This is a genomic window from Oleiharenicola lentus (assembly GCF_004118375.1).
Taxonomy (GTDB): domain Bacteria; phylum Verrucomicrobiota; class Verrucomicrobiia; order Opitutales; family Opitutaceae; genus Lacunisphaera; species Lacunisphaera lenta.
This window is the reverse complement of sequence record NZ_SDHX01000001.1, coordinates 916,492-974,162: the sequence shown is the minus strand read 5'-3', so window position 1 is coordinate 974,162 and position 57,671 is coordinate 916,492. Positions and strand designations below refer to the sequence as shown.

Here is a 57,671-nt window from a genome sequence, read left to right as displayed (position 1 = left end):
GGCGAGTTCTTGCTTGGCCTGTTCCTGGTAGGATTTCTCGGCGCTGCTGTGGCGCATGAGGCGCGGGGAAATTTTCAGCAGCTCCTCGCGGATGAGTTTCGCCGCGGCCTGCGCCTCGGGCATCGGCAGCGAGTCGAGGTGCTTCACGGTCGCGGCCCACATACGCGAACTCTGCACGAGGCCGAGGTTGGTGCGCGTGGCGAAGGGGATGAAGTAGCGCGCGCGGTCGAGGGCGTAGTTCTTGCGCAGGCGCGTGACGACGGCGGGCTTGGCGTCCTTGGGCAGCCGCACGAGGCCGGGATCGGCAATCGCCGCCGCATCGAGGCGGGCATACTCGGCGTTGTAGGCGGCGAAGGCCTTGGCCATGAGTGCGGTCCAGCGCGGCGCGAGGTCGTCAGGGATGCCGATCTCCGCGGGAGCAGGCAGGTTGGTCGGCGCCATCGTGATGTAGCGCGTGCTTGATTCCTGGCCGTCGGCCATTTGGGCGATCTCGAAGACCTTATACGCGAGCCACATCGAGACATCGTCGAGGGCGATGGCCAGGCCGCCCGTCAGGCCGCCGATGGAAGCGTGACCGTAGTCCACAAACTTCAGGATGCGGTCGATGGACTCGTCGGGGTTGGCGAGGTCCACCTTTTCGAGGATCTTGTGGATGCCCTCGTTGCTGCGCGAATAGCGCGCCAGGACGGAGGCGAGAAGCTCGGGAGTGACCTTGGGCAGGCCGGCGGCGGCGGGAGGCGGGACAAGGGCGAGACCGGTGACCTTCATGGGTTGTCCCCACGAAACACATTCACCGCCCCACGCGAAGAAAATAATATGCCCAAAGGTTACCTCCCGGCTCGATTCTAGGGACCATCCCTGCGGGTGAGATATTCATGATCAACGAACACATCGTGGCTCGGCTTCCGTTTCTTCGAGATCATGCTCAACTCCAAAACAGTCCCCTTATGCGGGCCCGATTCAACAACGGTAACGACCTCAAGAAACTCGCCCACATTGATAAATTTATGCTCCACGAACTTCACAACGCGAAGTGTCTCACCCGGCATAAGCAAACCGGCAACTTGGCTGCTGCTGGGCGCGTAATTTTGGAAATCCGCTAAATTCTCCGGTGTGCCAGAAAATCCAAGTGGAGCCAAAACCGGGGTTTCCTTTGGATCTGCCTTATCGTGTTTGAACAGGAACGCTGGCTTGTTGAGTAGATACACGCCTCCGCTGACGTAGTCGGATCGCGCCGAATACACTGCCGGACCGACAACCCGCGATGAGTTGCAGGCTGACAGACAGATAAAGCATAATAAAAACGGCCAAGATATACGGATGCGTTGCATAAATGGTCCCGGCTAATTTTGAGGAAGATTCAGCACGAAGTTCTGATAATAGGGATTATAGGAGTGCTCTATCCCGCTGGAAAAGAAAGAGCCGGTATTGCGCCGCCGAGCGCATCAGCTCGATTGACCAGATCGGCTGCCGCAGCACTGCCACCGGTTGGGCTGGCAAAGTCATCGTTGTTGAAGGGACGAAAGAAGGGCTCGTTACGCAACTGGCCCTCTGTAAGCGCTTCCCATTTCGTTTTGGACCCTACCCACTGTCCGTCAAATCAGGGCAACCCTAGGATGACCCGTTTATTGCCTCTAAGGCCCGATCGCATCCGTTCCAGTAAGTCTCTCGGAAAACAAATTTCTTTTCGGATTAAACTCTAAATTTCGATCAAGCGGAGTTGGGTTAATGTAGTAGGTGAAGCGTAAATGACGGACCGCATCAAAAACTATGTCTCCGTAAATCTTACCGTAATGAGCACTCACCACCTTGCCACTGGAATCGAGAACCGTGCGGACGCGAAAGAAATAGTTCAGATTCTCGCGTTCGTGCGGCAAAAGATCACTAACATCTGTAAGTCGACCAAATCGCTTTGTCCATTTCGGCTCGTAACCTTCCTCTGGGGCTTGCCGAGGTAATTGAATCAAACGCCTCGCGGGGGAAGCTTGCCGTGAAACGATACCATCACCGGGATTCATAAAAGTTAGGTTTAAGACACACTCGAACGCCTTCTGTTCGTCCACAAGCGGAACGATGGTGCGATAATCAAAAATGAAGTCAGCGGTTTTCCCCTTTCCATAAGGCGGGACCCAATCGGAGACAACCAAATCAAATCCCACGGCTCCTTCGATAGGCAGGCTAGCCCGCTCGTGCAACCCGTACCGGCGTGCGTATAGTGGAATCGGATTCACAATACGTGGCACGACAATCTCGACCTGTGGGTTCCATGGTTCCCACCGACCGTTTTCCACCTGTTTAAACCTATACTCGCCACCAAAACCGGGATAGTAATTTCCTTCTGGATAAACCCCATAAGCGAGACTGCCCCGAAGACTAGATCCCTCGAGAACAGCAATGCCGTCTTTGTTTATGGAAGCCTTGTAGTGCTCATTAACGTCCCGACCGAATCCCTCGCCGGATTTCCAATATGAAAATGTCGAGGCGCGCACGATGCCAGCCGTGACAGGCGATCCAAGGTCATCGACAACCTTAAAGGTGATTTGCGTAGGATGCCTTATCTGAGCACAGGCAGTCAGGGCCATAAGGCTGAGCAGCGCTAAGTAGCGTTGAGCATGGGTTTTCATTTTAGAAAAGATTCGGTAACAAGTTTATCCCAGGCACGATGATTGAATACATAGGCAATATTTTTGATGTCGCTGTGAAACCAACGACCTATGTATGGAAAGACGTTTTTCACACGTTCACCTTCGTCGTCCAATCGCTCCTGCGGCCAGCCATCTTGCATGGCCATTAGATCGATGTTCCGACTAGTGACCGTGAAAAGTGGCACAGGATTTCGTCCCGCTGGAAAAGAAAGAGCCGGTATTGCGCCGCCGAGAGCATCGGCTCGATTGACCAGATCGGCTGCCGCAGCACTGCCACCGGTTGGGCTGGCAAAGTCATCGTTGTTGAAGGGACGAAAGAAGGGCTCGTTACGCAACTGGCCCTCTGTAAGCGCTGACGCCTCATCCGGAGTGCGCCGACGATAGGTAGTGGTCGTGCCACCATGTGGCCCGCCAGATACAGTCGTTTCGGGGATCAACCATTCTGTATTGTAGCCCCAACCTCCCTGGATATCGAAGGTGAGCAGGGCAGCCAGATGTGTCGTGCCCTTCGCCATTTCTTGAATGATCCAGATCCGCTCGGTGCCAACGGATGGAATCTCACCCGGAGTCTCGTCGTTGTTATTCAGGACGTTTTCTCCAGATGAATAAATATTGATGGCGTTGGGCAGGTTGCCGAACCGATCCATCCAGGTCAGCCCACGTCGCCCATCACCTTCAGAGAACAGTTTGTGCCAATCCGTTGACCAGAGCCTTCGCTCATAGTCCTGCCATTCATTCGGTCTCATGGCATTGACTGACATAGCTGAGTCTGACGTGTCGTAGGCTTCCAAGGCCACGGCAGCGTTGAGCATAAGATATCTGCTGGCATTGAGAGCGTGATCCTTGATCGCGCTGGAAACCACCACATTTCCCATACTGTGTCCGGCAATAACCTTGGAGGAACCAGGCAGATCGTTGACAAGCGGCGCCAAAAACTGAGCGGTCTGGAAAGCCTGTGTAATATTATCCCAGTAATCAGGCGAAAACCCGACATAGGGAACCTGACTATGGTCGCCATTCCATGAGACCGCAGTAAACATGGCGCGTGAGCCCGACTGCCACATGCGCTTAAATGCTTCGGCGTTCCAAGCTCTGGACTGACGTTCGTTGACATTATAGCCATGCACGAAGATGAACATCTTCCCGTTGGTGGCGCTGTCGGGATAACCGGACGGCTCACTCAAATCGGTTTGCCGGTTGACTGCTTGGCCTGTCACAGCACGCAGATTAGCCCAGCGATACATGCGCTCAACCTCGCTTATCTTAAGATACACACTGAATCCGGCAATCTCCGCACCGTCTTCCTCGACGACCAGGCGAAGCGGCTCGCTTGTAGCGCCTTTGCCTTCAACTAGAATGACGCCCTTTTCTGGACTGTTTTTGATTCGATCCAGAAAAGTGCTGTCTAGCACCACACCAGCCGATGGGATATTCGTAATTGAAGCCTCATGTGCTAGCTTTTCGACAGCTGGGAACCCGTATGCAGCACGCTCCTTGCTGTGTTTCAAATAGTCGAACGCCTCAGTGCGTGCGAGGTCCGTATAGACGAAATTTAGCGCTGAGTCCGCATGCTTGAGCTTGTATTCTCTATGACCTGCAATCGGGGGCAGTTCATGGAGTAAGTCTCGTATATCGATATAGATTGGGAAGAAATCGATCAGATCGGATCGCCCGTCTACACCAGCCTTATCGTGGTCTGGCGTGCGTCCGTCCAATTCCCAAAAACCAGCAAGGCGTCCTGGCTCGTCAGGATTACCAACCAAGGTGGGACCGGTTTCTGCTATATCACCATCATCATCATCATCATTTATCCAAAATCGAAAACCCAATGATGCATCCGGCTGGTCGCTGCCGTCGGTTTTGATTTCGCCGTCGCGGTTGGCGTCCACGTAGAGACCGAGGCCGATGGCTTGCAAGGGCAGGCTGACGAGAGCCGTGCCGCTGTCGGTTTCGAGGGTGAGGACCAATGGCGCTGAACTGCTGAAGCGGGCTTCGATCAGGATGACGCCTTGGTTTTCGTAACGAATGCGGTTCAGGAAATCATCCGAAAGAGCCACGCCTTCTTGGGTGATCGGCAGCACGGTGGCCTCGGCTGCGGGTTGGATGAATTCCGGCCCATAGGCATAGCCCCAAGGATTGTTCCTGAAGCTGAAGGCGTTGCTTTGCTTCAGGTCGGTATAAATGAAGTTAAGCGCGCCGTCGGCGTGGCTGAGTTTGCAGACCACATCGGACGGCAGGGCGGTGAGCAGGGACTTGATATTAAGGAAGACCGGGAAGAAATCAGCCAGGTCGTCGGGGCCATCAACCTGACCGTCGAAGGCGTCTGGTATACCGTCGTTGTCGTCGTCGTCGAGGTTGGCAGTCAGAAGGTAAGGTTGCGTCGCGGAGACCGTGTCGGCGTTGGCAATGACATGGTCGGTCATCGGACCACTGGCGGGCAGCAGGGCACCATCGCCGTTGGCGTCGGCGGTCAGCGTGGCGTCGTAATTGTCGCTTTCGAAGGCCACCACTCGGTAACGGCCGGACTGCCCGTTCTTCCGTGCAAAGGGATCTATGAGATGTGCCTGTGTGGCTGTCGCGTCGTTCGCGACGGCTTCCGAGCGAAACTGGAGGTCTGTCGGTTCGGTGGCCCCCTCGGGCGTGAATGTCTCCATCCAGGTGATCGTGCGTGCCAGCCCGGGTTGGATCTTCAGCTTGTAGCGCAGCTTGCTGGCGGAGGCCGCGTCCGGGCCAAAGGCGTAATGAGCCTCAGCTTCCGACACGGGCTGGTATGCATCGGTGAATACCCAATCGGCCTGCTGCAATTTCTCATAGGCCTCGGCGGCCAGGAAAGGCTGCCTGACCAGCGTGGCCTGCCGGCCATGTCCGGGAGTGCCAGTCGTGTTCACCACACCAAGCGGCTTGAACTGTCCCTGTCCCGGCGCAACGAGGTCATAGGCGTTGGTGTGGTAAACGACGGACGTGCCGTCGGGCTGAGTCTCTGTCCAGTAGAATTGGATGCCGGGCAGATGCCGATACTGTGCTGTGGGCGACCAGGCGAACCAGCTTACCTTTCCTTTGGTCTCGGTGACGTCAGCAATGTAGAACATCGGGCGCGGCACATAGGATGGGCCGTGACTGTTTACGATGATGCGCCCCGCACCTGATCCCTTGATGGCAAAAGATTTCTGCCCATCCTCCGAAAGCGCTTCCAGATCAAAGGTGGGGTGGCCGGCGCTGTCCCACACGGTCTGCAGTGTGATGACGCGGTAACGCGATTCCGAACCCAAATAGGATAACCCCACTCCGCGGATCGGACGAATGATTTCCGGATGGTTGGCGGCATAGTTCGGATCCAAGGAAAACACGGTCGTCTGCGTGCCCGGAGCAGCGGGCTCAATTTCCTGAACCGAGAGAGGCCAGACCGTCCGCTCTATCCGCTCGGCCAAAATCACATAAGGTTTGGCCGGCTGGTAGTCGTGCTGTTGCGAGTGAACCTCGTTGCCCGCCGTCGCTTCGATGTCCACCACGCCGCCGACGGAGGGCGGCGGTAGTTCCTGCGCCCGCAACCCGTAAAAACAGTTAAGCATCAAAAAACCGACGTAAACGTAAGCAAATCGCGTGTGCATTGGAAGATCAGGGCACCGGAACTTCACCGCCTCCGCCTTCACCACCGTCTCCATCCCCCGTGCTGATCGGTGGCACGTCTGGAGCCGCGATCCGCACCTCGGCGATCCCGTGCTCGTTGGCTTGCACTGTCACATTGGTCACCCGTGCCCCATCACTTACCAGGACATTGCCGGTTTCCGGCACGCGCAGTGTGACCGTGACACCGGGAAGCGAAGTGCCGTCGCTGCGCCCGACCCACACCCTCAGCCGACCATCAGCTAGCAGCTGCCTCCGGGGACCGAGCAGCGGCACCACAAGAAGCTCCGGACTGCCGCTGACCGTGTTTGGTTTTGGGAAAAATGCCATCAACTGGCCGGCCGGACCGGCGGTCTTTGAATGCCACACGGCGCCCTGAATTTGCGCGAAGGCCGCGGAGGCCAGCAGCAGTGCGGCGCCGCCGATTGCCTGTCGAAAGACCCTGAGCATCGAGGAAAAAGATGTGTTCATGGCGTGCGAAGATAGACGCGGGCGATGCCGTCGGAGCCGGTGCGAACGTCCGCGGTCTGCCCGACCAACGGTCCGTTCAAGGTGAGGGCGATTTGGGAATCACCACTTTCGATGGTCAGTGTCACGGGCGCGTTGATCAGCGGATTGCCAACGGCATCCACAACCCGCACGGCCATCACGCCGCCGGAGCCCAGATCGAAATCGCCGCCGATCAGCGGCAGGATTTCATGCATGATGCCGTTGTAGTAATCGCGGGGATTGGTGCCGCGCCGGTATTCCTCCCGGTTGTTGAGGCTATCTCCGTCGGGGTCGGCGGTACCGTCGTCGGCGAGCGGATCAAGGCCCCGATGGACTTCGTGGTCGTCGCGCATGCCGTCGCCATCGGTGTCGGCGGATTGGGGATTGGTGCCCACCCTCGCCTCGTGGATCAAAGTCAGGCCGTCGCCGTCAGCATCCTCATTAACCATACCGCCTATGTTGGCCACGAGCGGATTCAAACCCTGTGCGAGTTCCCATTTGTCCGGCAGGCCGTCGCCGTCACGGTCTTGACTACCAAGGCTGTCAGGCACTGCGGGATCGGTCCCGAGCACAAGTTCTTGCTCCAGCGTAAGACCGTCGCCATCAGCATCAGTAGCAAGAGAGATGCCGGCTTGAACTCGGGTCGGGTCGTAGCCGAGCAGGACTTCCACCGCATCTCCGATTCCGTCGCTATCTGAATCAATCAGTCTCGGGTTGGTGCCTGACTGGGATTCATGCCCGTCCATCAAGCCATCGAGATCGGTATCAGCAAAGTTATCGTCGGCGCTGATCGGGTTAAAACCATGCTGCCGCTCCCAACCATCGGCCAAACCGTCGCCATCTGTATCGGCTTGAGTGGGATGTGTCCCTAACAGGTATTCCTGAATGTTGGAGATTCTGTCATCATCCGAGTCGCCGGTGCGGTCATTGACTGCGGGGTTGAGGCCCCGGGCTGTTTCCCACGTGTCATCCATGCCGTCGAGATCGGCATCGGCAAACAACGGATTATCGACTCCCGCGTAGAAGTCATCCATGCTTGCCCCTTGACTGGCGTGGCCGATCACAGAGAAGCCGGTATAGGAGGCTGTGGCCGGATCGTTGAACGGCAGATCCACCGCGATCATCCGACCATCGGCGTAAAGGTCCCACTTCCCGGTGGTGTAGTCTTCGCGAAGGGTAAGACGCAGCCAGACGTTGGCACGCAAGCTGGTATCCACCGGCACGGCGTATCCAGTGTCGAGCCAAACGGTTCCGCCAGCCGAGCCTTGGGCGGCCTGCAAGACAGCCGAAGAACTCGTGCCGACCAAGGCTACTCGGGTGCCGTGGGTGAACAAGATCACGGCATCTTCGGGCGACGCAGCGGCAACCGGCCGCAAAAGCACATCGGTGAACACGGGAGAGATGGTCCCGCCGACAAGCCTCACCTGTAGACTCTCGGATGGCTCGCCCCCAGGCAACGTCACTTCCTGCGCGCTCGATGCGTTGGGCTCATCCAGCACCGCAACCTTGTCTGTCGCCGTCCAGCCTTGCTGGCCATGCAGAGCGCCAGGCCGGTAGTTCTCCCCCGGCTCGAAGTCCGCGACAAAAGGCAGACCGGTCGGCTCCGCCTGAACCACGACGCTGAGCTCCGTCGAGGTGGCGACCGCTCCCTTGTCGTCAATGGCTTTGGCAGTGAAGGTGTAACTACCGGGAGCCGCGAGAGACCAGGGCACGACGTAGGGAACAGCGGTTGCCTCACCCACTTTCACGTCACCCTGGTAAAAATCGACTCGCGTCACCGTGCCATCCGAGTCTGCCGCCTCGGCCTCGAGAGCGAAACTCGCGGGTGCCACGAAGCGCGCCAAGCCGACCGGGCGGGTGATTGTCACGCTCGGCAACTGGTTGACGGCAGGCGGGACCAGTTGCAGCACCGCGCTGCTGTTGACGATGAGCCGGTCGCAGCTGACCGCGCCGACAAACCGGCTGCCGCCGTTGAGCGTGAGTGTGCCGTCTGGCGCCTTGAGGAAGGCATGCACCGTACGACTGCCGTTGACCGAGAGTCCGCCGCCAGCGATGCGAAGCTGCAGCCATTCTGAATGACCGGATGCACCCATGTCCGCGTTGGTTGAAAAGCCGCCGTCCACCGTCACAACCACAGGGCCGATCACGGTGAAGGAGCTGTTGCTGTTCAGCGTGAGGTTTTGGAAATGATAAAGGGCCGGCGCAGTGTCGCCGACGACGCCGAGAGTGAAACCACTGCCGGCGTTGGCGTTGAAATTACCGTATGTGCCGGGAGGCACGACGATGTGTCCGACGTTGCTGTTTAAAGTGAGATTCTTGAGCGTGGAAAAGTCGCCTGGCGACTGGCCCGGACTGTTGAGCGACACGCTCCGCGTGCCGGTGGGTTGAGGCGGTTTGCCGACGGACGGCAAGGCAACGGGATCAGTGCGTCGGATCACATGCCCGAGCCGGGAGCCAGTATTGAGCATTACCTTGTGGCTGGTCGGCGTGGCGACGCCGAGCCCCTCAACCGTGCCGCCGTAAACCACGTTGCCGTTCAGCTGCACCGTCGGCGTTCCGGGCAAGAGAAGATCACCGGTGACGTTTGCGCTGCTGTTAAACGTCACACTCTCCGCGGTCAGAACTTGAACCGAGCCCTCCACCCGTCCGTTGAGCGTCGGCGCGTGGCGCACCAGGGCTGTGCCAGTCTGGGCCTGCGATTCCAAGAACGCAGCCAAAAGACAGGCCAAGCCTGTGAAGCATGCTCTCCTCCCGAGGAACATGCCGCTACCCTAACGGCTATTCGCTCCCAAGCGCAGAATTCAAACCGCCTCTTTTAAGGCGTCCGGCACCCACTAAATCACGGCAGCAGCCAGCGCGTGAGCGGCTCCTGGTAGAAACCGAGGAGAACCGTGACGAGGGCGAGCGAGGCGAGGATGGCGCTGCCCACCAGCGTGGGCGCGGTCGCGGCCGGGCGGGCGGGGGCGGCCTCCGGATTGGGCGTCCACGTCTCGAAGAAGGCGGCCTTGATCCAGCCGAAGTAGTAATAGATCGATACCACCACACCGACGATGGCCACGGCGAGCAGGCCGTAGAGGTGGGCTTGGAACGCGGCGACGAAGATCAGCAGCTTGCCCATGAAGCCGGCCAGCGGAGGGATGCCGGCCAGCGAGCCGACGCCAACCGCGAGCACGGCGCCGAGGAATGGGCGCTCCTTGGCCAGCTTGTCGTAGTGGTCGAGCTCCTGCGCGGTGTCGTCGGCGCCGGCGAGATACGCCATGACGCCGAACACCGCCATCGAGGCGAAGAGGTAGGTGAACAGGTAGAACCACACGGCACCGGCCGCCCACGGCACGGTGAGCGCGGCGATCACGCCCATCAGTAGGTAACCTGCATGAGAGACACCGGAAAGGCCCATCAGGCGCTTGGCGTTGCGTTGCTTCAAGGCGGACAGGTTGCCGATCAGGATCGTGGCAGCGGCGAGCACGGAAAGCACGGGCACGAGCTTGTCGCTCAGCGGGGCGAAGACGTCGAGCACCAGCGTGAGCAGCACGGCGAAACCGGCCGCCTTGGACGAGACGGCGAGGAAGGCCGTAACCGGCGTCGGCGCGCCCTGATAGACATCGGGCACCCAGACGTGGAATGGGAAGGCGCCGATCTTGAACGCCACACCGCCGATCACCAGCAACGAGCCGGCAAGCGCGAGGAAGCTGTCGGGGTTTTGCTCCAGGAAACCGCGCACCACGGCGAAGTCGAAACCGGTGCGGACAAAGCCGTCCAACTCCACGCGGCCGACCGCGCCGTAAAGCAGCACGATGCCGAAGAGCATGATCGCCGAGCTGAGCGCGCCGAGCACGAGGTACTTGAGGCCGGCCTCGAGCGTGAGCGCGTTGTCGCGGAAATAACTGACAAGAATGTAGAACCCGATGGTGACCGTCTCCAGGGCGACGAAGAACATCGCGAAGTGGTTGCTGTGGGCGAGCAGCATGAGCGCCGAGGTCACGACCAGCACGATGTGGTAGAACTCCACGCGGGGCATCTTCGCGCGCGGCAGGCAGATGGTGGCGAGGAAACAGACCAGCAGCGACGAGGTGAGGAAAAACACGCGAGCAATCTGCCCGGCGGCGGTGAGCCGGATCAGCCCGCCAAACAGCATTTCCTCACTCCAGGTCGTGCTCGTGAAGGTGACGATGACCGCAGCCAGCACCATGCCCAGCGAGGCGATCGCCATGGCCGGGATGTAGCGGTGGTGCTCCTTGGGCGTTACGATTTCCAGCACCAGCAGGCCCAGCGCGGCGCAGGCCAGGATGATCTCCGGCCCGATGGCCCACCAGTGGTTCGAATCAGCAACTGCCTTGAGTAGTTCCGGGGACATGGCGGCGGGAAATCAGCGTTGGAAGGAGACGGGCGCGACGTCGGCCACCTTGGCCGGCGGATTTAGCGCCTGATCCACGGGCAGGGAGATGGACTTCGGGTAGAAGCCGAAGAACAGGAGCGCAGCCAACAGGAGCAGGGCGGGCAGACGCTCGCCCCAGCCGAGGTCCAGCGGCGGATGGGCCTTGAGCACGCGCTGGAGCGGTTCGCTCTGCGGGCCGAAAAACACCCGGGCCGCGGCGCGCAGACCGTAGATGGCCGAGATGATGACCCCGGCGATGGCCACGGCGGTCAGGCCGGGCGAGAATTTCCAGAGGGCGACGAAGACGGTGAGTTCGCCCCAGAAGTTGGCGAAGCCGGGCAGGCCGACGCTGGCCATGGTAGCCGCCACAAAGAAGCCCGCGAGCACGGGGGTCTTCTGCGCAAGGCCACCCATCTCCGACAGGTCGAAGGTGTGGGTGCGATGATGGATGCAGGTCGCGAGCAGGAAGAGCAGCGCCACCGAGAGACCGTGCGCCACCATGAGCAGCACCACGCCGCCAGTGCCGACAGTCGAGAGGGCGGCGATGCCGAGGAAGCAGTAGCCCATGTGCATGACCGAGCTGTAACCGAGCATCTGCTTCAGGTCGCGCTGGGCCATGGTGACGAAACCGATGATGAGGACGTTGCCCACGGCGGCCAGCACGGCCAGCGGCCAGGCCCAGTGCGCAGCCCCCGTCGGCAACAGCGGCAGGGCAATCTGGATCAGGCCGTAGAGACCGAACTTCTTAAGCACGCCGGCATGCAGCATGGCGGCCGAGCTGGGCGCAGCGCCGTAGCCCAGTGGAGCCCAAGTGTGCAGCGGCCAGAGAGAGACGAGGATGCCGAAGCCGAACATCAGGACGCCGAAGATGTGTTTCTGCGTCGTGACCGCGAGGCCGTCGGCGGCGATGGCCTCCTTGAGCGAGATCAGGTCGAAGGTGTTGGCCCCGCTCTTCACGTAGATCGCGATGAGGCCGATCAGCGACAGCATGGCGCCGACGGTGAGGTAGATCGTCATCTTCATCGCCGCGTAGTTGCGGTCGCGTCCGCCCCAGATGCCGACCATGATGAAGGTCGGGATCAGGGCCAGTTCGTGGAAGAAATAGAAGAAGAAGATGTCCACCGAGGCGAAGACGCCCAAGAGGCCGCCGTGCATGATGAGCAGGAGCACGAGGTAGGTCTTCAGCCGCTCGGCCGAGGAGCGCAGAGCGTAGAGCCCGGCCGCACCGCCAACGATGGCCGCGAGGAGGAACATGGGCAGCGCGATACCGTTGAGGCCGAGCTTCAGGCTGATGCCGTAGTTCGCGAGACCGGTGTCAATCGAGCTCAGGTAGTGGTATCCCGTGCCGCCCTCGGCCGGATACTGCGACCAGAGCCAGAGCGCGACCACCGCCGGGACGGCAAAGGCGACGAGGGCCAGCTTCGTGGCAAACCGCTTGGGCAGCCCGAGCGCGATGATGAGCGCGGCCACGAGCGGCGTGGCGATGGCGAGCTGCAGAAGTTGGGCGTTGGAAGAATTCACGACTTAGAGAATGCCAGAGGCGAAGGCCCAGAGGACGACGGCGCCGAGCAGGAACCAGTAAACGTAAACGTGGAGGCTGCCGGTGTAGAGCGCGCGGGCGCCGAGGCCGATGAAGCCGACGATGCCGGCGACGCCGCGGATGATCAGGCCGGCGAGGAAGATCTGCTCCAGGAAGTTGATCAGCATCGCGAAGCGCTGCTGCACCTTGGCGACGTAGTAGTCGTAGGCCTTGTCGAAGGACTCCTTCACACCGGTCAGCAGACGGAACAGGCCCTGCGACTTCTCCTCCAGCGTGTCGTGGTCGGAGGGCTTGTAGAAGAAAAGTGCGGCACCGCCGCCGAGCGTCATGACCGCCAGCGAGACGAGCAGGATGACGGTGTGGTCGGAGCCGTGGGCGTGCGGGACAAGGGCGGCGATCTCGCCGCCCAGCTTGCCGAAGGCGAAACCGTAACCGCCAACAACAGATAGCACGGCGAGGATGATCAGCGGCAGCGTCATGACGAAGCCGCTCTCGTGCGCGTGCTCGGCGTCCTTGGAGCGGGGCGTGCCCAGGAAAGTGATCTTCCAAAGGCGGATCATGTAGAACGAGGTGATCACGGCGGTGAGCGCCAGCAGGGCGAAGACCGCGGTGTTGTTCTTCATCGCGAGGTAGAGGATCGCATCCTTGGAGAAGAAGCCCGACAGGAGCGGCATGCCGATGATGGCGAGCACGCCGATCGTGAAGGTCGCGAAGGTGACCGGCATCTTCTTCGCGAGGCCGCCCATCTTGAAGATGTCCTGCTCGTGGTGGCAGCCGTGGATGACGGAGCCGGAGCCGAGGAACATGAGGGCCTTGAAGAAGGCGTGCGTCGTGAGGTGGAACATCGCGGCGCCGACGCCGGCGGCGGTGGCCATGATGAACGTCGCGTGCTCATGCTGCATACCGCTAGCACCAACGGTCAGCGCACTGGCCTGATGCGATTGATCCAAACTCCCCAACCCAAACGCCGCGACCATGTAGCCGAGCTGCGAGAGCGTCGAGTAGGCCAGCACCTTCTTGATGTCGCTCTGGACGATGGCGCACAGGGCGGCGTAGAGCGCGGTGACGGTGCCCACCCACATGATGACCTCAAGCGCCTGCGGCACCATGAGGACGTTGACGCGGCAGAGCATGAAGATACCGGCGGCCACCATCGTGGCGGCGTGGATGAGCGCGGAAACCGGCGTCGGGCCCTCCATCGCGTCGGGCAGCCACACCTGCAGGGGCATCTGCGCCGACTTGCCCATCGCGCCGCAGAACAGGAGGAGCGGAATGGCGGTGCTAAAGACCAGCTTTTGCGCGGCGCCGAGCTCGGCCAGTGCGGTGAAGTTCACCGTGCCATTGGCCCAGAAGCACCAGATGATGCCGAGCAGGAAGCCGAAGTCGCCCACGCGGTTGACAATGAAGGCCTTCTTCGAGGCGTCGGCCGCGGACTGCTTTTGGTGATAGTGGTTGATCAGCAGCCAGGAGCTGAAGCCGACCAGCTCCCAGAAGATGAAAATCATGAACAGATTGTCGGCGAGCACGATGCCGATCATCGAGAACATGAAGATGGAAAGGCCGCCGAAGAACCGCGCGCGGGCTGCGTCGTCGTGCATGTAGCCGAGCGAGAAGACGTGGATCAGGAAGCCCACAAACCCGACGATGAAGAGCATCAGCGCCGCAAGGTCGTCGTATTTGATGCCGAGCGAGATCGCGAAGTCGCCGAAGCGGAGCCATTCCCACGACTGCTCAAAGCGCTCACCGTGCAGAAGCAGGATGATGGAGATCGCCGCGATGGCGCCGGCCGTGGCCGTGGAGAGATAGGAGGCGAGGGCGCCGCGCTTGCGGAGGAAAAACGCGATCAGCGCCGCCGACGCGAGCGGCAGGAGCAGGACCAGGATGGCGTGCGAGAGCATCGTCATGTCAGTGCTTCAAAAGGTTCAGGTCGTCCACGTGGACGCTGTGGCGCTTGCGGAAGAGCGCGACGATGATGGCGAGACCGACGGCGACCTCGGCCGCGGCGATGGTGAGAATGAAGAAGACGAAGACGGCGCCGTCGAGCGTGCGCTGAAACTTCGAGAACGCGACCAGCGCGAGCGTCGAGGCGAGCAGCATGAGCTCGAGGCACATGTAGATCACGAGCGTATTCTTGCGGAGCAGCACCCCGAAGAAGCCGATGGCGAAGAGCAGCGCGCTCAGGGCGATGTAGGTTTCGAGTCCGGCGGGGTTCATTTGGCGGCCTCCGTCGTGGCGAATTTCTTGCTCAGCACGATCACGCCCAGCATGGCGATCAGGAGCATGAAACCCACGATCTGCACGGGCAGGAGGTAAGTGGTGAAGAGCATCTCGGCGTAATTCTTGAGCGTGGGAACAGCGTGCGCAGCACCGGTAGTGGCCGGGGTGTTGATGCCGACCGTGTGCGCCCCGACCACCAGCAACGCGCCACCCAGCACCGCGGCGGCGGCGGAAAGCTTGCCGAAGGGCTTCTGCGCGCCCGGCGTGGTGTCGAGCAGCATGATGATGAAGAGGAACAGCGCGACGACCGCGCCCGCGTAAACGAGCAGGAGCACGAAGGCCAGGAGCGCGGCGTCGAGCAGCACGAACAGGCCGGCCAGGCCCACGAGCGACAGCAGCAGGCAGAGGGCGGCGTTTACGGCGTCCTTGTTCAGGACCACGGCCAGGGCGCTGCCGAGGGTCAGGAGGGCGAAGGTGTAGAAGACGAAGTCAGCCATGGCTCAATGGTGGGCGTTGCCGTGCTCTTCGGCGGCTTTCTTCTTGTCCCACTTGAAATGCTGGTCGGGCAGCGTGCCGCCGAGCTCGTAGAGCTTGGCCTTGTCGTTGACCATCTCGGCGCGGGTGTAGCCGGCCATCGAGAAGGTGTTCTGGAGGAAAATGGCCTCCTCGGGGCAGACCTCCTGGCACAGGCCGCAGTAGATGCAGCGCAGCATGTCGATGTCGAAGGCCTGCGGGCCCTTCTCGACGTGGGCGCGCTGCGGCTGGTCGGCGGGGACTTCACCCGGCGTGATGCGGATGGCCTTGGGCGGGCAGACGAATTCGCAGAGCTGGCAGGAGACGCACTTCTCGCGGCCGTTCGGGTCCTTCACCAGCGTCGGCACACCGCGGTAACCGGGCGGGATGGCGGGACGAACGTCGGGATACTCCAGCGTGACGTTCGGCTTGAAGAGGTGCTTCAGCGTGACCTTCATGCCGGCCACAATTTGCGGCAGGTAGAGGCGCTCCGAGAGCGAGAGGGATTTGCGTTCGACGACGTAGGCCATGGCGCTCAGAGGGCGGGTTTCTGGAGGGGGTTGGCGAAGATCGCCCAAGTGGCGGCGACCGTCACGACGGCGAGAGCGGCCCAGTAGGCCACGCCCAGCTGCAGGTCGCGGATGGCGATGGCGGCGGCGTAGAAGAGCAGGTTGCCGATGGCGAGCGGCAGGAGCTTCTGCCAGCCCATCTTCATCACCTGGTCATAACGGAAGCGCGGCACGGTCCAGCGCACCCACATGAAGACGAAGATCATGCCAAGCACCTTGCCCACGAAGATGCCGAGCGAGAGCAGGCCGACGATGATCGGATGCGTGAGCACCGGCGACACGGCGCCGAGCCACTCGACCACCAGCGAGAGCGGAATCCACGGCAGCGGGTTCCAGCCGCCCAGGAAGAGCAGGATGAACACGGCCGAGCCGATCATCATGTGCGCATACTCGGCCACGAAGAAGAGGCCCCACTTGAGCGAGCCGTATTCGGTGTGGAACCCGCCGACGAGGTCGGCTTCGCCCTCGGCCATGTCGAAGGGCAGGCGGTTGGTCTCGGCGAAGAGTGAGACGAGGAACACGATCGCCGCGACCGGCATGATAAAGATGAACCACATGCCGCCGAGGAAGCCCGGCTGGCTCTGAAACTCCACGGCCTTCGCCAGGCTTAGCGTGCCCTCGCCGCCCGGGACGTTGATCCACAGAAAGACCGGGATCACGGAGAGCGTCATCGAAAGCTCGTAGGAGATAAGCTGGGCGGAGGCGCGGACGCCGCCGAGGAAGGGATACTTCGAGTTGGAGGCCCAGCCCGCGAGGATCAGCGAGTAAACACCGAGCGAGGAAACGGCGAAGACGGCGAGCAGGCCGATGTCCACGTTGGCGAGGATGAGCGGCACGACACGGCCGGCTTCGTCCACGTAGGCGCCGAGCGGCACGGCGGTGACCGTGGTGAGCGCGGGGATCATGGCCACGACCGGGGCGAGCAGGAAGTAGAACTTGTTCACGTGACCCGGCAGCGGGTCTTCCTTGAAGAACATCTTGCCGCCGTCGGCCATGAGGTGGAACACGCCGAGGCGCTGAAGCAGGCTGATGCCCGGCACCCACGCGACCCAGAACGGCAGCGCGCGGTTCGGGCCGGGACGACCTTGCATCCAGGCGGAGACCTTGCGTTCGGCCAGCGAGCTGGCACCGCCGAGCGGGAAGATCACGCCGATGACCGCGAGGCCCTTGATGACGGCCTGCAGCACCGGATGGAGGCTGTTCCAGAGTTCGACGATCGCGCTCATGCGTTGGCGGCCGCGGGCACGGCGGCGGGTTTGAAGTGGAGCGTCTCGCCCTCGCAGAAGGGCAGGCCGGCCCACGCGGAGGCGTCGAGCAGGTGACCCGTGGCGGGCAGCGCGGCGTGACTGAGGCCGGCAAGGGCCTTGGTCTCGGCGGCAATCAGAGTCCAGAGCTGGCCGAGCGCAAAGGGCAGGATGCCACCGCCGGCGGCAGCGACCAGCTCGGCGAGCGTGACGAGGTCGTCGTTTACGCCGGTGGGACCGGGGACGGCCTTGGCGAACTTCTGCAGGCGGAACTGCTGGTTCACGAAGCTGCCGGACTTTTCGAAGACGGTGAGCGTCGGGATCACAACCTTGGCCGCATCGCTCGTGGCGTTCTTGTGCGTGCCGAGATAGATGACGGAAACCTTGGCGAGCTGCGCGGCGGTGAGGCCGGCAGCCGTGAGGTCCTCGCCGACGGAGATCACGGTCTTCACCTTGCCGGCGTCGATGTCGGCTGCGAGGCCCGCGAGCTTTTGCGACGGAAGCGCCGATATGAGGCCGGTGACGAGCGCGCCGCGGACATTCGGGTTGCGGTCGGAAGAGATGAGGAGGCGGTCGCCCTGCCCCACCCGGCTGACCAGCGAAGCGGAAACCTTGAGCGCATCGGCGAGCTTCTTCGTGAGGAACTGTTCCTCAACGCTGCTGCGGCCGGAACCGACGACGGCGACGGAGCCGGCCTTGAGCAGGTCGGCGGCGGCCTTGAGGGCCATGTCGCCGCCGGTGCTATCGCCGTTGATGCTCGGGGCGGTCAGGCGGTCGTCAGCCTTCACCTGCTTGTAGAGCATGCGCCCGGAATCGGCGAGCCAGGTGTCGTTGACGGCGTCGTTGCGACGCGGGGTGATGCGGTAGAGCACGCCCTCTCGGCTCCAGACCTCGGTGTTCACGCCGACGGAGGACTCGGTGTCGATGCTCGGCGTCTGCTTGAGGAACCACACGCGCATCTTGAAGCGGAAGTCGGTCGAGGTGAGCGCGCCCACGGGGCAGATGTCCACCGTGTTGAGCGAGTAATTGTTCTCGAGCTGCTTGCCCGGGTAGCAGGTCAGCGTGCTGTAGCTGCCGCGGTCGATGAAGCCGAGCACGTCGTCCTTCGCGATTTCCTTGGAGAATCGGATGCAGCGCGAGCAGAGGATGCAGCGCTCGTCGTCCAGTGTGACGCGCGGTCCGAGCTGGGTGCGCTTCGGCTTCACGTTCTTCTGCTCGATGAAGCGCGAGTAGCCCCGGCCGTAGGCGGTGGAGTGCTCCTGCAGCTTGCACTCGCCGGCCTGGTCGCAGATCGGGCAGTCGAGCGGGTGGTTGATGAGCAGCATCTCCGTCACGCCCTCACGGCAGTCCTTCACCATCGGCGAATTCGTGCGGATGTGGAGGCCGGGCGAGGCGTTGGTGCCGCAGCCAATTTGCGGGCGCGGGATCCAGTTGATCTTCTGCTTGCCCGTGGCCGGGTCCATGACCGGCGCCTTGGTGGCGGGATCGACGGCCGGCATGCCCATTTCGATGAGGCACATGCGGCAGTTGCCCACGATCGAGAGCTTCGGGTGGTAGCAGTAGTGCGGGATCTCGACGCCGACGAGCTTGGCGGCCTCGATCACGTTCGTGCCCTTCGGCACGGCGATGTCCTTGCCGTCAATGTTGACGGTCACGAGGTCGGCGGGTTTGGCAGCGGGGGCGGACATTGCGGGAAAAATCAGATGAGCGGCGTCTCGGCGGGGGCCTTGGTTTTCTTGGCGTCGGCGTAGCCCTTGAACTCGTCGCCGAACTTGGCGAGGAAGCTCTGGGTCGGCCACGAGCAGGCCTCGCCGAAGGCGCAGATGGTGCGACCGGGAATCTGGTCGGCCACGGCCTTGAGCAGAGCGGCGTCCTCGGTGCGGGCGTCGCCGTGGACCATGCGCGTGGTGATCTTCTTCATCCACAGCGAGCCCTCGCGGCACGGCGTGCACTGGCCGCAGCTCTCGTGCTGGTAGAAGGCGTTGATGTTGGCGAGGGCCTCGACCATGTTGACGGAGTCGTCCATCACGATGACGCCGCCGGAACCGCCCATCGTGCCGATCATGCCGAGCGAATCGAAGTCCATCGGGACGTCCTCGACGCCCCAGTCGTAGTCCACCATGTCCGCGCCGACCTTGCGCTTGCCCTTGAAGCGCTCGCCGAAGCGGAGGATCTTGGCGGACGAACCGCCGGGGATGACAGCCTTGAACGTGCGGCCTGGCAGCGGACCGCCGCAGACCTCGTTGAGCAGCTGGCCCATCGTGATCTTGCCGGCCTCGAACTCGTAGTAACCCGGACGCTGGACGTGACCGGAAACGCAGAAGATGCGCGTGCCGGTGTTGTTCGGCGTGCCAATCTTGGCGTAGGCCTCGCCGCCCATGTCGGCGATGTGCTTCACGTGGCAGAGCGTCTCGACGTTGTTCACGATCGTCGGGCACTGGTAGAGGCCGAGAACCGCGGGGAAATACGGGGGCTTGATGCGCGGGTTGGCGCGCTTGCCCTCGAGCGACTCGATGAGGCCGGTTTCCTCGCCGCAGATGTAGGCGCCGGCGCCGCGGTGGACGAAAATATCGCAGCTGTAGTTCGTCCCGAGAATATTCTTGCCGACGAGATTGGCGTCGCGCGCCTCCTGGATGGCCTGCTCGAGGATGCGGGCGCCATGGGGCATTTCGCCGCGGATGTAGATGTAGGCCTGCTTCACGTTGTTCGCGAAGCAGGAGATCATCGTGCCCTCGATCAGCTGGTGCGGGTCCTGGTGGATGATGTAGCGGTCCTTGAACGTGCCCGGCTCGGACTCGTCGGCGTTGACGATGAGGTAGATCGGCTTGCCGCTCTTCCGGTCCACGAGGGTCCACTTGACGCCGCAGGGAAAGCCGGCGCCGCCGCGGCCGCGCAGGCCGGACTTCTTGACCTCGTCGATCAGCTCCTCGGGCTTGCGCGCGAACGCCTTCTTCATGACCTCGTAGCCGCCATGCTTGAGGTAGCAGGCGAGGTCCTTGGTGTAGCCGGGCTCGTCGATGTGAGCGAAGATCAGGCGGCGTTGGGCGGGGGCGGGCATTGCGGAGTGAAAGTGAGAGTGAAAAAAGAGGGGGTTACTTGTCCTCGGCGATGAACTCGATGCCGCCGGTCCAGCGGGCGGCGAAGTTGTAAACCATGGCGAGGAGCACGCCGACCACGAAGCCGCCGACGGCGTGGATGAAGGGCATGAACAGCGCACCGGCGCCGGCGAACAGCCACGGGATGCCGAGGAGCTTGGGCGCGTAGTTGAGGTCGGCCGCAGTGGCGGCGGCGCCGAGCGTGATCAGGAGCACGGGCGCCACGATCATGCCGATGAAGCCGTTGATCAGCCCCAGCACGAGGCCGAAGCGGATGGGCGGAACCTGCATGATGCGGACCTTCTTCATTTCTTCACAGCCTCCTGGCGGATCTGTTCGCTGAGCGCCTTCACCTTGGCGGCGTCCACCTTCTCGTGCAGGTCGTCGTCGATCATCACGACCGGGCCGGTGCCGCAGCTGGCGAGGCACTCGACGAATTCGATGGTGACCTCGCCGTCGGCCGAAATCTCGCCCCGGTGGCAGCCGAATTCCTTTTCAAACTGCTCGCACACCTTGTAGCCGCCGGTGAGGGCGCAGGAGAGCGTGCGGCAGACCTTGATGTGGCGGCGGCCGATCGGCTTCTGCCGGAACATCGGGTAGAAGGTCACGACCTCATAAACGTTGATCGGCGGCAGCTCGAGCTTGGCCGCGATCCATTCGATGGCCTCCTTGGAGATCCAGCCCGCGTCCTCCTGCACGAGATGCAGGAGCGGCAGCGTGGCGCTGCGCTTCACCGGGTAATGGGTGATCACTTCGTCGATCTTCTTGAGCGTTTCGGGTTTCAGGTTCATCGACGGCGGAAATCAGCGGTCGCACTCGCCCATGACGAAGTCGAGCGAGCCGAGGATGGAGACGACGTCGGACACGAGGTTGCCGACGCACATCTTGGGCAGGATGGAGAGATTGCAGAACGAGGGGCTGCGGATCTTCATGCGCCACGGCACGCCGCCTCCCTTGCTGACAATGTAGAAGCCGAGCAGGCCCTTCGGCGCCTCGCCCTCGAAATACACCTCGCCGGCCGGCATCTGCGGGCCCTCGGTCACGATCATGAAGTTGTTGATGAGTTCCTCCATCGAGGTGAGGATCTTGTCCTTGGGCGGAGCGAAGATCTTGCGCGCGTCCTTCGCATACCAGTCGCCGCCGGGGAATTTGGCGATGCACTGCTGGATGATGCGGATGGACTGCTTCATCTCCTCACCGCGGCAGAGGTAGCGGTCGTAGCAGTCGCCCTTCGACCCGATCGGCACGTCGAACTGGTATTGGTCGTAGCCCCAGTAGGGCCGGTCCTTGCGCAGGTCGTTCGGCACGCCGGAACCGCGGAGGTTCGGACCGCTCAGGCCGTAGCTGATGGCGTCGGCCTTGGAGATGACGCCGATGTCCACGGTGCGATCGAGAAAGATCTTGTTGCGCGAAAGCATGCCCAGCACCTCTTCGAGGATCGGGAGGAACTGCTTGCAGAACGCGTCCACCTCCTCGAGCCAGCCCGGGGGCAGGTCGCGCGACACGCCGCCGATGCGGCTGTAGCTGGTGGTGAAGCGCGCGCCGGTGAGCTTCTCGAACAGCTTGTAGAGCTTCTCGCGCTCCTCGAAGGTATACATGAACACCGTCCAGGCGCCGACATCGATGCCGTAGGCCCCGAGGCCCATGAGATGGGCGGAGACGCGGGCCATTTCGGATGTGATGACGCGGATGGCGTTGACGCGGTCGGGCACCTTAAGGCCGGCGAGCTGCTCGACGGCGTGGGCGTAGATGGCGTTGTTGGCGAGTGGGGCCAGGTAGTCCAACCGGTCCGTGTAGGGCACGAACTGGTTATAGGTCATGTTCTCGGCGATCTTCTCGTCGCCGCGGTGCAGATAGCCGACGATAGGGTCGGCCTTGGTCACTGTCTCGCCATCGAGCTCGAACTGCACGCGCAGCACGCCGTGGGTGGACGGGTGCGACGGGCCCATCGAGAGGGACATTTTCTCGGGCTCGAACTCCTTGGGAAGGTTCGCGTTCGCGGCCTTGGCGGCGGCATCGGGAAAGGAAAAGTCGGTGGCCATCGGTTATTCGGGCTTTTCGTTCTTCTCGTTCCACGCCTCGTCCTTGGCGCGGGGCTCGGCCTCGCCCATGGGTTCGCCGGGGGTGGCGACAAAGGGACCGCCGGCCATCGGGGCGGAAATGACGCCTTCCTTGAGTTCGGCGGCGATTTCAGGATCGGAAATTTCGGTCGGCAGGCCGGCGAGAGGGAACTCCTTGCGCAACGGGTGATACGGGTAGCCGTCCCACATGAGAATGCGGCGGAGGTCGGGATGGCCGGTAAACTTGATCCCCATCAAATCGTAGGTCTCGCGCTCGTGCCAGTTGGCGCCGGCCCAGAGGCCCGAGGCCGAAGGCATGGCCGGCTCGGTGTCGCTCGCACAGCTGGAGGCGACGCGCACGTAGCAGTGTTTGGCGCCCGAGTAGAGATGCCAGACGACCGTGAAGCGCGGCGATTGCTCGGCGCTCCAATCCACAGCGGTCACATCCATCAGGAAATCGTAACCCTGGGAGTCACGCAGCCACTGGAGCAGCGCGATAGCCTCGGTCGCGGGAATGTTGAAGGCCGGGCAATCCGCGCTCGCGCGAGGCGTGGCCGAGGGAAACTGGCTGGAAACGGCGGTCGCGATCTCGACGTCGGTGGTCATGCGCAGGGGCGTCGGGTGGCTCAGGCGCTGAGCAGTTTGGAGAGCGAACGCTCTTTCTTCACCTTCTCCTGCAGCTTCTGCAGGGCGTCGAGCAAGGCTTCGGGGCGCGGCGGGCAACCGCTGACATAGACGTCCACCGGCACGATGCGGTCCACGCCCTGCAGGGTCGCATAGCTGCGATACATGCCGCCCGAGCTGGCGCAGGCGCCCATCGCGATGACCCATTTCGGCGCGGCCATCTGATCGTAGATGCGGCGGACGATCGGAGCCATCTTGTAGGTGACGGTGCCGGCCACGATCATGCAGTCAGCCTGACGCGGGGAGAATCGCATGACCTCGGCGCCGAAGCGCGCGATGTCGTAACGGCTCGAAGCGGCGGCCATCAGCTCGATCGCGCAGCAGGCCAGGCCCATCGGCATGGGCCACATGGAGTTGTTGCGCAGCCAGTTGATCGCGGCATCCGCCTTGGTGACGAACAATTCACCCTCGATCTTGCTGTTGTAAGTTAGCTCCGGTGCGTCGGTGGCCATGTGGTAAAAAATGCAACGCACCCTACCACCCCACCCACCCCCGGCAAGGAGGATTTGTTTGCCCCGCGTGTATTAGTTCTGGACGAGCGCGGGAGAAATATTTCTGCCATCGCATGATCCGCCAAACGCGCCCGAAACTTGCAGCGCGAACCGCCGGACTCATGCTCGTCCCCATGATTCGCCACCCCTTTCGAGCAATCCGTGACGCAATCCGCCTCATGGCCTTCGGGCTTTTCGCCGCAGTTTTGCAAGCCCAGGCCCCCGACACCGCCGATGCACCGGTCAACTATGACGCGGATTCCCAAGCGCTGATCCTCGCCCGGCGTTATCTCGAGGGTGGCGATGGCTCGCGGGCCGCGCTGCTGGAGGCACTACAGCACATGGGCTGGGGCGTGCGTAACGCCCAGGGCGCCGTGCTCAAGGCCCCGCCCGCCGGCTCGGACACCGGCCTGGCCATGCGCGACTACGAACTGGAGGAACTGCTCTGGAACCCGGCGGAACAGCCCACCATCCGTTTCATTTCCTTTGCGCAGGCCATCGCCGTGCCGTTTGAGGACGCCGATCCCGAGGAACTCGCGCAGGATCTCGTGGACACGCTGCGTAGGAGCGCCGACAGCACCCAGCCGCAGCAACGCTTTTGGAGCCGCTTCATCATCGCACTCGGCCGGGTCAGCGCCGCCAACTACGACCTCGGCATGCCGGCCCCGGCGGCCATCATCCCCCCCAACCCGGCGCAGTTGAAAAGCCTTGAGAAGGAGGCGCTCACCAATCCCTTTGCACTGCTCAAGGCCGCCCAGCCCACCCCGGTCTGGGCCGACGACGATCCCGTGCTCGCGCCTTCGCCGCGTCCCTCTCGCCGCGAAGACGATGCCCGGCCCGATGCGACCGAACGCGACGAGCAGCGGATGAATGAAATCTCCGAGGAGCTGCAAAAGCTGCTGCAAGACCATGGCAGTCCCGACGCGGCCCGCCAGAAGGCCGCCCAGGAAAAGATGGCCAAGCTCACCGCCGAGATGTCCGCCATCTCCACGCGCCAACAGGCCGCGGCCATGCGGCAAATGAACTCAGCCATGCAGCAACTGAAGGCCATGCAGGAAGACGGAACGGATGAAGAAAAATCCGAAGACGAGGAAACGGCCGAGGGCGACGAAGGCCCCCGCTTCCTGGCCGAGTGGCGCGATCAGCCGCTTTCATTGTTACAGGTCGCATTGATCAGCCGCGTGTTCGCTGCTGACGTTCGGCAAGCCGCCCTGCGCGACGCCAGGCCGACCGGCCAAGCAACGCTGGCCTGGCCGCGGCTGCCGCTTGCCGCGATCGGTCTGGCGCAGGCGGGCGGACCGCCGACGTCGTTCAGCGGGCAGTTTTCCGGCGCCGCCGGCGACCTCTGGGCCACGGGCTGGGGTGCCTACACCGGCGAGGTGCTCGAGCACCACCTCCCGAACAACAAATTCAGCAAAGGTGTGGGCATCGCGAACACCATCATCGCGTGGTTCAAGACCATCATGACCGTCGCGCGGCAGAAAATCACCATCGAGGTCGAAAACGCCCCGCTCGTGCGCACGAAGACGCGCTCCCCCGGCGAGCAGCGCACCGCCCGCGCCAAGGTCGAGATCGATTTCCCCAAGAGCGACGTGCTCAAGGCCATCCGTGCCGCCGGCAATCTCACCACCCTCGACCTCCAGATGCCCGACGGCGGCCCGGTGGGCGGCGCCAAGGTCGTGTGGCGCCTGCCCGAAGGCAGCTACAACGGAAAATACCAGACCGCCAACGGCGGCTCGCAATACCGGCCCGACCTCGCCGTCGTGCAGTTCGCCCAGGCCGGCGGTCCCGCCGCCTACATCTCCTACACCAACGACGCGGGCGAAGCCACCATCACGATCGAGGGCGTGCCACAGCGCCGCCTGCTCCCGCCGACCGTGCGCCCCTACCCGCGCCGCGCGGCCGTCGCCGTCGAAGTCACCATCAAGGTCGGCAACCTCACGCAGGATCTCAACGACGCCATCAACACCGCCATGGGCGGGCCGATCAGCGGTGGCCTGAGCTTCATCGCGGACATGGTGCTCCGGACGTCGTTCTTTTTCCAGAAGAGCAAGGCCTTCGAGGTCACCGACTGGAAGGAGCCGGCCTGGGAGGGCCAGTTCGAGATCACCGTGAAGGGTTCGGGCTCAAAACGCGAAAAGGGCGAGAAGGGCGGTCCCGACCGGGACAACTCCTGGTCCATGGACCGCTACATGGAGGGCCGACTCCACACGCCTGATTGGGAGGAGGAAAACGAGGAGGCAAAGGAATACACCACCGATGGCCGGCACAAACTCGAGGTGGACGGCGATTCGCGCTATTTCCGCCTCAACGACTCCTCCAGTTCGAAAACCCGCGACAGCCACAACCGCTACGAGGCCATCGGCCCGATGCAGATCCAGCCTCCGGGCCGCAACCAGCTCGAGCTCCACTCGCGTGCCGAACCCAGCGGCAGCGCCGAATTGGTGTTCAACGGCGGCATGATGCAGCTCGACCTGCGCCCGTTCTTCGGCGCGGAGTGCATCGTCGGCCGCTCCGAGCAAGGCCGCGGTCGCAACTGGAGCAAGGCCGGCCCGGAATACCTGAGCCTGCTCGGCGGCGTATACCCCGAACATTTCACCATCATCGAACCCAACGACGGCAGCAGCGAGGTCATCGAAGGCACCAAGACCTTCGACTACTACAATGGCAGCCTGCCCTATGTGTCGAATTTCGACGTGGTCGTCACGGTGAAGTATCAGCTGTGGAAGAATGGCCCGCCGCCTAAAAACAAACGGCGGTGAACCGCGCCCCGGGGAGGACGGAAGTCCGCCAGTCCCACCCCGGCGTCTCCGGATCCTTCTCGGCGTGTTCGGCGTGATGCTCGTCGTGCTGGTCGCCGGTCTCGGTTATCAGCAACTATTCCGCTCAAGCGAACACGCTGCGCGCGAGCAACGCCAGACCCAGCGCCGTCTGGTCCTGCCCGCATCGCGTGGCGTCATCTACGACCGCGACCAGCGCGTGCTCGCCGTTAACCGCCCGCGCACGGACGCGGTGATCAACCTCTCGGAACTGCGCACCGGGGCCGCCACCGCCCAGAGCCGTCTCGCCGTCATCCAGCGTCACCTCGACCGGGTGAACGCGCTCAACGGACGGCAGGACCCCGTGGATGCTTCACGCCTCGAACGCGCCTATGCCCATGACCGAACGACACCCTTCGTGCTGGCCCGTGACTTGAGCAATGCGGAAGCCGACAAACTGTCGATGGGGCTGGCCGCAGCCGATCCCGTGCGTTTGCAGCACATCGACCAACGTTGGTATCCACAGGGGGCGACAGCCGCACACCTTCTCGGACGGGTCCGCCGCACGCTTTCTTCGGGAGAAGAGGTGCGCGGTCTTGGCGGAATCGAGCAGCAGCACGAAACCCTGTTGAGCGGTCAGCCCGGCGAGGCGATTGTGCAGGTGGACGCCTGGGGATTTGCGGTCGGTCCCGCCACGACAACGCGGGAGCCGGTGGCCGGTGTCGATGTCACGCTGAGTCTCGACCTCGATTTGCAACTCGTCACCGAACGCGCACTGGCCGAATCACCCGCCTTGCGTGGATCAGTTGCCGTCATCGCCGTGGAAACCGGCGAAGTCCTCGCGCTCTCCAGCAAGCCTGGCTACGATCTCAACGTGGTTTCTCCCACGATGACCACCGCGGTGAAGCAGCACATCGACGCGGAGGGCGGCTGGTTCAACCACGCGACTCAGGGCCTCTACCCGCCCGGTTCGGTGTTCAAGATTTTCACCGCTCTCGCCGGCCTGCGGGGCAATACCCTGCAACCCGACACCGCGCTGCCCTGTCCCGGCTACCTTGAACTCGGTGGCCGACGCCTGCCCTGCCACAATCCCGGGGGCCACGGTTCCATTCGCCTGCGCGACGCGCTCGCGCACAGCTGCAATGTCTTCGCCTACCAAGCCGGACTCGCCGCTGGGGCCGACGCGCTCGCGGCCGAAGCCCGGCGATTTCACCTCGGCGAACCCACCGGCCTCGATTTACCGGCTGAAGCCTCGCGTATGCTCGTGCCCGATCCCTTGTGGAAGGAACAGGCCGGGCACGGCCCGTGGATGCCCGGCGACACCGCCAACCTCGCCATCGGTCAGGGGTTCCTCCGCTGTTCGCCGCTGCAACTCGCCTGCGCCGTGGCCTCGCTCGCCCGCCGTGAAACGCTCACCGTGCCAACCTTGCTGCGCTCACCCGGAAGAAAACCCTCCGGCGACCGGCCGGCTGAACCGCTCGGCCTGACCGACGCCGACTACGCCGCCCTTCTCGCCGGCCTGCGTGCCGTGGTGGAAAGCGGCATCGGCCGCGACGCCCAGGTGCCCGGCATCAGCATCGCCGGCAAGACCGGCACCGCGCAGGTGACGCGTCCGGCTGGCACTTTCAACATCGCCTGGTTCGTCGCCTTCGCCCCCATCGAGAAGCCACAGATCGCCCTCGCCGTCGCCCTGGAAGGCGCCCGCCCCAACGAAGAATTCGCCGGCGCCGCCCACGCGGCCCCGGTCGTGCGAGAAATCATCGGTGCCTATTTCGACAAACTGCCCGTGCGCTGATGAGCTCGGTTTCAAAGATTAACCGGCCTGAGCCGTTTCCGAGCAAAGGCGTGTCCGGAGCCGGACTTTAGGTATCGCTCAAAAGCAAGAGCCTGCTGCTTGGAGCTAAACGCCAACTATGTCGCGAGTCTCCACGGTCGGTATCGGGCGGTGTTAGGAAGTTTTCCCTCGTTATGGTCGTTCAGACGCCGGCGCAGGTCGGAACTGAACCCGACATAGCGTTGCCCGCGATGGGCGATGCGTTCCAAGCGGTAAACGTAATACATGACTTGCCTCCTCAGCTGAAAACATGGCCCTGCTTCCCCAAAGCTGCATGGATAGGATTGTCCGCCATACCGACGGGCACAACGGCGGAATACAGAAGCTCGTCCCCTCCGCCGCTAAAGCTTCGGAGCGCATCCTTCGCCGCGCACCCGCTCCCTGATAGGGCAGAATGGCCGTCATCGAAAGGTGGCCGTGCCATCCGAACCCCAAAGAGCGAAGGATGGCGGAGAGGGGGGATTCGAACCCCCGAAAGGGTAGTTCTGAACCGATTGACGGTGAAATAGCTGGGGGAAATGCCGAAAACGCATCTTCCCTTATAGCTTCCCAAATTTCTGGGAAGATGAGTCCAGAACTGACCAAACTTGCCCGCACTTGGGCAACGCTACCCGACGCAATCCGCACGGCGATCATGACGCTCGTCCGTGCCGCGAAAGGTAGCGATGCCGGACGAAGCACCGAATAAACCGGGGGCTGGGGTGGAATCCACCCCAGTAAGCCAGGACACGGAAGTGCCCGGCGTAGCCCTCGCCAGTTTCTCCGACCGGAAGCCGGTCGGGTGGGATGCGCCGTTCGCGGGCTCCCAGCCTGTTGCGGCTCCGCCCAGCCCCACCCCGTCAACAGCCCCAAGGACTCCCGAACAACGGGAAACCGCCCGCAACCGCTGGATGTCGGCGCTGACGGAATCCGTTGAACGTCCGCCAACGGAAAGGGCCGAGCTGGCTGCCGGATGCGGGCGCGAAGCGCCCGCGCCGGCGCCAGCCGGCCTTCCTTGTCAGAATAGTAACAATTCCGACAAACCCCGCTACAAACTGAAGCCGGTCCCGCATCAACCGGGCATCTATCGGGACAACTCCGGCAAGCAGCTCTGGGACGAGCGGGACGAGGACACCCTCTATCGCTGGGGCGTGCCAACCGGGGCGGAAGCCCGATCCGCATTCCATCTTCGTCTCAATGTCGCCGCCTTCATTCAGCACTGGGGCCGCAATCACTGCCTTTTCTTCACCGTCACCGACGAGGCCAACCTGCATCCCACCCAATTCGCCCGCCGTTGGAACAGCTACCTCCGCCGCAACGGTGCGTGGATACTCAGCTTTATCCGCGTCCTGGAACCACAGAAACGGGGCAACCCGCATTATCATCTCCTCGTTGCCGTCGAGTGGGACACCCGGCCCGATGCATTCGACTGGCCTGCCTTCGACTTGTGCCAACGCGAACGGCGCATGTCCGGGACAACGGGTCATTTTCGTGAGCTTCGACTGCGCTACCGGAATTCAGCCGCGCCCGGACTCGTCGCCATGTGGTCCCTGCTCCGAAAGGTGCTCCCTCGCTACGGCCTCGGGCGGGCGGAACTGCTCCCCATCCGCAAGGGCAAGGAGGCCATTTCGGAGTATATCGGTAAATACCTCGAAGCCGGGTTGGTCATCAAGAAGCACTCATGGAAAGGCTGCCGGAGAGTGGAATTCGACCGGCGAAACAAAATTCACTGGCTCGCCTGCACTCGCGTTTTTGCGTGGCATTCGCCCGGTATGACTGAATGGCGGCAGCGGGTTGCGGCAATTGCCGCCGTAATCGGGGCAGTGGATATGCCCGGCATCACTCGCATTCTAGGGCGGAGTTGGGCCTATCGCCTGCGTGATTGTATCGTCAATTCATCCGCCGAGGAATTCACAGCCCTGCTTCAAGTGCTAGGGATGCGGGCGATTCCTCGAATTCCTCACTAGCCAACGACGCAGGCGTTCGCAAACCGCCGTCAGACTGAATCGAGGAACATGGTCGATCATCTTACCGTTTTGCCGCACCGTGAAACCAATGCCCATAACGTCCGGTATCAGTTCAACCTTGAGCACCTTTCCTGCCGCGTTATCTTTTATGGAGATTCGAAATCGCGCTTTTCTACGGGCCATAGGGAAGCGAAAATGCTGCACCGTGATTTCCACAAGAATATTGCCCGTAGCCAAATCGGCGTTTCGCTCGTGAAATGCCGAATGCAATATACAACGTCCGGCAAAACAAAACACGCCCATGAGAAACGAACGCATCATTTGCGGTCTGATTTTCCTTTGCTGCCTCCCGCTGGAGGCCCTGTGCGCATACCTCGCTTTCGAGACGATCGGAGAGATTGTCTCTCTGCTATACTTCATTGCGGCAGCGCTTAACCTTCCGCTGGCCGTCCTCGCTTGGAAGAAGCCGCTAATTGGAGCCATTGCGTGCATTGTGCTAGCGGCAGCCATCGTCCCTTATCAACTGGTGCTGGCGAAGCGCTTGGTAGATGTGCAGGCGGAAGCCACGCGAATCGTCGCGTTTGCTTATAGCACTAAAGGTGACACAGGTAGCTTCCCGTCAGACCTCAGAAGCTATTCGTTCGCGAATCCAAGCGTCGCTAGGTTTTTCCAGAAGTATACTCGATTTCGGAACAGCGATGGATTTCAGCTTGTCTATCGCATCGGCACGGTAAGCACCTCACACTGGTATTCGACCGAAGGCGGCTGGGGCTACGCTCCCGACTAACCAATGAAGAAGCCGGCACTGACAACTCCGGGGCTGCGCCCCTCCGTGTCTGACCTTTAATGCCCAAAAGATTTAGTTGACATAACGTTAACCGCTCATTGGTTGATGTAATGTCAACTAACTTCCCCTACCTCGTCGTTCCGGAAGAGCTGCACAGGGTTTTTGGATCACCGGTCCCCGGCACTCGCATCTACCAGAAAGAAGGACCTCAAGAAGAGACCAGCTACTGGTCCGATGCCGTGTTCAAGGTAGCCGGACAATGCGTGTCGCCGGGCGGCGTCTCCATGTATGCGCCTGTTTCCCGTGCCGCTGTCCATAAGCGACTGAAAGAGGGAAAACTGACCGGGTTCTTTTTCACGATTACCCACCGCAAACGAAATCTGTTCGGCCTCGACCTTAGAACTCGGGAGCTAGCTCTGGGTTATATCCCGGTGAGCGAATGCAAGGCGTGGAAGGCTGAAATCGAACAGCGCGCCATCGAAAAGGGCGCGGTGACTCGGGCTGAGCTAGAGGGCGACCAGCCAGATTGGCACGGCGGTTTTCTCCGATGGGGCTCACGCTGGGCAAAAGAACAAGCAGAGAGGGCAAAGAAATGAATACCCCTGCCTCACTTCCCAACGGTGACGAATTCCTGCTCCTGCCGGAAATCGCCCCCGTGCTGCGCTGCTCGGTAAAGACCGTCCGCCGTCTGATTCAAGACGGCAAGCTCAAGTCCGTCAAAATCCGCGGACGTGTCTTCGTGCTCAAAAGCGCGTTTCACGACTACTTCCACCGAATCAAGAAGACCCGCTAGACCATGCACCGTCGCATATTCAAACAGAGCGGAAGCCGTGTCTATCGCCTGCGCTACCGCATCGGTGACAACCCGAGGCTTTACGATGTGCCCTTGCACACCGGCAATCTTGAGGTCGCTGAAGCGATGGCAGATGAAATCATCGCCGATGCCGAAAAGGCGGCCTTGGGCATCGGTATTCCTCGCCCTTTGCGCGATGCGCAGCGCCGCCCCATCTCCGACCATCTGGCCGACCATATCGCGTATTTGGAGGGCCGCGGACGCTCCAAATCCCATGTTCTGCACGCCCGGGTCAGATTGCAGCGGCTTTTCGCTGACTGCCGGTGGCAATACCTGAGCGACGCAACCGCCGACCGGTTTCTTTCATGGCGGGCCGAAACCGACGAGCTGTCCCAGAAGACCCGCAACGAATACCTGGCTCACGCCAACGCCTTCTTCAATTGGCTGCTCAAGCAGGACCGCATTCTGACCAATCCACTCCGCAGCGTCTTCAAAATGGAAACGCGCGGCAATGAGACCTTCCAGCGTCGGGCACTTTCGTTTCCCGAGGTCGGGCGGCTGATTACCGAAAGCAAGCGGCGCGGCTTTCTCTACCTCGTGGCGATTGGCACCGGGCTGCGCCGGAATGAACTCAAGCAGTTACTCTGGTCAGACCTCGTTTTAGAGGGGTCACGGCCCGTGGTCAGGCTGCGGGCCGAAACCACCAAGGCCCGACGCGCCGACGAAGTGCCGATCATGCCTGTCCTCGCGGAATCGCTGCTGGCGGCCAAGAAGAAGGCCAGCAACCCGGCGGGCTTGGTTTTCCCCCGTGGCATTGTCCGACCCAAGACATTGGCCAAGGATTTGCAGGCCTGTGGCATCAACGTTGAGGACGCCCAAGGCAGCCGCGTGGACTTCCATGCGCTGCGACACACCTATGCAACGCTGATGGCTGACGCTGGCGTTTCGGAGCTAGCACGCGTGAAGCTCGCGCGGCACCGCACATGGAAACTGACGGACCGTTACACGGACACGCAGCGCCTGCCACTGCATGCCGAGATGGAAAAATTCGGGAAGGCGCTAGCTTCCTCTATAGCTTCCCAAAAATCAGGCAAAACGTGTCCAAATGAGGGAAACGTTGTCCAAGTTGTTTCCGAAATCTCGTGCGCGTCGAATGGCGTAACCGACGGCAGCGAAACGTTTTTAGTCGGCGCGGTCGCTGATTCCACAAGCGACCCGTGGCGGAGAGGGGGGGATTCGAACCCCCGGTAAGTTGCCCTACGTCCGCTTTCCAAGCGGGTGCCTTAAACCACTCAGCCACCTCTCCGTGACAGGGGAAGGTCGAATAAGGGTGCTCCCATTTCCCGGGTCAACGGAAATTCCTGCCCGCTGTCTGCCCCGCCGGATAACCCACTGTGCCCCAATCACAGGTTGCCAAAAGCCCGACCCGGCGTAGCCTCTGTCCCTCACGTCTCCGGCCGATGCAAGATCTCACCGACCTCTACCAGTCCGTCATTTTGGACCACAACCGCCGCCCGCGGAACCGCGGCAAGCTGCCCACGGCCAACCGCGTTGCCCATGGCGAAAACCCCTCGTGCGGAGACCAATGCACCGTTTACCTGCGGCTCGATGGTGACCGGGTGGGCGAAATCACCTTCGACGGATCCGGCTGCGCCATCTCCCAGGCCAGCGCCTCCCTCATGACCCTCCACGTCAAGGGCAAGACCCTGGCCGAGACCGAGGCCATCTACGCCGACGTCCACAAGCTCGTGACCACCGGCCAGGTGGACGAGAACAACCTCTCCGACCTCGCCGCGCTCGCCGGGGTCCACCAGTTCCCGGCCCGCATCAAGTGCGCCACCCTCGGCTGGCACGCCGCCCTCAACGCCCTCAAGGGCGACCCGGTCACCGCCACGACCGAAACCCACAAGGACTGAGCGCGATGGCCGATCCCCGATCCCCGACCTCCGATTCCCGCGCCGCCGCGTGGAGCAACGTCCGCGCCGACTTCCCCGTCCTGCACCAGCAGGTCAACGGCAAGCCCCTTGTCTACCTCGACAACGGCGCCACGTCGCAGAAACCGCGGAGCGTCATCGACGCGCTCGTCCGCTACTACGAGCGTGACAACAGCAACGTCCATCGCGGCCTGCACGCGCTCTCCATGCGCGCGACCGACGCCTATGAGGGCGCCCGCGCCCGCGTGGCGAAGTTCATCAACGCGGCCGATCCCGCCGAGATCATCTTCACGCGCGGCACCACCGAGAGCATCAACGTCATCGCCCGCAGCTGGGGCCAAGCCCACCTGAAGCCCGGCGACATCGTGCTCACGACTGAGTTCGAACATCACTCGAATCTCGTGCCCTGGCAGCAGGCGGCCAAGGCCTCCGGCGCCACGCTCAAATACGTGCCGTTGCTCGGCGCCGACGGCGAGGGCGGACTCGACCTGGCCGCGCTGGACAAGCTGCTCACCCCGCAGGTGAAGCTTTTCGCGTTCACGCACATTTCGAACACCCTCGGCACGATCAATCCCGTCGCCGAGCTCTGCCGCCGCGCGCGGGCGGTGGGCACCGTCACGGTAATCGACGCCGCGCAATCCATTGGCCACGTGCCGCTCGACGTGCGGGCCATTGGCTGCGACTTCCTCGCCTTCTCCGGCCACAAAATGTGCGGCCCGAACGGCATTGGCGTGCTCTATGGCCGCCGCACGCTGCTCGACAAGCTCGCCCCCGACGAGACCGGTGGCGGCATGGTCGTGCAGGTGACCTACGAAGGCGCCTCGTGGAAACCCGCGCCCGAACGCTTCGAGGCCGGCACGCCCAACGTGGCCGACGCCATCGCCCTCGGCGCCGCCTGCGACTACCTCGACGCCCTCGGCCGCGAGCAGATCGCCGCGCACGACACCCAGCTCGTGAATCTCGCGATGGACAAACTCTCCGCCCTGCGCGGCATCCGCATCATCGGCCCGCGCGTCGGTGCCGAGCGCAGCGGGTTGGTCAGCTTCGCCTTCGACGGCGTGCACGCGCACGACGTTGTGACCTTTGCCGACGAGGACGGCATCGCCCTGCGCGGCGGCCACCACTGCAACCAGCCGCTGATGCGCAAGCTCGGCCTCTCAAGCACGACGCGTGCGAGCTTTTACTGCTACAACACCGAGGAAGAGATCGATCGCCTGGTCGCCTCGCTGCAGCGGATTCAGAAGTTCTTCGCGGGTTGAGCGGAATCGGTGGGTCGGCGCGCTTGCGCACGCCAAGCGTCACATGAGGCGCTCCGCCTTCGCCCAATGGGCAGGAGCCGCCCAATCCTTTCTTTTGCATGACGATGCAGAGCGCTGGAAACGCTCAAGCCACGCGTGTTCCGGCCGAATAAACCGTGTGCAAGCAGCCTATAGCCAGTGGATCGTCGTGCTTTCGTATGTGATCGCGGTCATCGCGTCCTATGTCGCGCTCGACATGGCTTCGCGCGTGTCCGCGAGTCGCGGCACCAAGGTCGCCCGCTACTGGATGGCGGGCGGAGCGATCGCCATGGGGGCGGGCATCTGGTCCATGCACTTCGTGGGCATGCTGGCCATGTCCCTGCCGATCGAAATCCCGTACAACATCCCAATCACGTTCCTGTCCTTGGTGTTCGCGATTGCGGCCTCGGGTGTGGCGCTTTTCACGATCAGCCGGGGTGAAATCCGGCCGCGTCGGCTGCTGACCGCGGGTGTCGTCATGGGCGGCGGCGTGGCGCTGATGCACTACACGGGCATGGTCGCCCTGGAAATCTCGCCTCGGCCAACCTACGAACCGGTGCTGTTCACCGTCTCCATCCTGATCGCCATCGCAGCCTCGGTGGCGGCGATGTGGATCTGTTTCCAGCTGAAATCCGACACCATCGCCACGGCCTTCTGGAAAAAGTCCGCGAGTGCGCTGGTGATGGGCGTCGCGATCTGGGGCATGCACTTCACGGCGATGGCCGCGGCGGTCTTCGACGCCAACACCGTCTGTGGCGCGGCGGCCGATACCATCGACAACAAGTGGCTCGCGACCACCGTGGGGCTGTGCACGTTCTTCTTCCTCGCGGCGACGATGCTGATCTCGCTGGTTGATGCCAAGATGACCGAGCATCGCACCAACCTCGAGGCCCAGAGCGAGCGCCTGTTCAACCAGTCGCTCAACCTCATCTGCAGCTGCGCTCCCGACGGCAGGTTCCAACGGTTGAATCCCGCCGGATGGGCCATCCTCGGCTACTCGTGCGACGTGCTGCCGCGCCTGACGTTCATGGAAATCATCGAGGCGCAGGACCGGCCCGCCGTGCAAGCCGCGATCAACTCGCTGGCCTCCGGCAAACCCGCACTGTCCGTCGAGGCACGCTGCCACAGTGCCGACGGCACGGCGAAAGCCCTGCTCTGGAACCTGACTCTCTCGGCCGACCGCTCGGGATTCTACGTCATCGGCCACGATCTCACCGAGCGCAAACAGGCCGAGGAAGAACTTGCCCGCACTTACCAGCGGCTGATTGAAGTGTCGCGTCAGGCCGGCATGGCCGAGGTGGCAACCGGGGTCCTGCACAACGTCGGCAACGTGCTCAACAGTGTCAACGTGTCGGCCTCCCTCGCCTCCGAGATCGCCCGCCGCTCGCGCATCGATCAGCTGGAAAAGCTCTGCGGGCTGCTGGAGGCGCGGCGCAGCGACCTCGGCCAATATCTCACAACCGACCCGCAAGGCCGCCTTGTCCCGGATTTTCTGCGGGCGCTGGCCGACGGCTTCACCAAGGAGCGCTCCACCCTGCTCGGCGAGTTGGAGAATCTCCGCAAGAGCATCGAGCACATTCGCAACATCGTCGCGATGCAGCAGAGCCACGCCAAGAGCGTCGGGGTCACCGAGACCCTCCCCCTCACCGACCTGATCGAAAGTGCGCTGCGCATCAACGCCGACATCCTCGCCCGTCGAAACATTGAGCTGGTGCGCGACTACCAGGCGACACCGACCGTGATGATCGACAAGCACAAGGTCATGCAGATTCTCATCAACCTCATCCGCAACGCCTGCCACGCCTGCGACGAAACGGGGCGGACCGACAAACGCATCTCGGTGCAGACGACCGGCGAAAAGACCCGCTGCCGGATCACGGTGACCGACAACGGCGTCGGCATCCCCGCGGAAAACCTTGCCCGCATCTTCAACCACGGTTTCACCACCCGGAAGGACGGCCACGGCTTCGGCCTGCATACCGGCGCGCTCGCCGCCAAGGAGCTGGGAGGCACTTTGCAGGTGACAAGTGACGGTGCCGGCCGCGGCGCCAGCTTTACGCTGGAGATCCCCTGCGCGACCCCGGCCAGTTCGGCGCAAGCCGCATGATCGGCCAATCCGCCCTCAGGCCGTGCCCCGCGGACGGTAGAGACGCTTCTCGATGCCGTGGTGCACCACCAGCGTGACGACAAGCGGCACGATCAGATTCAGTGCCAGCTGTATTCCATAGCTCCGACCGGTGCCAAAACTCAGAAGCATCCAATTGGTCAGCAAAATCACCGGGGTATGCACTGCATACAGCGGGTAGCTGATATCGCCGTTCCAACACAGGAATCGCACACCCAGCCACCCGTGGGCGTTATCGTTCCTGCGCTCCCAGCCGACCAACCAGACTATGGCCAGCATGCAGACCAGGCCCCAGATCAGCTGCTTGATCATGTTAAGGCCGAAAAAATGAGGAGTCACCTGAAGGAGAAGGAACCCCGCCCAGAGCCCGCCAATCCACCAACCCGGGACCTTCCATGTGCGCCTCGCATGCAGATGCGCGGCGAGGGCCCCGAAATACCAAAAGAGCCCCATCATGATCACGCTGGGAAAGATCACGAAAGGATCCACCACCCTCATCAGGGGCAGAGCGAGCAGCTGCAATCCGAGCGCCCCCAGCCCCAGCAACCACCAACGGCCGGCGGCCGCCGCCACGAAGAACAGCGGATACGCCGCATAGATGAGGATTTCCGAACCCACGGTGTGCAGGATGTAATTCCCGGCAAATATCTCCTCGGGCCACACGCCGGTCCAACCGCCCACCCGGGCCGCCACCTGCCAAGGAGTCGCCGTGGTATGCAAGACCAACAGGCCATCACCGGTCGGTCGTGAGTGCTCGGCCATCATGGCCAGCAAGCCCAGCCCTACCCCAACCCAATAGACCGGCATGATGCGCCAGAATCTCCGCCGCAAATACCCGCGCCAGTCAGGCCGCCAATCCCTTAGGCCGATCTTGCGTTCAAACGGCAGATGCACGCAAAACCCACTCAGCACGAAGAATCCAATCAGGGCCGGGTGTTGTCCGCCCGTAGGCCAAGTCAGATGGATGAACATCCGATAGATTCCGCCCAAAAGGTCGCGAACAGTTGTTTCCAGCGCGCCCGCAGGTGAGAAGTTGGACCAAAGCGGCCAGTGGTTCAGAAATACCGTCAACGCACAGGCTCCTCGCAGCATGTCCAGGGACCAATAACGCGTTGGAGCGGAGGCAGGCGGTTCACTGGGCACCCGGGCAAGCAATACGGGAATCCGCCGGGCTTCAAGCCACACCGCGGAAGTTGCGGCAAGGACTGGTCCGGCTTGGGCAAGATATGCACAGCCGGAATCCGCCGGATGCCGTATGCTCAGGACGCTATGGTGTCTCCACGCAACACCGTCCTTCCACCTCCATCCGCCGAACCGGCCCTCGAGCTGGTCCGCAAGTATAACGTACCCGGGCCGCGCTACACGTCCTACCCGACGGCCCCGCAGTTTTCCGCCGACGTTGACCGGGCCGCGCTGCGCGCTGAGATCGCGCGCGACAACGCCGACCCCGCCCGGCCGCTTTCGCTCTATTTCCACCTGCCGTTCTGCGAGTCGCTCTGCTGGTATTGCGGCTGTAACACCGTGATCACGCGGCGCCGCTCGTCGGCGGGTGAATACGTCGGCCTGCTCCGCCGGGAACTCGCGATCACGCAGCCGCTCCTCAACACGGCGCGGCCCGTCACGCAGCTTCACTTCGGCGGCGGCACGCCGACGTTTCTGCCGCCGGAGGAGATCGACCGCCTCGGCCAGGCCATTCATGAGGTGTTCACCTTTGCCCCCGACGCCGAGATCTCCGTTGAGATCGACCCGCGCCGCCTGACGAAGGAGCACGTCGAGGCCTACCGCCGGCTCGGCTGCAACCGCGCCTCGCTCGGCGTGCAGGACACCAACCCGCAGGTGCAGCTCGCGATCCACCGCTGGCAGCCTCTCGCGCAAACCGCCCAGGCCATCACCTGGCTGCGGGAGGCCGGCTACCAGTCCGTCAGCGTGGATCTAATCTATGGCCTGCCCGTGCAGACGCCGGAATCGTTCGCCAAGACCCTCGACGAGGTCATCGCGCTCACCCCCGACCGACTCGCCGTCTTCAGCTACGCGCACGTGCCATGGATCAAGCCGGCGCAGAAAATCTTCGACGACCGGCAGCAGCTGCCCACGACGGAGGCCAAGCTGGAGATGCTCACCACCGCCGCGCGCGCCCTCACCGCCGCCGGTTACGTGCACGTTGGCATGGATCACTTCGCCCGGCCCGACGACGAACTCGCCCGCGCGCACGACGACGGCACGCTCTACCGCAATTTCCAGGGTTACACCACCCGGGCCGGCGCCTCGCTCTACGGCTTCGGCATGTCGTCCATCTCACAAACCGACGGCTCTTTCCGCCAAAACTTCAAGGACCTTGAGGAGTACGCCGCTGCGATCGAGCGCAACGAGCTGCCGCTGGAGCGCGGTTTCCTGCTCAGCGAGGAGGACAAGCGTCGCCGCTCTCTGGTCATGGACGTGATGTGCCGCCAACGCGTGGATTACGCCACCCTGTCGCGTCGCACCGGCATCGATGTCGCCCGGGCCTTCGCCCCGGAGATTGCCTCCCTCGCCGACTTGGAGGCCGACGGCCTGCTCCAGCGCGACGAGACCGGCTTCGAAATCACGCCGCTCGGCGAGTTGTTCCGCCGGATCATCGCGATGCGTTTCGACGCCTATCTCGACCGGGGCCCGCGGAAATTCTCGCGTACCGTCTGAACCGCATGCCCTACCGCATCGCCAAGACGCTGACCTTCGAGAGCGGTCACATTCTCAGCAAGCACAAGGGACGCTGCCGGTTTCCGCACGGCCATAGCCGCACCGTTGAAGTCGTGCTTGCAGCCGAGCAACTCGACGCCAACGACATGGTCTGCGATTTCAAAGCCGTGAAGCGGTCGCTCGAAAGCCTGCTCGACCGCTGGGACCACGCCCTCTGCCTGAACACCGCCGACCCGGGGTTCATCGATCTGCAGCGCACCTACGGCGAGCGCGTCGTGGCCTTCGCCGGCACCGACCCCACGACGGAAGTCATGGCGCGAACCATATTCGAGGCTTTGCAGCAAAGGCTGCACGAAGCCACGAAGGAGAGTGCGGCCGAATTTCCAATCTCACCGGGAGTGCGATTGGAGCGCGTGCGCGTGACCGAGACCGCCACCAGCTGGGCTGAGTATTCGGCGTGAGCGCCCTGCGCCTCAGGGAATTTTCAGCTGCATGCCGACCCGAAGGTCGCCCTCGCTCTTCATGACCCCTCGGTTGGCCGCGTAGATGTCGCGCCACTTGGCGCGGTTGCTGTAATACTGCTGGGCCAGCTTGGACAGTGTGTCGCCGGGTTGCACCACATGCGTGCGGCCGGCCGCAACGGCAACGGCCGGGGCGGTCTGCCGCGTGGCCGGTACCGCTGTCTTGGGCGGGGGGATCGTGGTTGCGGATGCGGGGCGCGGCGGAGTCGCCGGAGCCGGGCGGGTGCGCACAGTCGGCTCAGGCTCGAGCGAAAAATTCAAGCCACCGCCCGAGCGCGGCGGATTGGTGGTCACGACGGTCGGGGCCTCCGGCGCATCCAGCTGCACCGGCACATTGCCACGGGCGGCGCGCAGCTCGGCGAGTTGCACCTTCAGGGCTTCGTTTTCCTGCTTCAGACGGTCGAGCGTGGCAATCAGGTCCACGCGTTGCGCCTGGTTCTCGATCGGCTGCGCCGGGATGGTGCGGGCAAACTCACGGATCGCCGCATCAATGCGCTGCCGCACGAGGGGGGCCTGCGGGCTGTTGGGGCGTTGCGCGAGGTATTTCCGGAAGTGGTAGATGGAGGAAAGCGGGTCGTTGATGTGCTGCGAATAGAGCAGTCCCACCTCGAGATGAGACTCCGGGGCGTCGTCGCGCCGGCGATCAATGACCTTGAGGAAGGCGGCGAGCGCTTCCTGCCTGCGGCCCGACTTGAGCAGCGCCTGCCCCTCCCGATAGTTGGGTTCGTCCAGTTCGCTGGCGTAGGTGAGGCGGTCACTTTCCGTGCAACCGCCCAGCCAAAGCGCCATCAGCCCGAGGAGGACCGGAAACAGGCAGCGAAACGGTGGACAGCGGAACGGCACGTGGGGAAATGAATTGAATGCAGACGGTTGCGGGCTACGTTTGCCGCCACTCCGAGCCAACACAAGTTTTTGATGCCACTGGACTCCGCCACCCTCCTTGCCCAGGCCCGCAATTGCCTCGCCATCGAGCGCGAGGCGCTCTCCGCCACCGCGAAGGGACTCGACCGCGAGTTTGTCGCCGTGGTGCGCACGGTGGAGGCCACCGTCGGAGCAGGCGGCAAGCTCATCCTTTCCGGCGTGGGCAAGAACGCCCACATCGCCCAGAAGCTCACCGGCACCTTCAACAGCATCGGCGTGCCCGCGTGCTTTCTCGATGCCACCCAGGCCCTGCACGGCGACCTTGGCCTTTGCGCGGCGGGTGATCTGGCGATCCTGCTCAGCAACAGCGGCGCGACCCAGGAGATGCTGCGCTTGCTGCCGCTCTTCGAGAAGTTCGGCCTGAAGACCATCGCCCTGACCGGCGCTCCCGACAGCGAACTGGCCCGCGGCGCGGATCTCCGCCTCATCTATTCGGCGCCGCGCGAGGCCTGCCCACTCGCCCTGGCCCCGACAGCGAGCACCACGGCCGCGCTTGCCCTCGGTGATGCGCTGGCGATGGTGTTGCTCGAGAGCCGCGGCCTGACGCGCGAGGACTTCGCCAAATATCATCCCGCCGGCACCCTTGGTCTGACCCTGCTGCTGCATGTGAAGGACATTATGCGCACCGGCGACGCCTGCCCCGTGCTCAAGGAGGCGAAGACCACGGTGCAACAGGCGATCTTCGCAATGACCAAGGCCAAGGCCGGCGCCGTAGCGCTGGTGGATGCCAAAGGCCGCCTGACCGGTATTTTCACCGACGGGGATTTCCGTCGCAGTGCGCTGACCGGCGATCCGGGCTTCCTCGGCCAACCCGTCAGCGCTTGCATGACCAAGGGCGGCAAGACCGTCCCGACCGAGGCGCTCGCCGTCGAAGCGTTGAAGCTTTTTCAGCAGTTCAAGATTTCCGATCTTTTTGCCGTCGATGCGAAAGGCCGGCCGGCCGGCTACATCGACGTGCAGGATCTGCCGAAGCTGAAGATCCTGTAGCGCAGTTTATAGGCCGCGTCAGGCCGACAACTAAAGGCAGGCCGGTATTGCGCGGCTTGGCTGCGAGCCTAGACTCCAACCATGCCTACGCCGTCTTTTGTCTATCAAGACCCCCTGCCCCTCGGCGCCGACGATACCGAATACCGCCTCCTGACCAAGGAGGGCGTCTCCACTGCGAGCTTTGAGGGCAAGGAGATCCTCAAGGTCGCTCCCGAAGCGCTCGCCTACCTCTCGCGCGAAGCCTTTCACGACACGAATTTTTATCTGCGCCCAAAACACCTCGAACAGGTCGCCGCGATTCTGCAGGATCCCGAGGCCTCGGCCAATGACCGCTACGTCGCGCTCACCCTGCTGAAGAACGCCGAGATCGCCGCGCGCGGCATCCTGCCCATGTGCCAGGACACGGGGACCGCGTCCATCTTCGCCAAGAAAGGCCAGCAGGTTTGGACCGGGGCGAACGACGCCGAATGGCTCTCGCGCGGCGTCTACGACTGCTACACCAAGGAAAACCTGCGCTACTCGCAAACGGCCCCGCTGGACCTGTTCAAGGAAACCAACACCGGCACCAACCTGCCCGCCCAGATTGACCTGCACGCAACGGAGGGGGCGAAATACGAGTTCCTGTTCGTGGCCAAGGGCGGCGGCTCGGCCAACAAGATGTTTCTCTTTCAGGAGACCAAGGCCCTGCTCAACCCCAAGAGTCTGGAAAAATTCGTCACCGACAAGCTGCAACTCCTCGGCACCTCAGCCTGCCCGCCCTATCACCTCGTGTTCGTGATCGGCGGCACCAGCGCAGAAGCGTGCATGAAAACGCTGAAGCTGGCCTCCGCCAAATATCTTGATGCCCTGCCCACCACCGGCAACGAACACGGCCGCGCCTTCCGTGACACCGCGATGGAAGAAAAAATCCTGAAGATCGCCCAGAACGCTAAAGTCGGCGCCCAGTTCGGCGGCAAATACTTCGCGCTCGATGTCCGTGTCGTCCGCCTGCCGCGCCACGGGGCCAGTTGCCCGGTCGGCATGGGCGTATCGTGCAGCGCCGACCGCAACATCAAGGCCAAGATCACCAAAGACGGCGTGTTCCTTGAAAAGATGGAGACCGACCCCGGTCGCTTCATCCCCGCCGAAGCTCGGTGCTTCAAGGACGACCAGATCGTGCGTATCGATCTTACTAAGCCGATGACTGAGATTCGCGCCGAACTATCGCGGCACCCTGTCACGACACGCGTGCTGCTGAGCGGCCCGATGATCGTCGCCCGCGACATCGCCCACGCAAAGCTCAAGGAACGCATCGACGCCGGCCAAGGCCTGCCCGACTACATCAAGAACCATCCGGTTTACTACGCCGGGCCGGCTAAAACGCCCACGGGCTACGCTTCGGGCTCCTTCGGTCCCACCACCGCGGGACGCATGGACAGCTATGTGGAGCTTTTTCAGTCACACGGCGGCTCGCTCGTGATGCTCGCCAAGGGCAACCGCAGCAAAGCCGTCACCGACGCCTGCAAGAAGCATGGCGGATTTTACCTCGGTAGCATCGGCGGCCCCGCAGCCATCCTGGCCCAGGACAACATCAAGAAAGTCGAGGTTCTCGAGTACCCCGAACTCGGCATGGAGGCCGTGTGGAAGATCGAGGTGCAGGACTTTCCGGCGTTCATCCTCGTGGACGACAAGGGCCGCGACTTCTTCTTCGACAACTGCGGCATCTGCGTGGCCGACAAATAAAAAAAACCGCCAAATGGCGGGTTCGTCCCAAAAGGTGGGGGCTCGATCAAAACTTGAGCGAGACACGGTCGCCACCCAGCCCGATGCGACTCAGGTCGTCACCGAGGTCGTCACCAAGTCGGCGGGCGAGGTGCTGACGCACCAGATCCGGAGCCTCAGGCTTGGGTGAAAGCACCCGCTCGGCATAACGCGCTATCAAGCGATACCGCGGTGCAGACTGTGCGGCCATGGCTGTATCGGAATCAATCGATGCGAGAGCGGGCTGCACTCGGGCCGCAGAACTCAGGCGATTGCCGATGACAGCTTGCACAAGTTCGGGCTCGGCCTGTTCCAAGCGCTCAAAATTGGCGGCGATGGAACGCGCGGAAGGAGAGCTAACCTCTTGGGATGCGACGGCCATATCGGGGGGCACCATCGCTCGTTCAGCCACCGACGATTCTATCTGCTCAGCGACAGGCTCACTGTGACGATCATGATGAGATGCCACCACGGTTGCCGGCAGCAGTTCAATATCAAGATCAGCGGCTTGCACCCGAGGCGCCGTATTTTCGCTCTCCACAAGATGAACGGGAGAATTGAAACGAACCGCGACCAAGGCAAAAGCCACCGCTGCGGTGGCACCTACCGGGAGGTAAATCCGGCGCGTGGTAATCAGTGGCAGTCCATGCCACCAACGGCGCTTTTCCACCAAGGCGGTCAGCTGCTTTTGCCGCAACTCACGCTCGAAACCGGACCAGAAATCTTGGCTGGGTCTCTCAGCTCGCTTAAGCCTCAGGACTTCCTCAAGCGTTGGTTTGGAATTCTGGTGTAGATCAGACATGATACTCAGGAGCGGATATACTTCGATAATTCACCCTGTAGGAACTGTTTGGCGTAGTGCAGACGGGACCGGACGGTGCCTTCGGAGCAGCCTACGATCTCGGCGATTTCGCCGTGGCTGAGGCCATCGATTTCGAAGAGAGTAATCACTGTGCGATGTGGGATAGACAATTTTTGGAGCGCTTCGTTCAATTTTTCCTGAAGCTCTCGCAGGTAGGTATCGCGATCGGCCCCATTCCTATCTGTCAGTTTTTCAATTACTTCCGAACCCGGGCCGTCCTCGCTCAGTTTTTCCAAGCTAAAAAAGCTTCGCATCCGATTGCGGCGCAAGTGACTTAGCGTTGTGTTAACCGCTATCTTGTAGAGCCAGGTGAAGAACGAGCAGTTACCTTGAAAACGGTTGATGGACTGGAAAGCCTTGATGAAGGCTTCCTGCGTAAGATCGGATGCGTCTTCGCGATTAGCGGTGAGATTGTATACCACACCAAAGAGCCGTTCCCGATACTTGATGATAAGCTTGTCGAAGGCCGACACATCGCCGGCCTGCACCAGTCGGACGATGCCCAAATCTGCATCCGCCTCCTGCTGACGCTCGGGGCTGGCTATGGCCGTCTTGGTGAAGACGCGGGTCAGGTTCATCGCGCGAATGGACAGGTTACGGACCGTTGGGAGCCAAGCAAACGTAATTTAGGCCGGAGAAACCACCGATGTTGGCAAACTGGCAACCTGCCGGCTGAGCAAAGATGCCAATTCTTTTAACAAAGGCGCTGCCGGGGCCGACGAAAATGGCAGAATAGATTCCAAGGCAATCGAGAGTTCGTCATTGATCGATTGAACCACGGCAGCGCCAATTCCCAGTTGGTGCATGCGTTGCTGACTTGTTGCCAAGCCAGGCGAGTGCCCTTCCCTCATGTCGGCAATCAATCGCGCCCGCTCATCCACCGGGATTCTATCCAAGAGCAACATCAGGGGAAGTGTCAGCTTCCCGGTCGCCAAGTCAGTTCCCAGGGTTTTGCCGATATTCTTTTCCTCACCCACAAAATCGACGAGGTCATCATAGATCTGATAAGCGATGCCCAGGTGATGGCCAAATTTATCAGCCGCATCAGCAAAGCCGCTCGTCTGGTGCGATAGCATCGCGCCCAAATAACAGGAAGTGCGGAAGAGTTCGGCTGTCTTAAGGTCGATCATTCGCCGATAGTCGGCCAGCGTAACATTGAAGTCTCGGCGCCTGAGGGTCTGCATAATCTCGCCCGAGCAAACCCGGCGAGTCGAAGCCGAAACCAAACGGCACACCTCTGCGGTCGGGAATTGGGAGGCGATGTGCAGCGCTTGGGAAAACAATGCATCCCCCAACAGCACCGCGGCATCGGGACCGAATTTGCGCGACGCGGTGAGGCGACCCCGACGCAATTCAGCGCGATCCATGATATCATCGTGCACCAATGTGGCCAGGTGCACCATCTCGACCACCGCTGCGGCACGTACCAAGGATTCATCCACCCGTCCACCGAACTCCCATCCGCTGAAAAAAACCAGAGCTGGCCGGAGTCTCTTGCCAGAGGCCTCCAAACAATATCCCGCCATATCTCTAATTTCCGGCTCAAATTGGGCGGCTTGCGCTTTCATAAAAGCATCTAGTGCCGCAAGCTGAGGCGCAATAATCCCAAATGGGTCCACTGGATGTGCGTTCGCTTGAAATGAAGGGGCTACACTCATCTTGCTCACGCTATTTGATCCCGAGTTCAAAGCTAACAAATACTTGCGGCTTCACGGCCATGGCAAACGACCTCCCCAGCGAGGTCCGATTCACGCAATTCGGAATGCAAAAAAAGCCGGTCCCTGGGGACCGGCTTGGAATTAAATGGATAGCTTAGTTCTTCTTGTTGATGGCGGCACCATCCATGCCGACTGCTTGCAACGCTGGAGCTGAAAAAACATCAGAGGGAGCAGCGCCATCAGGATTGACCGTTTTTGCCGTGATAAAAATCAGCAGATTGGTCGTGGTGTCATTGACGCTCTTGGATGAAAAGAGCCGACCAAGACCAGGAATGCTGCCCAGAACCGGCACCTTAGTGCCACCATGATTCTTGTTGGAAGTGACGAGGCCGCCGATGCCGGCCGTGTAACCATCCTGAAGGGAGATTTGGGTCTTAACCTTGCGGGTGGCAATGACCGGGATTGTCGCACCGCCAGCGCCGCCAAACGTTGTTTCGCCGTTTTGTTGGCTAACTTCAGGTTCAAGATTCAGGCGAATCGTTCCTTGGGCATTAACCTGAGGCGTCACCTTCATGATGATACCGATCGGCTTGTATTGAAAGCCGGACACCTCGAAAGTGCCGCGCTCACTATTGTAAGTGTAGCTCGGGATTGGAAACTCGGAACCGATGTTCAGAACCGCCTCGGTATTGTTAAGGGTGACAACCGTCGGGTTCGATACGACCTTGGTGTTGTTTTGGGTCTTAAGAGCCGAGACAATTACGTTAAAATCAGAGGCTGAGAATACAGCCGAGGTCAGGCGACTGGTACCGCCGGTGTTGGTGAGTCCCATGAGGGAATTGACCGCACTGGATGCAGAATTGGCGAGGGAACTGGTGAGTGTGTCGCTAAGCGAGTTGCTGGTGCCGGAGGTGGTGCCATTTTGCGTGCTACCGTTAAAGGTATTGAGGGCATCAGCTGTTGCAGGCGTGGTTACAGTTGCGGGCGTGTAATTCGCGTTGGTCGTTACAGTGGGAATTGACGTAGGCAGACCACTGACGGTGCCTGTCGTCGGATTAAAGTTGGAGGGAACCCCCGAGGAGGGATCAGCCAATCCGGTCACATAAGTGGAATTGTTGCCATTGGTTGAAGCGTTAGTCGTGCCACTATTGCTGCTGCTCGTGCCGGTGCTTCCATTGCTGTTGCTGCTGTTGCTGCTGCTATTGGCGTTTGAACTGTTACCGTTGTTGAAGCTTTGACCACGATCACGACTGAAAGCCTGGTTCAAATTCCGTGCCCCAAGCTGAAGATTCTGAAGACCGGCCCAGTTCACGCCAATGTTGCGGATATCGCGGTCCGTCACCTCGACGAACTGTGATTCGATCATAACTTGGGCCGTGGCCTTATCCAGTTGTTCGATGATCGCCCGGATTCGGCCCATTCGAGACGGACGCTCAGTGATGATCAGGGCGTTGCTACGCTGATTGATCTCCACCTTACCGCCAACCGCGGCGTCAACCAAACCAACGACAGTCGGACGAAGGTCTTCGGCCTTGGCATTGTTGATGATAAAGACGTCGGTCGATACAGGCTCCTGCAGCAAGGTGGCATTGTCGATCACCTTGATGATATTCCCCTCTTCAACGTAGGTGTAGTTGACGGGTTCGAGGACGGTTTTGAAAATCTGACGCCACGTGACATCACGGAGTTTGATGGAGGTTTTGCCGGTCAGGGTATCGGGCACCACCAGATTGAGCTCAAAAAGATCCGCTACATTGCGGAGGATTGTCTTGATATCCTCATCGGGGAAATCAACCGACAAGGTGTCGCGGTCGCGACTGACTGTATTGGCGGCGGGTTCCGACCCCATAACCGTTACCGAAGGATCTGCCTGAGACGCGGAGTCGGCAGGCGGGGTGCTCTCCTGCGCCAAAGAAAGCAGGGGCATTGCCGTGGCGAGAAGCGTGATCAGCTTTGTGCGTGTGCTCATAGTTCGTCCTTATTTGATGGGCCGGGTAAATTCCTCGCGGTTGAGCCGGAGGGTAAAGTTTGGTTGGTTGATCGAAACAATTTCTAGAGTGTATTCACTGCCTTCAAAGGTGATTGTAAGCAGCCCTCCCGCTTTGACCCGCTTTTGACCGAAGACCAGCGTTGGCTCACCACTCAACACGAAAAAGCCACTCGGCTTTAGGCTACCACCAATTGCCTGCAAGAGATCACGGCCACTGCGCGGACCAGTCTGAACCGTCGTCACTGAATTCGTGCCAGTCTTCGGCACCTCCCCCTGCCCTTCCCCGAAGCCCTCTGGATTAAAGGGATTCTTGGTCGAGGTTCCGATTGGCTTATCACCAAGGAGGTTCTTGGCCTTATCGAGAGCTTCCTGTCGCTTTGCAGGTGAAGATACAGTGTTGGCCAATAACGCCGTACCCAAACCGAAAAAAGCCACGGCCAAAATAAGGCATTGCTTCATAGATAACCGGCCAATTTGACGCGCTATATTCATGGCTGCTGCCCCAAGAGTTCGAGGTTAAGGGTCAAGTTCACGGGCACTTCAGAGCCGTCGCTGGCCGCGGATTTGGTAAAGTTGGCCGCAGAAATCCGGCATAAGTGCCGCCCGTTCTGGAGCCGGCCAAGAAAGTTCATGACTTGAGTATAGGTTCCCTGGACCGTGACACTGAACGGAACACCAACATAGCCTTCTGTTTTGGCATTTCGGGGCAGGGCATTTTGCCGAACATCGACCAACTTCACTCCGTTTTCTGTTTCAAGCTTGTAGAAGTATTGAAGGTTAACCGCCAGTTGGCCGGCTTTCAGCATGCGAGATTCCAACTCCTTGGCGTAAGATTGCATTTCGGCAACCTGTTCAGCCAGGTTGGCTGAATTGCGGATATTGGCAGTCATTTTGGCCACTTCAGCTGCTTTTGTATCCAAATCCTGCTGGCTCGCCTCAATATTTCCGTAGCGCAGGTATATCGCAACGCCGCACACCAAACATACGAGGAGGCACCCAAACCCAATAGGATGCTTTTTGATGAGCGTGACTAAGTCGGCAGAGGTCATGCGTGCTCCTTATTTGATCTTCAAAGTGATTTCAAAAACCATGAAGCCGCCGGCAGGATCACGGTCCAAACGATTCAATGTAACAGAGGAAAATACTTGGGTGAATCGTTCGTTGGCTCGAAGCGTATCGACATAGCTTGAAGTTATTCCACTCGCCAAATCCGGACTGCCTGCCACTCGACCACGAATCTGGAATTGTGAGTTCTTTGGATCAACTATCCGGGAATCAATATATTCGATAGAGATATCCTTCGGGAGAGTCTCGCCTAGCACGGCCACAAATTCTATCGGGGTAATGGGCACCTGCATGAATGCGATTGCCTCGGTAATTTTCTTTTCCTCGTCGGCAAAAGCCTTCGCCAACTTGATGGCGTCATCGTTTTGCTTGCGGTTATTTTCGATTTGTCGGCTCGCCTCGGTGATCTGTTGGCCGATGTTGTGGTTGTCATATTCCCTGAAACCAAGCCACAGGAGCATGGCCACGGCAGCCGCCACCGCTGCGGTATTGATGAAGAAGGTGGTGCGCACCACCTTGGTGTCCGGCAACCTTTCAAAGTCGCGGAAGTTGGGGTGCCAGAGCGGTGCCGTTAAAGGCTGCGCGTCACTTTTTTTCTTCAGGGACAGCATTTTGGTGAGTGGCAAGAAGTGAAAAAAGCCCGATCCAGCGCTCTTCCGGTTGTCCAAGGCTTACGCCCGGGGCCAGTTGGATATTTAATGACTCCAACCATGGTACTAAGTCGACTTTCAATGGAGCTACTCCGAGGGCACTCGCCATCGTTGCTCCAATCCAGCTCAAGCTGGAAGGTAATTGGGTGCAAACCACGTTGCCAATCGATTGACCGGTTTGGACTTCATAGAAGCCGATGGAGGATTGGAGTTCCTTGAGCAACTTCTTGACCAAGACCCCACCCATGCTGGTGAAATCAAATGTATTCGAGTAGAACAATTTCTTGGCCGATTCCTCATCCTTCAGTCCCAACTCCTTCTGAACGACAGGTATCATTGCTGCAATACCGCTAGGAATGGGTCGGGAGATATCCACCCCATCGGCACTCAAAATAAAACTTTGGGTGTTTTCCTGCCCGATCTCCAAGAGGAGAACTGGTGTCTTGGACTGCTTGAATTTGAGGTAATTAACCATCCCGCCAAGGGTGGCCAAGCTACCCAATTCAAGGCGTTCCGGGTAAACCCCCATCTCCAACAATTTATCCTGAGTGCTGACTACATCCTCTGAAGGAAGCCCACAGAAGAGGACCTCTTTCTGCGTTGCCTTGGCCTGATCGTATTCGCTGCCATCATCGGGATTCAGCGCCTTGATCGTATATTTGTCAGCCTCGACCCGAAATTGCTGAGTATAAATCTCCCCAAAATAAGCAGGATCCTTAACCCGTTTTACATCGAGCGTATGCCGACGCACCAACCGCTTGGCAGGATAAACCCCACATGTGGCATGAATATAACCACTGGAGCCTTTCCCATCGGCACTTTTGACCCAGGAGACCATGCCTTCAGCATCGCCGGAAGGCAGTTCTTTAAGTTCCTCAACAAGGAAAGGCGCATCGGGCTGAGAGAGGCGCGCCATCAAAGCGACGTGTTCGCCGATTTCGACGCAAAACCCTTTGGTCTTTTTTGAAAAAAGCATGAGGGGCGCTGGTGTGTGGGTGCCGGTTTTTGAAAAATGGCATTCAGACTGTTAATCTAAACATCCATTTGCAGGACATGCTGGATATGGGGCACTTAGCTATCTGACAAGCGCAAAACCATAATCCTTTTTCGGGAGCCTAATACTTTCCCTTATGTTTTACACCCACTCCATTCGTTTTGAAAAACAAAGCCCGCCTTTCGGGCGGGCTTCTTAAAATAGAGCGCAGCTAAATCACTTTTGCCATGTGCGCTTCTTGTGGCGGTTCGCCTTGAGGCGCTTCCGGCGTTTGTGCTTCGACATCTTCAGACGACGTTTCTTCTTAAGGTTGCCCATGGTAAGAGTAGTTAAGCGGGCAACGTGCGAGCGCCCTTCCACGGTGTCCAGCCCGAATTTTTCCCCTCAGCATCCCGCTGCGACCATTCTACGCCATCGGGTAAACACAACCCAAGCCTCAACGGCTGATAATGGCAGACCGGTCAACCTGGCCACTGCCTGACGATATAGCTGCATCTGACCGTCGTGTTTCGCGACGGCGGCATTCAGCTGCTCAGTCGAAAGACGGTCCGTTTTGAAATCATAGATCCTCGCCCGAAGAATTTCGCCCCCGGCGGTTCGCTCGATGACCACACGGTCCACCGTCCCTGTCACCCAGACATCATTCCAGATCATCTCAAAGGATCGCTCCCGCCAAACCTCGCCTATCCTATCACCGCTTGGTTGAGACCAAATTGCGGCCAGTTCCGGCGCATTCAAAACCGCTTTGGCCTCCGCCTGTGCGCTCGGGCATCCAATCTCACCAAAAATAGGCGGCTCATCGCGCCACCAATCCACCTGGGCAAGAAGCCGGTGAACTGTAATTCCAAAATCGGCCGAGTCCCCTACTCGCAACGAAAACAATTGGGCCGCCTTGGTGAATTTTTCCTCTCCTGCGGCCGATGGTCTCAAAGATTGATAGCGTCTCGCCGCAGGCCTGCCCAAAGCGAGATGCACCGTCCTTGCCGGCGTTTCCTCCGGCGAAGCCAACTCGATGGCCTCATGCCACAACGCATCCCCTTCCGACCATGCTCCCTTGAGTCGAAGCCTTCCCACACCCACTTCTCGGGGCTGCTCAGAGCCTCCGGCCAACGATGCAGCCAGCAAACGCGGGTAGTTCCGTGAGGTTGAGTCACCCGGCGGTTCCGTAACCAGGTAGAGTCCGCGCTTGGCCCTCGTCAGTCCCACATAAAAGAGGGCCAGCGCTTCGTAGCCCGCTTCACTTTGTGCTTCGCCAAGGTGCGAGGCCAACACGGCATCATTTTCCGCAATCGCCTTGGGGGGCATATCCATCACCCAGTTTATCGAGCGATCCGCCGACTTGTGCACGGCGAGACCGTCCCGCGCCTGATCAAGGCGCTGGCCCTCAAGGTCAGGCAACACCACAACATCAAATCCGAGACCCTTTGACTTGTGGATGGTCATGACGCGAACGACCGCGGCGCCTTCCTGCTCTCGCAGGGTGTAGCCCTCCATGAAGGCCACAAACTCCGCAACCTCTCGGCTGCCAGTCGCATCGAAGAGCCTCGCCGCATCAACCAATTGCCGCGCCCTTTCTCGACTGAAAAGGTCATCCGGCTCCAGCTGAGATTCCACCGCACGCACCCAGAATTCGACGCTGCGTTCGAGCCCGCTTTCATGGATTTGTCCGAGCAATCGCTGTGTCAGCTCCTCCGGTGTGTTCACACCCTCGTTGGTCAACACTACCCCATACGACGACATTCTGGCATGCTCCCAGGCCAGGGAATCACCGGGATGCGCCGCCGCCTTGAACAGGGCAAGCAGCGCCGCCCCCAGGGGATTGTCGATGCAGACCGGGCGGTCCGACTCGGCCACCGCGGGCAATCCACCCGCCCGGCGCAGGTAGTCCGCCAACTCAGCTGCCGCTTGGTTGGTTTGCATCAAGACGGCGCAGGTCATCCCACGCTCAAGCGGCCGCAGCTCCCGCAGCAGCCGCAGCACTGTTTCATAGCGACCGGCTTCGTCGTCGGCCAGCAACCACGCAGCTTGGCCGGTGCGCCCGGGCAGGGCCGACACATGCGGCCGCCATTCATCGTTCCACGCGGCGCTCATCGCTCCGGGGAACAAGCCCGCGAGCGTGGCGGGTTGGCCGAAAACATCATTCACCATCTTGATGATTGGCGGTCCTGACCGCCACGACTCATCGAGGTGCCGCGTCGCAATGGCGCCCGAAGCCGCCGCGGTGTAATGCTGCCGAATCTCGGCAAACAGCCGTGGGTCTCCCTCACGCCAAGTGTAGATCGCCTGCTTGACGTCTCCCACGCAGAAAAAACTTCGCCCCCCGGTCGGATCCTGCACGGCTTCATCAATCAGGTTTTTCAGGACGCTCCACTGGCCGTAACTCGTATCCTGAAATTCATCCAAGAGCCAGTGGTCGAATTTCGCATCAAGCCGGTAGTCGATGAAAAGACGATCTCGGCCGGCCTCGCTGGAGAGGACCGGCGCCCCCGCCTCGGGATCCAGCAACCGCTGGACATCAGCGAAGGTGAGTCGTCCCGACCGACGCACCAGCGCATGGTAGTTTTGCTCGTAGCCGCGCACCACCGCATGGATGCCACGGGTTGTTTCGAGGCGGCGCGTCAGTTCTCCGCCCATGACCGAACGCATGACCTGATCCAACGCTTCGCAGGCCGGTCCGAAAAAACTCATGCGCTTGCGCATCACCATGACCTCGGCGTTTCCGCGCCGGATATCAGGCCAGACCGCCAGGCAGTTTTTAAGGATGAGTGACATCGCCCCGCCCCAGTCCGCTCCCGGCGCCCAGCCGGCCATCTCCGCGAAAAAATCCTCCCACTTGGCAAGCTGTGCCGCCGTCATGCCCGCCCAGGGCAGGTTTGCGCGCAAGCGGGCCAGCGCCTCCTCCTGTGGAGGCGGCGGCAGGCAGGGGTTGCCGTCCGGCCAGATGCGCGCTGCATCGCCCCATTTTTCCGGCTCGGGCGCGTTCAGATATATTTCCTGGTGCTGGTCAAGAAAGGCATCGAGCTGCCAACCAAGTCTCTTTTCCTCGCGGCCGAAGGTCGCGCGCTTGAAGGCTTCGATGAATTCGCGCTGGGCCTCGTCAAGTCTGCCGGAGCGTGCGAACATCCGGCGCAGCACGCGGCGCCGCTCCTGCCGCTCAGCCTGCGGCTGCAGCATCTCAAATTCTCCGCCCAGACCCAGCTCAAGCGGGAACGCCCGGATGATTCGCGCAAAAAAACCGTCCAAGGTCCCGAGTCGCAACCGCGGCATCGCCTCGGTCACACGGCGCAGCAGGCCAAGAAACTCCGCCCGCCCCAACTCAGGCCGGCCCGTCTCTGCAGCCAGCTGACGGGCCCGCTCGGCGTCCGCGGAGGCGGCGGCCAGTTTCTTGAGAATCTCATCGAAAAACTCGCCGGCGGCTTTCTTGGTGAACGTCAGCGCCACGATGCGCTCCGGCGGCGCCCCTTCGGCCAGCAACCGTACGAATCGCCCGGTGAGGGCATAAGTTTTGCCCGAGCCCGCCGAGGCCAGAATCATCTCATGTCGCGTGGCGCTCATATGACCGGCTCCTCCCACCGGATGCTTGCCGCCGCCCCCCCGTGAAACAGCGAGGCAAACTCGTCAAACTCGGCTTCGCGACCGCTCAGTTCTATGGGCGGCGAATACTTTCCTGCCTTGATGGCTGAGACGACTCCCTTGGCGCAGTTCCAGGCCGAGGCTTCCAAATCGGCTGAAAATTCCTCCCAGGCCCGCAGGCCGGTTTCACCCGCTGCCTTGGGCAGGTTGAAGTAGCCGCATTCCAAGGGCGCACCATCCGCCTCGGCCGCCAGCACGCGACGGTAGAGTGGCAGCTGGAGATCACTCCACACCCGCGGCTTTGCGCCACCCGTCCAACAGGCCCAGTCCGGCAGATCCTCACCGTCCTTCCGGCCGCGCAGGTGCGCTTTGGCCGGGTCCACCGCGCTGTCGGAGGTCTTGTAGTCGAGCACCCGCCATGCCCCGCTTTTTTCATGACGCTCGATGCGGTCGATCTTGCCGGCAATCACGATGCCCTCCACGGGCAGCTCAAACTTTCTTTCCACCTCGGTGATCACCCAGCCTTCGGCGCGCTGGCCCGCTTGCACTTCGGCGGCCCGGGACAACCGCTGCCGCGCCGACTCCTGCTGCACGAGCAAGGGAAGCGTGAGGGCGCGGCCATAGCGGGCAGTCATCCGCCGTTCAAAATCCGCCAGCAGGAAATCACGAATCACGCCCGCCTCCGTGCACTCGCGCATCGCGGCATCGCGGGCCATCGCCTCCAGTGATCCATGGCACAGCGTGCCGAAGTCAAAGGCATCCATCTCACTCTTGCCCGGGTCCACCGCCTGCATGCCCAGCACCTGCTGGAGGTAGAATCGCAACGGGCAACGCAACCAGCGCTTCAACGCCGTAACCGCCACCCTCGTGGGCGGATCTCGCCGTGGCAAAGTGAGACGCCACGCGCGTCGCCACGCCACGGCCGGACCGGGCAAGGCGGGCGCACGAAACAGAAAATGGACGCGGGCCGGCAACTCGGGATCCGCGCAACGCAGCAACAGTCGTGATGGCCTCAGTGGCTCGCCTTCGGCCGAAAATTTGCCGAAGAGCAAATCCAGACGCCCCTCCGCGGAGCGGGACGATGCCAGCGTTTGGAGCAGGAATGCATCACGGGCGAAGCGCACCTCATTGGATTTCAACCCGAGCTTCACGCGCAGGGACTCCGGCAGAAAGGCATCGCCGGCGACGGCCTCGGGCACACGTCCGTCATTGAGGCCGGCCACCACCAGATGGGGCGCATCTTCCCACGGAAGTTCCAGCCAGCCCTGCAACTCCAGCGCCCGCGCGGGCTTTTCCTCAGCCGAACGCGAATCGCCAAACAAACTGAGGGCGATCTGCCACCAGTCTGCGCGCTCCACGACAAACCGGCGCTCCTCCCCTTGCGCGCACTGGCGCACAATCTCCATCCAGGTTTCCGCCGCCTCGGTCCAACCCCGGGAAAACGCCTCGCTCCGGGAGGAAAACAATTCGCCCAGCGCCGCGGCCACGCTGGTGCTGAACGGGCCCGTGGTCAGCCATTCGCGCAAGCGCCTGATCTCCGCCAACTCGCCGGCGAGCGCCGGAAAACTGCGCAACTGCAGTGCATGATATTCCGCTCCCTCCAGATCGGCGGGCAGATGCCGTGCGTGCAATTCATCCAGTCCCGCCAACCACTGAACCGCCGAGAAGCCGGCCCCGCGACGGGCCTTGAGCCAGGCGAGCACATCGGGACAGCGGGCGAGTGCAGCCACCGCCGAAAACTCCGGCGCCTTGGCCAAGGCGGAGAGCGCCGCGAGCAGATGGTAGAAGCCTTCCTGTCGTCTCAGCCGCCCCTCAGGGTTGAATACCGGCAAGCCGGCCGCCCGCAGGGCGCTCTCTGCGACGGGCAGCACATCACCATCCGCCACGCCCGCCGCCAGTTTTCCTTCCTCACCGGCATAAGCCCGGGCCTGAAGCACCAGGCGGGCCGCCTGCGCAGCGGGATCAGCTTCGAGCTGCACCCGCGACTCAAAGTCCGGCAAATCAAGCACGCGACGTGCCCATGCTTCTGGCCGCGGACGCCCCCACTCGTCGAATTGCGCGGCCTCCGTGGACGGAGCATGCACCACCACCTCGACCGGCAGGCTGCGTGAGTAGGCCGCCAGGATCTGCACGGCCAACGGCAGAGGGTCAGGCACCGCGATGATCACGATCCGCTTAACCCCGGCCGGCACGACCGGATTCTGCGCGCCGGCAATCTTCGCCGCCTGAGCATCCGCCAACCCATCCCGCCCCAGCCGAGCTGCATGGAGTTGTTCGAGTGCGCCCAGCTGGCGCCAGCGCTCGCTTTCGGCAAATTCACCCGCCCGCGCTCCGACGTCAGCCAGCCGCAGCCCGCCCTCGGCCAGCTCCTGCTGCACCCTCATCAGGGTCCGGGCCAGCCCGAGCGCCCAGGCGAAATTCCGCTCCGGGGGATCAACCGGGATCACGGCACGGCAGCCACCGGGATCAATTTCCCGCAAAACCTCGGTCCAGACGAGCAATGACTCCAGCGGCGAAGCCACTCCCTCGCCACTGGGCGGTTGGATCAACTGGTCCGGACCCAAAACCCGAGGTGCGAATACCGCCTGTTGATGCTTGGCCGCATGCACCGCCAGTGCCTCGCGCAATCGGCGTCCCGCCTGCCGCGTGGAAACCACGATCAAGACCCCGGTCAGATCCAAAGCCTGCTTGCCCGACCAACCAGCGGCCAGAAAATCGACCGCCTGCGACAGCAGAGGCCGGTCCCAAGGCAGGAAATGACGGCGGGGTTGAACAGGCGGTTCTGTCACGACCGGAGACAACAGCGATGCGCGCATGCTCGGCAATCCGCATCTGCCGGACATAAAAAACCCGCGGCGGTGAGGCACGCGGGTTAAAGGGAGAAAGCTGAAGCTTCGGCTTACTTTTTGGCGAAAATCACCTTCGCGTATTGCGACTTGTGGTGGGAGGCCGCGTTGCGATGGATGACGTTGCTCTTCACCGCGCGGTCCAAGGCGGAGGTGTAGGCGATGGCGGCGGCGCGGGCCTTCTCGG

General features: G+C 61.7%; 49 protein-coding genes and 1 tRNA gene (2 of these 50 only partly in view). 14 read left to right on the top strand and 36 right to left on the bottom strand.

The window, feature by feature from the left end:
• The 20 genes from ESB00_RS04005 to nuoB form a co-directional block, all read right to left on the bottom strand.
• Positions 1–768, bottom strand: partial view of an FAD-dependent thymidylate synthase gene (locus tag ESB00_RS04005; protein ID WP_129046439.1) — the 5' portion only. 579 nt of this gene lie to the left of the window's left edge; only the first 768 of its 1,347 coding nucleotides appear in the window; its start codon is at positions 766–768; the stop codon falls past the left edge of the window.
• A 77-nt stretch (positions 769–845) separates the two neighbouring features.
• Positions 846–1,331 (bottom strand): hypothetical protein, encoded by a 486-nt coding sequence (locus ESB00_RS04000; RefSeq protein WP_129046438.1) that lies wholly within the window; start codon positions 1,329–1,331, stop codon positions 846–848.
• A gap of 303 nt (positions 1,332–1,634) precedes the next feature.
• Positions 1,635–2,624, bottom strand: a complete 990-nt coding sequence (locus tag ESB00_RS03995; RefSeq protein ID WP_129046437.1) for a hypothetical protein — start codon at positions 2,622–2,624, stop codon at positions 1,635–1,637.
• Positions 2,621–6,253, bottom strand: coding sequence for an alpha/beta hydrolase (locus tag ESB00_RS03990; protein WP_164976019.1), 3,633 nt, complete (start codon positions 6,251–6,253; stop codon positions 2,621–2,623). The genes ESB00_RS03995 and ESB00_RS03990 overlap by 4 nt, the downstream gene beginning before the upstream one ends.
• Before the next feature lie 7 nt (positions 6,254–6,260).
• Positions 6,261–6,740 carry a hypothetical protein gene (locus ESB00_RS03985; protein WP_129046435.1) on the bottom strand — a complete coding sequence of 160 codons (480 nt, stop codon included), beginning with the start codon at positions 6,738–6,740 and terminating at the stop codon, positions 6,261–6,263.
• Positions 6,737–9,463, bottom strand: coding sequence for an Ig-like domain-containing protein (locus ESB00_RS03980; RefSeq protein ID WP_129046434.1), 2,727 nt, complete (start codon positions 9,461–9,463; stop codon positions 6,737–6,739). Before ESB00_RS03980 ends, ESB00_RS03985 begins: the two co-directional genes overlap by 4 nt.
• A gap of 134 nt (positions 9,464–9,597) precedes the next feature.
• Positions 9,598–11,112 carry an NADH-quinone oxidoreductase subunit N gene (locus tag ESB00_RS03975; protein WP_129046433.1) on the bottom strand — a complete coding sequence of 505 codons (1,515 nt, stop codon included), beginning with the start codon at positions 11,110–11,112 and terminating at the stop codon, positions 9,598–9,600.
• A gap of 12 nt (positions 11,113–11,124) precedes the next feature.
• Entirely contained in the window at positions 11,125–12,654 is a 1,530-nt protein-coding gene (locus tag ESB00_RS03970; RefSeq protein ID WP_129046432.1) for a complex I subunit 4 family protein, read from the bottom strand.
• Positions 12,655–12,657: 3 nt separating this feature from the next.
• A complete protein-coding gene (locus ESB00_RS03965; RefSeq protein ID WP_129046431.1) occupies positions 12,658–14,577 on the bottom strand; it encodes an NADH-quinone oxidoreductase subunit 5 family protein in 1,920 nt (639 codons plus the stop codon).
• Between the two features lies 1 nt (position 14,578).
• Positions 14,579–14,887, bottom strand: a complete 309-nt coding sequence (gene nuoK, locus ESB00_RS03960; RefSeq protein ID WP_129046430.1) for an NADH-quinone oxidoreductase subunit NuoK — start codon at positions 14,885–14,887, stop codon at positions 14,579–14,581.
• Entirely contained in the window at positions 14,884–15,387 is a 504-nt protein-coding gene (locus tag ESB00_RS03955; protein ID WP_129046429.1) for an NADH-quinone oxidoreductase subunit J family protein, read from the bottom strand. The genes nuoK and ESB00_RS03955 overlap by 4 nt, the downstream gene beginning before the upstream one ends.
• 3 nt (positions 15,388–15,390) lie before the next feature.
• Positions 15,391–15,933, bottom strand: a complete 543-nt coding sequence (locus ESB00_RS03950) for a NuoI/complex I 23 kDa subunit family protein (RefSeq protein ID WP_129046428.1) — start codon at positions 15,931–15,933, stop codon at positions 15,391–15,393.
• 5 nt (positions 15,934–15,938) lie between these two features.
• Entirely contained in the window at positions 15,939–17,198 is a 1,260-nt protein-coding gene (locus tag ESB00_RS03945) for a complex I subunit 1/NuoH family protein (protein WP_129046427.1), read from the bottom strand.
• Entirely contained in the window at positions 17,195–18,904 is a 1,710-nt protein-coding gene (locus ESB00_RS03940; protein WP_129046426.1) for an NADH-quinone oxidoreductase subunit G, read from the bottom strand. Before ESB00_RS03940 ends, ESB00_RS03945 begins: the two co-directional genes overlap by 4 nt.
• 11 nt (positions 18,905–18,915) lie before the next feature.
• A complete protein-coding gene (gene nuoF / locus ESB00_RS03935; protein ID WP_129046425.1) occupies positions 18,916–20,274 on the bottom strand; it encodes an NADH-quinone oxidoreductase subunit NuoF in 1,359 nt (452 codons plus the stop codon).
• Between the two features lie 34 nt (positions 20,275–20,308).
• The gene (locus ESB00_RS03930) at positions 20,309–20,620 is read right to left on the bottom strand and encodes a hypothetical protein (RefSeq protein ID WP_129046424.1); all 312 of its coding nucleotides are present in this window, start codon (positions 20,618–20,620) and stop codon (positions 20,309–20,311) included.
• A complete protein-coding gene (locus ESB00_RS03925) occupies positions 20,617–21,102 on the bottom strand; it encodes an NADH-quinone oxidoreductase subunit NuoE family protein (protein ID WP_129046423.1) in 486 nt (161 codons plus the stop codon). The genes ESB00_RS03930 and ESB00_RS03925 overlap by 4 nt, the downstream gene beginning before the upstream one ends.
• A 12-nt stretch (positions 21,103–21,114) precedes the next feature.
• The gene (nuoD, locus tag ESB00_RS03920; RefSeq protein WP_129046422.1) at positions 21,115–22,353 is read right to left on the bottom strand and encodes an NADH dehydrogenase (quinone) subunit D; all 1,239 of its coding nucleotides are present in this window, start codon (positions 22,351–22,353) and stop codon (positions 21,115–21,117) included.
• Positions 22,354–22,356: 3 nt separating this feature from the next.
• A complete protein-coding gene (locus ESB00_RS03915) occupies positions 22,357–22,977 on the bottom strand; it encodes an NADH-quinone oxidoreductase subunit C (protein ID WP_129046421.1) in 621 nt (206 codons plus the stop codon).
• 20 nt (positions 22,978–22,997) lie between these two features.
• Positions 22,998–23,507 carry an NADH-quinone oxidoreductase subunit NuoB gene (gene nuoB, locus ESB00_RS03910; protein WP_129046420.1) on the bottom strand — a complete coding sequence of 170 codons (510 nt, stop codon included), beginning with the start codon at positions 23,505–23,507 and terminating at the stop codon, positions 22,998–23,000.
• A gap of 218 nt (positions 23,508–23,725) precedes the next feature.
• Between nuoB and ESB00_RS03905 the strand changes: the two genes are divergently transcribed.
• The gene (locus tag ESB00_RS03905) at positions 23,726–26,308 is read left to right on the top strand and encodes a hypothetical protein (RefSeq protein WP_129046419.1); all 2,583 of its coding nucleotides are present in this window, start codon (positions 23,726–23,728) and stop codon (positions 26,306–26,308) included.
• Between the two features lie 76 nt (positions 26,309–26,384).
• Complete coding sequence (locus ESB00_RS03900; RefSeq protein WP_218938675.1) at positions 26,385–28,100, top strand: peptidoglycan D,D-transpeptidase FtsI family protein; 1,716 nt, start codon at positions 26,385–26,387, stop codon at positions 28,098–28,100.
• A 116-nt stretch (positions 28,101–28,216) separates the two neighbouring features.
• On the opposite strand, the gene ESB00_RS20160 is transcribed toward ESB00_RS03900, so the two are convergent.
• A complete protein-coding gene (locus ESB00_RS20160; protein WP_342791771.1) occupies positions 28,217–28,366 on the bottom strand; it encodes a GIY-YIG nuclease family protein in 150 nt (49 codons plus the stop codon).
• 663 nt (positions 28,367–29,029) lie between these two features.
• Here ESB00_RS20160 and ESB00_RS03890 point away from each other — a divergent pair.
• The 5 genes from ESB00_RS03890 to ESB00_RS03865 all read left to right on the top strand — a co-directional run bounded on the left by ESB00_RS03890 (position 29,030) and on the right by ESB00_RS03865 (position 32,916).
• Positions 29,030–30,085, top strand: a complete 1,056-nt coding sequence (locus ESB00_RS03890) for a rolling circle replication-associated protein (RefSeq protein ID WP_129046417.1) — start codon at positions 29,030–29,032, stop codon at positions 30,083–30,085.
• 301 nt (positions 30,086–30,386) lie between these two features.
• Entirely contained in the window at positions 30,387–30,872 is a 486-nt protein-coding gene (locus tag ESB00_RS03880; RefSeq protein ID WP_129046415.1) for a hypothetical protein, read from the top strand.
• Between the two features lie 110 nt (positions 30,873–30,982).
• On the top strand, positions 30,983–31,468 hold the full coding sequence (locus ESB00_RS03875; protein WP_129046414.1) for a PH domain-containing protein: 486 nt from the start codon (positions 30,983–30,985) through the stop codon (positions 31,466–31,468).
• Entirely contained in the window at positions 31,465–31,665 is a 201-nt protein-coding gene (locus ESB00_RS03870; RefSeq protein ID WP_164976015.1) for a helix-turn-helix domain-containing protein, read from the top strand. Before ESB00_RS03875 ends, ESB00_RS03870 begins: the two co-directional genes overlap by 4 nt.
• Positions 31,666–31,668: 3 nt before the next feature.
• On the top strand, positions 31,669–32,916 hold the full coding sequence (locus tag ESB00_RS03865) for a tyrosine-type recombinase/integrase (RefSeq protein WP_129046412.1): 1,248 nt from the start codon (positions 31,669–31,671) through the stop codon (positions 32,914–32,916).
• On the opposite strand, the gene ESB00_RS03860 is transcribed toward ESB00_RS03865, so the two are convergent.
• A tRNA-Ser gene (locus ESB00_RS03860) sits at positions 32,884–32,971 on the bottom strand. The genes ESB00_RS03865 and ESB00_RS03860 overlap by 33 nt on opposite strands.
• A gap of 154 nt (positions 32,972–33,125) precedes the next feature.
• On the opposite strand from ESB00_RS03860, the gene sufU reads away from it, so the two are divergent.
• From sufU to ESB00_RS03845, 3 genes are all read left to right on the top strand, one after another.
• Positions 33,126–33,581: a Fe-S cluster assembly sulfur transfer protein SufU gene (gene sufU / locus ESB00_RS03855; protein ID WP_129046411.1), complete on the top strand. Its 456-nt coding sequence runs from the start codon at positions 33,126–33,128 to the stop codon at positions 33,579–33,581.
• Between the two features lie 5 nt (positions 33,582–33,586).
• Entirely contained in the window at positions 33,587–34,858 is a 1,272-nt protein-coding gene (locus ESB00_RS03850) for a cysteine desulfurase (protein WP_129046410.1), read from the top strand.
• Positions 34,859–35,015: 157 nt separating this feature from the next.
• Positions 35,016–36,983, top strand: coding sequence for an MHYT domain-containing protein (locus ESB00_RS03845; RefSeq protein ID WP_164976014.1), 1,968 nt, complete (start codon positions 35,016–35,018; stop codon positions 36,981–36,983).
• Positions 36,984–36,998: 15 nt separating this feature from the next.
• Here ESB00_RS03845 and ESB00_RS03840 read toward each other — a convergent pair whose 3' ends face one another.
• Positions 36,999–38,093: an acyltransferase family protein gene (locus ESB00_RS03840; RefSeq protein ID WP_129046408.1), complete on the bottom strand. Its 1,095-nt coding sequence runs from the start codon at positions 38,091–38,093 to the stop codon at positions 36,999–37,001.
• Between the two features lie 177 nt (positions 38,094–38,270).
• On the opposite strand from ESB00_RS03840, the gene hemN reads away from it, so the two are divergent.
• Positions 38,271–39,677, top strand: a complete 1,407-nt coding sequence (gene hemN / locus ESB00_RS03835; protein WP_129046407.1) for an oxygen-independent coproporphyrinogen III oxidase — start codon at positions 38,271–38,273, stop codon at positions 39,675–39,677.
• A gap of 5 nt (positions 39,678–39,682) precedes the next feature.
• A complete protein-coding gene (locus tag ESB00_RS03830; protein WP_129046406.1) occupies positions 39,683–40,138 on the top strand; it encodes a 6-pyruvoyl trahydropterin synthase family protein in 456 nt (151 codons plus the stop codon).
• 12 nt (positions 40,139–40,150) lie between these two features.
• Here ESB00_RS03830 and ESB00_RS03825 read toward each other — a convergent pair whose 3' ends face one another.
• Positions 40,151–41,041 carry a Cell division protein CpoB gene (locus ESB00_RS03825; RefSeq protein ID WP_129046405.1) on the bottom strand — a complete coding sequence of 297 codons (891 nt, stop codon included), beginning with the start codon at positions 41,039–41,041 and terminating at the stop codon, positions 40,151–40,153.
• A gap of 72 nt (positions 41,042–41,113) precedes the next feature.
• On the opposite strand from ESB00_RS03825, the gene ESB00_RS03820 reads away from it, so the two are divergent.
• Positions 41,114–42,106: a KpsF/GutQ family sugar-phosphate isomerase gene (locus ESB00_RS03820; RefSeq protein WP_129046404.1), complete on the top strand. Its 993-nt coding sequence runs from the start codon at positions 41,114–41,116 to the stop codon at positions 42,104–42,106.
• Between the two features lie 81 nt (positions 42,107–42,187).
• Positions 42,188–43,828, top strand: coding sequence for a fumarate hydratase (locus ESB00_RS03815; RefSeq protein ID WP_129046403.1), 1,641 nt, complete (start codon positions 42,188–42,190; stop codon positions 43,826–43,828).
• A 46-nt stretch (positions 43,829–43,874) separates the two neighbouring features.
• Here ESB00_RS03815 and ESB00_RS03810 read toward each other — a convergent pair whose 3' ends face one another.
• The 12 genes from ESB00_RS03810 to rpsT all read right to left on the bottom strand — a co-directional run.
• On the bottom strand, positions 43,875–44,648 hold the full coding sequence (locus ESB00_RS03810; protein ID WP_129046402.1) for a hypothetical protein: 774 nt from the start codon (positions 44,646–44,648) through the stop codon (positions 43,875–43,877).
• A gap of 5 nt (positions 44,649–44,653) precedes the next feature.
• The gene (locus tag ESB00_RS03805) at positions 44,654–45,286 is read right to left on the bottom strand and encodes a sigma-70 family RNA polymerase sigma factor (protein WP_129046401.1); all 633 of its coding nucleotides are present in this window, start codon (positions 45,284–45,286) and stop codon (positions 44,654–44,656) included.
• 48 nt (positions 45,287–45,334) lie between these two features.
• Positions 45,335–46,366: a polyprenyl synthetase family protein gene (locus ESB00_RS03800; RefSeq protein ID WP_129048269.1), complete on the bottom strand. Its 1,032-nt coding sequence runs from the start codon at positions 46,364–46,366 to the stop codon at positions 45,335–45,337.
• Between the two features lie 154 nt (positions 46,367–46,520).
• Positions 46,521–48,335 (bottom strand): type II secretion system protein GspD, encoded by a 1,815-nt coding sequence (locus ESB00_RS03795; protein WP_129046400.1) that lies wholly within the window; start codon positions 48,333–48,335, stop codon positions 46,521–46,523.
• Positions 48,336–48,344: 9 nt separating this feature from the next.
• Positions 48,345–48,848, bottom strand: a complete 504-nt coding sequence (locus ESB00_RS03790; RefSeq protein ID WP_129046399.1) for a hypothetical protein — start codon at positions 48,846–48,848, stop codon at positions 48,345–48,347.
• Positions 48,845–49,405: a type 4a pilus biogenesis protein PilO gene (pilO, locus tag ESB00_RS03785; RefSeq protein ID WP_129046398.1), complete on the bottom strand. Its 561-nt coding sequence runs from the start codon at positions 49,403–49,405 to the stop codon at positions 48,845–48,847. Before pilO ends, ESB00_RS03790 begins: the two co-directional genes overlap by 4 nt.
• Before the next feature lie 9 nt (positions 49,406–49,414).
• On the bottom strand, positions 49,415–50,032 hold the full coding sequence (locus tag ESB00_RS03780; protein WP_129046397.1) for a hypothetical protein: 618 nt from the start codon (positions 50,030–50,032) through the stop codon (positions 49,415–49,417).
• Positions 50,007–51,047 (bottom strand): hypothetical protein, encoded by a 1,041-nt coding sequence (locus ESB00_RS03775; RefSeq protein ID WP_129046396.1) that lies wholly within the window; start codon positions 51,045–51,047, stop codon positions 50,007–50,009. The genes ESB00_RS03780 and ESB00_RS03775 overlap by 26 nt, the downstream gene beginning before the upstream one ends.
• A 234-nt stretch (positions 51,048–51,281) precedes the next feature.
• Positions 51,282–51,383: an AURKAIP1/COX24 domain-containing protein gene (locus ESB00_RS03770; protein WP_083270211.1), complete on the bottom strand. Its 102-nt coding sequence runs from the start codon at positions 51,381–51,383 to the stop codon at positions 51,282–51,284.
• Between the two features lie 66 nt (positions 51,384–51,449).
• On the bottom strand, positions 51,450–54,620 hold the full coding sequence (locus ESB00_RS03765; RefSeq protein WP_129046395.1) for a UvrD-helicase domain-containing protein: 3,171 nt from the start codon (positions 54,618–54,620) through the stop codon (positions 51,450–51,452).
• The gene (locus ESB00_RS03760; protein WP_129046394.1) at positions 54,617–57,505 is read right to left on the bottom strand and encodes a PD-(D/E)XK nuclease family protein; all 2,889 of its coding nucleotides are present in this window, start codon (positions 57,503–57,505) and stop codon (positions 54,617–54,619) included. Before ESB00_RS03760 ends, ESB00_RS03765 begins: the two co-directional genes overlap by 4 nt.
• A 32-nt stretch (positions 57,506–57,537) precedes the next feature.
• Positions 57,538–57,671, bottom strand: the 3' portion of a protein-coding gene (rpsT, locus tag ESB00_RS03755; RefSeq protein WP_129046393.1) for a 30S ribosomal protein S20. The gene runs 130 nt beyond the window's last position; the window shows 134 of its 264 coding nt (coding positions 131–264); the start codon falls outside the window, past its right edge; the stop codon is at positions 57,538–57,540.

What these genes read in the sequence shown, in the direction of transcription:
- pilO (WP_129046398.1), bottom strand. Translation starts at nt 49,405, where the DNA reads ATGACCTCTGCCGACTTAGTCACGCTCATCAAAAAGCATCCTATTGGG.
- ESB00_RS03930 (WP_129046424.1), bottom strand. Translation starts at nt 20,620, where the DNA reads ATGAAGAAGGTCCGCATCATGCAGGTTCCGCCCATCCGCTTCGGCCTC.
- ESB00_RS03795 (WP_129046400.1), bottom strand. Translation starts at nt 48,335, where the DNA reads ATGAGCACACGCACAAAGCTGATCACGCTTCTCGCCACGGCAATGCCC.
- ESB00_RS03975 (WP_129046433.1), bottom strand. Translation starts at nt 11,112, where the DNA reads ATGTCCCCGGAACTACTCAAGGCAGTTGCTGATTCGAACCACTGGTGG.
- nuoK (WP_129046430.1), bottom strand. Translation starts at nt 14,887, where the DNA reads ATGAACCCCGCCGGACTCGAAACCTACATCGCCCTGAGCGCGCTGCTC.
- ESB00_RS03770 (WP_083270211.1), bottom strand. Translation starts at nt 51,383, where the DNA reads ATGGGCAACCTTAAGAAGAAACGTCGTCTGAAGATGTCGAAGCACAAA.
- sufU (WP_129046411.1), top strand. Translation starts at nt 33,126, where the DNA reads ATGCAAGATCTCACCGACCTCTACCAGTCCGTCATTTTGGACCACAAC.
- ESB00_RS03965 (WP_129046431.1), bottom strand. Translation starts at nt 14,577, where the DNA reads ATGACGATGCTCTCGCACGCCATCCTGGTCCTGCTCCTGCCGCTCGCG.
- nuoD (WP_129046422.1), bottom strand. Translation starts at nt 22,353, where the DNA reads ATGGCCACCGACTTTTCCTTTCCCGATGCCGCCGCCAAGGCCGCGAAC.
- hemN (WP_129046407.1), top strand. Translation starts at nt 38,271, where the DNA reads ATGGTGTCTCCACGCAACACCGTCCTTCCACCTCCATCCGCCGAACCG.
- ESB00_RS03810 (WP_129046402.1), bottom strand. Translation starts at nt 44,648, where the DNA reads ATGTCTGATCTACACCAGAATTCCAAACCAACGCTTGAGGAAGTCCTG.
- ESB00_RS03905 (WP_129046419.1), top strand. Translation starts at nt 23,726, where the DNA reads ATGGCCTTCGGGCTTTTCGCCGCAGTTTTGCAAGCCCAGGCCCCCGAC.
- ESB00_RS03840 (WP_129046408.1), bottom strand. Translation starts at nt 38,093, where the DNA reads ATGCTGCGAGGAGCCTGTGCGTTGACGGTATTTCTGAACCACTGGCCG.
- ESB00_RS03765 (WP_129046395.1), bottom strand. Translation starts at nt 54,620, where the DNA reads ATGAGCGCCACGCGACATGAGATGATTCTGGCCTCGGCGGGCTCGGGC.
- ESB00_RS03870 (WP_164976015.1), top strand. Translation starts at nt 31,465, where the DNA reads ATGAATACCCCTGCCTCACTTCCCAACGGTGACGAATTCCTGCTCCTG.
- ESB00_RS03780 (WP_129046397.1), bottom strand. Translation starts at nt 50,032, where the DNA reads ATGCTGTCCCTGAAGAAAAAAAGTGACGCGCAGCCTTTAACGGCACCG.
- ESB00_RS03925 (WP_129046423.1), bottom strand. Translation starts at nt 21,102, where the DNA reads ATGAACCTGAAACCCGAAACGCTCAAGAAGATCGACGAAGTGATCACC.
- ESB00_RS03830 (WP_129046406.1), top strand. Translation starts at nt 39,683, where the DNA reads ATGCCCTACCGCATCGCCAAGACGCTGACCTTCGAGAGCGGTCACATT.
- ESB00_RS03875 (WP_129046414.1), top strand. Translation starts at nt 30,983, where the DNA reads ATGTCAACTAACTTCCCCTACCTCGTCGTTCCGGAAGAGCTGCACAGG.
- ESB00_RS03890 (WP_129046417.1), top strand. Translation starts at nt 29,030, where the DNA reads ATGTCGGCGCTGACGGAATCCGTTGAACGTCCGCCAACGGAAAGGGCC.
- ESB00_RS03985 (WP_129046435.1), bottom strand. Translation starts at nt 6,740, where the DNA reads ATGAACACATCTTTTTCCTCGATGCTCAGGGTCTTTCGACAGGCAATC.
- ESB00_RS03775 (WP_129046396.1), bottom strand. Translation starts at nt 51,047, where the DNA reads ATGCTTTTTTCAAAAAAGACCAAAGGGTTTTGCGTCGAAATCGGCGAA.
- nuoF (WP_129046425.1), bottom strand. Translation starts at nt 20,274, where the DNA reads ATGCCCGCCCCCGCCCAACGCCGCCTGATCTTCGCTCACATCGACGAG.
- ESB00_RS03900 (WP_218938675.1), top strand. Translation starts at nt 26,385, where the DNA reads ATGCTCGTCGTGCTGGTCGCCGGTCTCGGTTATCAGCAACTATTCCGC.
- ESB00_RS03820 (WP_129046404.1), top strand. Translation starts at nt 41,114, where the DNA reads ATGCCACTGGACTCCGCCACCCTCCTTGCCCAGGCCCGCAATTGCCTC.
- ESB00_RS03995 (WP_129046437.1), bottom strand. Translation starts at nt 2,624, where the DNA reads ATGAAAACCCATGCTCAACGCTACTTAGCGCTGCTCAGCCTTATGGCC.
- ESB00_RS03800 (WP_129048269.1), bottom strand. Translation starts at nt 46,366, where the DNA reads ATGAGTGTAGCCCCTTCATTTCAAGCGAACGCACATCCAGTGGACCCA.
- ESB00_RS03850 (WP_129046410.1), top strand. Translation starts at nt 33,587, where the DNA reads ATGGCCGATCCCCGATCCCCGACCTCCGATTCCCGCGCCGCCGCGTGG.
- ESB00_RS03940 (WP_129046426.1), bottom strand. Translation starts at nt 18,904, where the DNA reads ATGTCCGCCCCCGCTGCCAAACCCGCCGACCTCGTGACCGTCAACATT.
- ESB00_RS20160 (WP_342791771.1), bottom strand. Translation starts at nt 28,366, where the DNA reads ATGTATTACGTTTACCGCTTGGAACGCATCGCCCATCGCGGGCAACGC.
- ESB00_RS03945 (WP_129046427.1), bottom strand. Translation starts at nt 17,198, where the DNA reads ATGAGCGCGATCGTCGAACTCTGGAACAGCCTCCATCCGGTGCTGCAG.
- nuoB (WP_129046420.1), bottom strand. Translation starts at nt 23,507, where the DNA reads ATGGCCACCGACGCACCGGAGCTAACTTACAACAGCAAGATCGAGGGT.
- ESB00_RS03955 (WP_129046429.1), bottom strand. Translation starts at nt 15,387, where the DNA reads ATGGCTGACTTCGTCTTCTACACCTTCGCCCTCCTGACCCTCGGCAGC.
- ESB00_RS03915 (WP_129046421.1), bottom strand. Translation starts at nt 22,977, where the DNA reads ATGACCACCGACGTCGAGATCGCGACCGCCGTTTCCAGCCAGTTTCCC.
- ESB00_RS03880 (WP_129046415.1), top strand. Translation starts at nt 30,387, where the DNA reads ATGAGAAACGAACGCATCATTTGCGGTCTGATTTTCCTTTGCTGCCTC.
- ESB00_RS03790 (WP_129046399.1), bottom strand. Translation starts at nt 48,848, where the DNA reads ATGAATATAGCGCGTCAAATTGGCCGGTTATCTATGAAGCAATGCCTT.
- ESB00_RS03805 (WP_129046401.1), bottom strand. Translation starts at nt 45,286, where the DNA reads ATGAACCTGACCCGCGTCTTCACCAAGACGGCCATAGCCAGCCCCGAG.
- ESB00_RS03950 (WP_129046428.1), bottom strand. Translation starts at nt 15,933, where the DNA reads ATGGCCTACGTCGTCGAACGCAAATCCCTCTCGCTCTCGGAGCGCCTC.
- ESB00_RS04000 (WP_129046438.1), bottom strand. Translation starts at nt 1,331, where the DNA reads ATGCAACGCATCCGTATATCTTGGCCGTTTTTATTATGCTTTATCTGT.
- ESB00_RS03865 (WP_129046412.1), top strand. Translation starts at nt 31,669, where the DNA reads ATGCACCGTCGCATATTCAAACAGAGCGGAAGCCGTGTCTATCGCCTG.
- ESB00_RS03815 (WP_129046403.1), top strand. Translation starts at nt 42,188, where the DNA reads ATGCCTACGCCGTCTTTTGTCTATCAAGACCCCCTGCCCCTCGGCGCC.
- ESB00_RS03990 (WP_164976019.1), bottom strand. Translation starts at nt 6,253, where the DNA reads ATGCACACGCGATTTGCTTACGTTTACGTCGGTTTTTTGATGCTTAAC.